This window comes from Frankia sp. EI5c, from assembly GCF_001636565.1.
GTDB lineage: Bacteria > Actinomycetota > Actinomycetes > Frankiales > Frankiaceae > Parafrankia.
Window position 1 is genome coordinate 1 of the sequence record NZ_LRTK01000039.1, and the last position, 57671, is coordinate 57671.

The 57671-nt window shown below is 71.7% G+C and carries 39 protein-coding genes and 17 pseudogenes (1 of these 56 running past the window's edge); 32 read left to right on the forward strand and 24 right to left on the reverse strand.

What is annotated here, in order from left to right; all coding sequences use genetic code 11:
* Nucleotides 1-711: 711 nt before the first annotated feature.
* Nucleotides 712-2121 (forward strand): glycosyltransferase, encoded by a 1410-nt coding sequence (locus tag UG55_RS18205; protein ID WP_083986951.1) that lies wholly within the window; start codon nucleotides 712-714, stop codon nucleotides 2119-2121.
* Nucleotides 2122-2193: 72 nt separating this feature from the next.
* On the opposite strand, the gene UG55_RS18210 is transcribed toward UG55_RS18205, so the two are convergent.
* Entirely contained in the window at nucleotides 2194-3192 is a 999-nt protein-coding gene (locus UG55_RS18210) for an aldo/keto reductase (RefSeq protein ID WP_066070701.1), read from the reverse strand.
* A gap of 134 nt (nucleotides 3193-3326) precedes the next feature.
* On the opposite strand from UG55_RS18210, the gene UG55_RS38540 reads away from it, so the two are divergent.
* From UG55_RS38540 to UG55_RS38550, 3 genes and pseudogenes are all read left to right on the forward strand, one after another.
* Nucleotides 3327-3698, forward strand: a 372-nt coding sequence (locus UG55_RS38540; protein ID WP_242424710.1) for a helix-turn-helix transcriptional regulator, incomplete at its 3' end; no start/stop codon positions are given.
* Between the two features lies 1 nt (nucleotide 3699).
* Nucleotides 3700-3809 (forward strand): annotated as a pseudogene (locus UG55_RS38545) (transcriptional regulator); the annotation flags it as partial.
* A gap of 1 nt (nucleotide 3810) precedes the next feature.
* A pseudogene (locus UG55_RS38550) lies at nucleotides 3811-4181 on the forward strand (transcriptional regulator); the annotation flags it as partial.
* 9 nt (nucleotides 4182-4190) lie between these two features.
* On the opposite strand, the gene UG55_RS18220 reads toward UG55_RS38550, so the two are convergent.
* A complete protein-coding gene (locus UG55_RS18220; RefSeq protein WP_066070560.1) occupies nucleotides 4191-4601 on the reverse strand; it encodes a hypothetical protein in 411 nt (136 codons plus the stop codon).
* 2119 nt (nucleotides 4602-6720) lie between these two features.
* On the opposite strand from UG55_RS18220, the gene UG55_RS18230 reads away from it, so the two are divergent.
* Complete coding sequence (locus UG55_RS18230; protein WP_066070566.1) at nucleotides 6721-7500, forward strand: S-methyl-5'-thioadenosine phosphorylase; 780 nt, start codon at nucleotides 6721-6723, stop codon at nucleotides 7498-7500.
* Here the strand turns inward: UG55_RS18230 and UG55_RS28690 are convergent.
* Nucleotides 7480-7689, reverse strand: a complete 210-nt coding sequence (locus tag UG55_RS28690; RefSeq protein WP_128423063.1) for a hypothetical protein — start codon at nucleotides 7687-7689, stop codon at nucleotides 7480-7482. The two genes, UG55_RS18230 and UG55_RS28690, sit on opposite strands and share 21 nt — an antisense overlap.
* Here UG55_RS28690 and UG55_RS18235 point away from each other — a divergent pair.
* From UG55_RS18235 to UG55_RS38555, 4 genes and pseudogenes are all read left to right on the forward strand, one after another.
* The gene (locus UG55_RS18235) at nucleotides 7622-8713 is read left to right on the forward strand and encodes a molybdopterin-dependent oxidoreductase (RefSeq protein WP_066070568.1); all 1092 of its coding nucleotides are present in this window, start codon (nucleotides 7622-7624) and stop codon (nucleotides 8711-8713) included. The genes UG55_RS28690 and UG55_RS18235 overlap by 68 nt on opposite strands.
* 13 nt (nucleotides 8714-8726) lie before the next feature.
* The gene (locus UG55_RS18240) at nucleotides 8727-9089 is read left to right on the forward strand and encodes an NAD(P)-dependent oxidoreductase (protein ID WP_066070571.1); all 363 of its coding nucleotides are present in this window, start codon (nucleotides 8727-8729) and stop codon (nucleotides 9087-9089) included.
* An 84-nt stretch (nucleotides 9090-9173) separates the two neighbouring features.
* Nucleotides 9174-9541: VOC family protein (locus UG55_RS18245; protein WP_242424712.1), on the forward strand; the 368-nt coding region annotated here is incomplete at its 3' end.
* Between the two features lies 1 nt (nucleotide 9542).
* Nucleotides 9543-9611: pseudogene (locus UG55_RS38555) on the forward strand (VOC family protein); the annotation flags it as partial.
* A gap of 79 nt (nucleotides 9612-9690) precedes the next feature.
* Here the strand turns inward: UG55_RS38555 and UG55_RS38560 are convergent.
* The 5 genes and pseudogenes from UG55_RS38560 to UG55_RS18265 form a co-directional block, all read right to left on the reverse strand.
* A pseudogene (locus UG55_RS38560) lies at nucleotides 9691-9853 on the reverse strand (gluconokinase); the annotation flags it as partial.
* A 1-nt stretch (nucleotide 9854) separates the two neighbouring features.
* Nucleotides 9855-10191 (reverse strand): annotated as a pseudogene (locus UG55_RS38565) (gluconokinase); the annotation flags it as partial.
* A gap of 10 nt (nucleotides 10192-10201) precedes the next feature.
* The gene (locus UG55_RS18255; protein WP_066070580.1) at nucleotides 10202-11380 is read right to left on the reverse strand and encodes an RNA polymerase sigma factor; all 1179 of its coding nucleotides are present in this window, start codon (nucleotides 11378-11380) and stop codon (nucleotides 10202-10204) included.
* A complete protein-coding gene (locus tag UG55_RS18260) occupies nucleotides 11377-11784 on the reverse strand; it encodes a YciI family protein (protein ID WP_066070582.1) in 408 nt (135 codons plus the stop codon). Before UG55_RS18260 ends, UG55_RS18255 begins: the two co-directional genes overlap by 4 nt.
* Nucleotides 11785-11992: 208 nt before the next feature.
* On the reverse strand, nucleotides 11993-13207 hold the full coding sequence (locus UG55_RS18265; RefSeq protein WP_066070704.1) for an amidohydrolase family protein: 1215 nt from the start codon (nucleotides 13205-13207) through the stop codon (nucleotides 11993-11995).
* Between the two features lie 191 nt (nucleotides 13208-13398).
* Between UG55_RS18265 and UG55_RS38570 the strand changes: the two genes are divergently transcribed.
* The 5 genes and pseudogenes from UG55_RS38570 to UG55_RS38590 all read left to right on the forward strand — a co-directional run.
* Nucleotides 13399-13677: M50 family metallopeptidase (locus UG55_RS38570; RefSeq protein WP_242424713.1), on the forward strand; the 279-nt coding region annotated here is incomplete at its 3' end.
* Nucleotide 13678: 1 nt separating this feature from the next.
* A pseudogene (locus tag UG55_RS38575) lies at nucleotides 13679-14103 on the forward strand (M50 family metallopeptidase); the annotation flags it as partial.
* 1027 nt (nucleotides 14104-15130) lie between these two features.
* A partial coding sequence (locus tag UG55_RS38580) for an N-6 DNA methylase (RefSeq protein WP_242424730.1) occupies nucleotides 15131-16542 on the forward strand: 1412 nt, incomplete at its 3' end.
* 1 nt (nucleotide 16543) lies between these two features.
* Nucleotides 16544-17183, forward strand: a pseudogene (locus UG55_RS38585) (type ISP restriction/modification enzyme); the annotation flags it as partial.
* A gap of 1 nt (nucleotide 17184) precedes the next feature.
* Nucleotides 17185-17587 (forward strand): annotated as a pseudogene (locus UG55_RS38590) (type ISP restriction/modification enzyme); the annotation flags it as partial.
* Between the two features lie 71 nt (nucleotides 17588-17658).
* On the opposite strand, the gene UG55_RS18280 reads toward UG55_RS38590, so the two are convergent.
* Complete coding sequence (locus tag UG55_RS18280) at nucleotides 17659-18000, reverse strand: hypothetical protein (RefSeq protein WP_199865185.1); 342 nt, start codon at nucleotides 17998-18000, stop codon at nucleotides 17659-17661.
* A 310-nt stretch (nucleotides 18001-18310) separates the two neighbouring features.
* Here UG55_RS18280 and UG55_RS27545 point away from each other — a divergent pair, with 310 nt between their 5' ends.
* Nucleotides 18311-19204 (forward strand): dienelactone hydrolase family protein, encoded by an 894-nt coding sequence (locus UG55_RS27545; protein ID WP_199865186.1) that lies wholly within the window; start codon nucleotides 18311-18313, stop codon nucleotides 19202-19204.
* 576 nt (nucleotides 19205-19780) lie between these two features.
* Here UG55_RS27545 and UG55_RS18290 read toward each other — a convergent pair.
* The 7 genes and pseudogenes from UG55_RS18290 to fsxC all read right to left on the reverse strand — a co-directional run bounded on the left by UG55_RS18290 (nucleotide 19781) and on the right by fsxC (nucleotide 29423).
* A complete protein-coding gene (locus UG55_RS18290; RefSeq protein ID WP_066070592.1) occupies nucleotides 19781-20323 on the reverse strand; it encodes a hypothetical protein in 543 nt (180 codons plus the stop codon).
* 198 nt (nucleotides 20324-20521) lie between these two features.
* The gene (locus UG55_RS47600; RefSeq protein ID WP_396230950.1) at nucleotides 20522-22267 is read right to left on the reverse strand and encodes an aKG-HExxH-type peptide beta-hydroxylase; all 1746 of its coding nucleotides are present in this window, start codon (nucleotides 22265-22267) and stop codon (nucleotides 20522-20524) included.
* Between the two features lie 452 nt (nucleotides 22268-22719).
* Complete coding sequence (locus UG55_RS18300; RefSeq protein WP_157901531.1) at nucleotides 22720-22950, reverse strand: hypothetical protein; 231 nt, start codon at nucleotides 22948-22950, stop codon at nucleotides 22720-22722.
* Between the two features lie 64 nt (nucleotides 22951-23014).
* Nucleotides 23015-24001 carry a hypothetical protein gene (locus UG55_RS18305; protein WP_066070600.1) on the reverse strand — a complete coding sequence of 329 codons (987 nt, stop codon included), beginning with the start codon at nucleotides 23999-24001 and terminating at the stop codon, nucleotides 23015-23017.
* Between the two features lie 11 nt (nucleotides 24002-24012).
* Nucleotides 24013-24979, reverse strand: a 967-nt coding sequence (locus UG55_RS47605) for a tetratricopeptide repeat protein (RefSeq protein ID WP_206779391.1), incomplete at its 5' end; no start/stop codon positions are given.
* Between the two features lies 1 nt (nucleotide 24980).
* Nucleotides 24981-27924, reverse strand: a pseudogene (gene fxsT / locus UG55_RS47610) (FxSxx-COOH system tetratricopeptide repeat protein); the annotation flags it as partial.
* A complete protein-coding gene (gene fsxC, locus UG55_RS18315; RefSeq protein WP_066070604.1) occupies nucleotides 27921-29423 on the reverse strand; it encodes an FxsC protein in 1503 nt (500 codons plus the stop codon). The gene fsxC and the pseudogene fxsT, both read right to left, overlap by 4 nt.
* Nucleotides 29424-32731: 3308 nt before the next feature.
* Between fsxC and nhaA the strand changes: the two are divergent.
* Nucleotides 32732-34093: pseudogene (nhaA, locus tag UG55_RS18325) on the forward strand (Na+/H+ antiporter NhaA); the annotation flags it as partial.
* Between the two features lie 169 nt (nucleotides 34094-34262).
* Here nhaA and UG55_RS18330 read toward each other — a convergent pair.
* From UG55_RS18330 to UG55_RS18345, 4 genes are all read right to left on the reverse strand, one after another.
* The gene (locus UG55_RS18330) at nucleotides 34263-35261 is read right to left on the reverse strand and encodes an SPFH domain-containing protein (protein WP_066070612.1); all 999 of its coding nucleotides are present in this window, start codon (nucleotides 35259-35261) and stop codon (nucleotides 34263-34265) included.
* Between the two features lie 165 nt (nucleotides 35262-35426).
* Nucleotides 35427-35735 carry a transcriptional regulator gene (locus UG55_RS18335; protein WP_066070615.1) on the reverse strand — a complete coding sequence of 103 codons (309 nt, stop codon included), beginning with the start codon at nucleotides 35733-35735 and terminating at the stop codon, nucleotides 35427-35429.
* Nucleotides 35732-36208, reverse strand: coding sequence for a hypothetical protein (locus UG55_RS18340; RefSeq protein ID WP_066070618.1), 477 nt, complete (start codon nucleotides 36206-36208; stop codon nucleotides 35732-35734). Before UG55_RS18340 ends, UG55_RS18335 begins: the two co-directional genes overlap by 4 nt.
* 79 nt (nucleotides 36209-36287) lie before the next feature.
* The gene (locus UG55_RS18345; RefSeq protein ID WP_242424714.1) at nucleotides 36288-37535 is read right to left on the reverse strand and encodes an ABC transporter substrate-binding protein; all 1248 of its coding nucleotides are present in this window, start codon (nucleotides 37533-37535) and stop codon (nucleotides 36288-36290) included.
* Nucleotides 37536-38133: 598 nt separating this feature from the next.
* On the opposite strand from UG55_RS18345, the gene UG55_RS38595 reads away from it, so the two are divergent.
* Together UG55_RS38595 and UG55_RS38600 are read left to right on the forward strand one after the other, a co-directional pair.
* The coding region (locus tag UG55_RS38595) for an ATP-binding cassette domain-containing protein (RefSeq protein WP_242424715.1) at nucleotides 38134-39204 on the forward strand (1071 nt) is incomplete at its 3' end.
* A 1-nt stretch (nucleotide 39205) separates the two neighbouring features.
* Nucleotides 39206-39807, forward strand: a pseudogene (locus tag UG55_RS38600) (ATP-binding cassette domain-containing protein); the annotation flags it as partial.
* Here UG55_RS38600 and UG55_RS38605 read toward each other — a convergent pair.
* Both UG55_RS38605 and UG55_RS38610 read right to left on the reverse strand, forming a co-directional pair.
* A partial coding sequence (locus tag UG55_RS38605) for a TauD/TfdA family dioxygenase (protein WP_242424716.1) occupies nucleotides 39750-40341 on the reverse strand: 592 nt, incomplete at its 5' end. The pseudogene UG55_RS38600 and the gene UG55_RS38605 overlap by 58 nt on opposite strands.
* Before the next feature lies 1 nt (nucleotide 40342).
* Nucleotides 40343-40691, reverse strand: a pseudogene (locus tag UG55_RS38610) (TauD/TfdA dioxygenase family protein); the annotation flags it as partial.
* A gap of 435 nt (nucleotides 40692-41126) precedes the next feature.
* Here UG55_RS38610 and UG55_RS29185 point away from each other — a divergent pair.
* The 4 genes and pseudogenes from UG55_RS29185 (at nucleotide 41127) to UG55_RS27550 (ending at nucleotide 43454) form a co-directional block, all read left to right on the forward strand.
* Nucleotides 41127-41303, forward strand: a complete 177-nt coding sequence (locus tag UG55_RS29185; protein ID WP_157901532.1) for a hypothetical protein — start codon at nucleotides 41127-41129, stop codon at nucleotides 41301-41303.
* A gap of 116 nt (nucleotides 41304-41419) precedes the next feature.
* Nucleotides 41420-42788: AMP-binding protein (locus UG55_RS18360; RefSeq protein ID WP_206779392.1), on the forward strand; the 1369-nt coding region annotated here is incomplete at its 3' end.
* 1 nt (nucleotide 42789) lies between these two features.
* Nucleotides 42790-43159: pseudogene (locus tag UG55_RS38615) on the forward strand (long-chain fatty acid--CoA ligase); the annotation flags it as partial.
* Nucleotides 43160-43307: 148 nt separating this feature from the next.
* Entirely contained in the window at nucleotides 43308-43454 is a 147-nt protein-coding gene (locus tag UG55_RS27550; protein WP_083986959.1) for a DUF1059 domain-containing protein, read from the forward strand.
* A gap of 39 nt (nucleotides 43455-43493) precedes the next feature.
* Here UG55_RS27550 and UG55_RS18365 read toward each other — a convergent pair.
* Nucleotides 43494-43655, reverse strand: a pseudogene (locus tag UG55_RS18365) (DUF1731 domain-containing protein); the annotation flags it as partial.
* Between the two features lie 493 nt (nucleotides 43656-44148).
* Here UG55_RS18365 and UG55_RS18370 point away from each other — a divergent pair.
* The 5 genes and pseudogenes from UG55_RS18370 (at nucleotide 44149) to UG55_RS18385 (ending at nucleotide 52141) form a co-directional block, all read left to right on the forward strand.
* Nucleotides 44149-45414 (forward strand): hypothetical protein, encoded by a 1266-nt coding sequence (locus UG55_RS18370; protein ID WP_066070627.1) that lies wholly within the window; start codon nucleotides 44149-44151, stop codon nucleotides 45412-45414.
* A 148-nt stretch (nucleotides 45415-45562) separates the two neighbouring features.
* Complete coding sequence (locus UG55_RS18375) at nucleotides 45563-46135, forward strand: DUF4232 domain-containing protein (protein ID WP_242424717.1); 573 nt, start codon at nucleotides 45563-45565, stop codon at nucleotides 46133-46135.
* A 177-nt stretch (nucleotides 46136-46312) separates the two neighbouring features.
* A partial coding sequence (locus UG55_RS18380; RefSeq protein WP_242424718.1) for an AAA family ATPase occupies nucleotides 46313-50773 on the forward strand: 4461 nt, incomplete at its 3' end.
* Between the two features lies 1 nt (nucleotide 50774).
* A pseudogene (locus tag UG55_RS38620) lies at nucleotides 50775-51349 on the forward strand (GGDEF domain-containing protein); the annotation flags it as partial.
* Between the two features lie 156 nt (nucleotides 51350-51505).
* The gene (locus UG55_RS18385) at nucleotides 51506-52141 is read left to right on the forward strand and encodes a bifunctional 2-polyprenyl-6-hydroxyphenol methylase/3-demethylubiquinol 3-O-methyltransferase UbiG (RefSeq protein ID WP_066070630.1); all 636 of its coding nucleotides are present in this window, start codon (nucleotides 51506-51508) and stop codon (nucleotides 52139-52141) included.
* A 71-nt stretch (nucleotides 52142-52212) separates the two neighbouring features.
* On the opposite strand, the gene UG55_RS18390 is transcribed toward UG55_RS18385, so the two are convergent.
* On the reverse strand, nucleotides 52213-53364 hold the full coding sequence (locus UG55_RS18390) for an ABC transporter ATP-binding protein (RefSeq protein ID WP_066070633.1): 1152 nt from the start codon (nucleotides 53362-53364) through the stop codon (nucleotides 52213-52215).
* Nucleotides 53365-53821: 457 nt separating this feature from the next.
* Between UG55_RS18390 and UG55_RS18400 the strand changes: the two are divergent.
* The 5 genes and pseudogenes from UG55_RS18400 to UG55_RS18415 all read left to right on the forward strand — a co-directional run.
* Nucleotides 53822-55065 (forward strand): annotated as a pseudogene (locus tag UG55_RS18400) (extracellular solute-binding protein); the annotation flags it as partial.
* 193 nt (nucleotides 55066-55258) lie between these two features.
* Nucleotides 55259-55609 (forward strand): carbohydrate ABC transporter permease (locus UG55_RS38625; RefSeq protein ID WP_396230946.1); only part of this gene is annotated, 351 nt, incomplete at its 3' end.
* A gap of 1 nt (nucleotide 55610) precedes the next feature.
* Nucleotides 55611-56254, forward strand: a pseudogene (locus tag UG55_RS38630) (carbohydrate ABC transporter permease); the annotation flags it as partial.
* Between the two features lie 35 nt (nucleotides 56255-56289).
* Entirely contained in the window at nucleotides 56290-57144 is an 855-nt protein-coding gene (locus UG55_RS18410; protein WP_396230951.1) for a carbohydrate ABC transporter permease, read from the forward strand.
* The coding region annotated (locus tag UG55_RS18415) for a glycoside hydrolase family 1 protein (RefSeq protein ID WP_396230947.1) crosses the window boundary (this coding region is incomplete at its 3' end): on the forward strand, nucleotides 57141-57671 show 531 of its 1071 nt. The annotated region continues 540 nt past the right edge of the window. The genes UG55_RS18410 and UG55_RS18415, both read left to right, overlap by 4 nt.

Genomic DNA, 57671 nt, shown 5'->3' on the forward strand with positions numbered 1-57671 from the left:
GGCACCCAGGGCTTCCAAGGCGGCACCGGCCCCCAGGGCTTCCAAGGCTTCCAAGGCGGCACCGGCCCCCAAGGCACCCAAGGCTTCCAGGGAGCGCAGGGAGCGCAGGGAGCGCAGGGAGCGCAGGGAGCGAGCGTGGGGGCTCAATCCACGATCGTCACGGCCTCCGGCACCGGCTCGGTAAATGCCTCATGTCCGGCTGGGCAATTCGCCATCGGGGGTGGCGCGGCTGCGGGAGCTCCGCTGGGCGTTGTCGCGATCACCCGTTCGGCGCCCATCGGGGGATCGCCGGCGACGGGTTGGCAGGGGAGCGCATCCGCGGGTGTTCCGGTCACCGTTTATGCAGTCTGTGCGCCATAGATCATAAAAATGCGAAATCTAGCCGGGAATCGCTGAGGGGTGCGGTGATACCGCGTGGCGGTACCACCGCCTTCGCCCGGGCGGGGATACCGTCCGCATGGCTGCCGGCGCCCGTGACCCGTCGACCGATCGCCTCGCCTGAGACCGAGCGTCTGCCCGCCGGAGAGATTCCTACCACCAAAGCGCTTAGCTGGCCGGCGAGATCATGCCGAATTGCCCGGATCCGGGCCAACCGGATCCTTCGCCAAGCCTGGTGACAATGATTTTCTCGTCGAGCGTGCAGGTAAGGGGACGGCAGCGCGAAGGGTCCGAGCCACCGCTTACCGATCGCGCTTCGAAGAGGTACGAAAGATGCCGTCACCAACACCCAGGTTTTCCGTTTTCACCCCCAGCCATCGCCCCCGGTACCTCGATGAGTGCCTGGAGACCCTGCGCGCTCAGACCCGGTCGGACTGGGAGTGGATCGTGCTGCTGAACGGTGGCGCCCGCTGGCGCCCGGAGTCGCCGGACGACCGCGTGCGAGTGGAGATAGCGGACGGCATCAGTGGGGTTGGGGCCGCCAAGCGGCGGGCCTGCGAGCTTGCCCGTGGCGAGATCCTCGTGGAGCTTGACCACGATGACCTGCTCGCACGGGACTGCCTGGCTGAACTCGCCAGAGCTTTCGACGAGAACCCGGAAGCCGTCCTCGCCTACAGTAATACCGCTCAGATAACGGCGGACGGCGGCCGGGACGACAGCCGGTTCGACGCGAGACACGGCTGGCGGTTCGAGGAAGTGGCCGTGGACGGCCGCCGTCTCCTGCAGGCGGTCTCGATGGCACCGACACCACACAACATCGCGTACATCTGGTATGCCCCGAACCACGTACGCGCATTCCGGCGAGAAGTCTACGAGAAAATCGGAGGATACGACGCCAGCCGCACGGTGCTGGACGATCAGGATCTCATGTGCCGCCTCTTCCAGGCCGGCGAGTTTCATCGGATACCGCGATGCCTGTACCTTCAGCGCGTACACGGCCACAATACGCAACGGGAGGCGGAGATAAATGCGCGCATCCAGCAGGAGACCGTTGCCCTCTATGACAGGTACATCGAGGCCAACGCGCTGGCCTGGGCCGCCCGCCGCGGTCTGCTGGCATTGGATCTAGGTGCGGCGCACCGTAAGCCACCCGGCTACCTGGGGGTTGATCAGCATCCGGGGCACGGGGTCGACATCGTCGCGAGTCTCCCTGAGCCGCTCGACCTTCCGGCCAGCTCGGTCGGCGTAATCAGGGCAGTGGACTTCCTGGAGCACGTGCAGGCGAAGGTTCCTCTGATCAACGAGCTGTACCGCCTGTTGGCCCCAGGCGGCATGCTGCTCACGCTGACCCCGAGTTCCGACGGCCGCGGCGCCTACCAGGACCCGACCCACATTTCTTTCTACAACGAGAATTCGTTCTGGTACTACACCGACGATCAGTATCGCGCGTTCGTACCCCAGATCCAGGCCCGTTTCCAGAGTTCTCGGTTGGTCACCTACTTCCCGTCCGACTGGCACGCGGCCAACAACATCCCCTACGTGGCGGCCAACCTCATCGCGCTCAAGGACGGGGCCGAGCGGTGCGGGGGTCCATTGCTGTGCGCTCCCCGGGCACCGCTGTCGATCGAGCAGTCGACCATGACGGAATCAACCCTCGCGGCACCGGCCGGCACGGAACCGGCCGGCACGGAACCGGCCGGCAGGGAGGTGGCCGGCAGGGAGGTGGCGGAGGCAGGATCTTGACGATTCGGGCGCGGACCGGCGACCCGGGGCTCGACGGCTGCGGCCTGGAGCGCGGAGTTCCCCGTGCCGCGGTCAGTTCCCTGTCCCGAGGCTGGCCATGAACGCCGACGGATAGCGGTCGCCGCGCGCGGCGCCCACCGGGACGGCCTTCTCGATCTCGGCGAGGTCGGCCGCGCTGAGGCTCAGCTCGGCCGCGGGCAGCGCCTCCGCCAGCCGCTCACGGCGGCGGGCGCCGACCAGCGGCACGATGTCGTCGCCCTGGGCGGCCACCCAGGCAATGACCAGCTGGGCGACTGTGCAGTCCCTGGCCTCGGCGACCCGGCGCAGCGCCTCGACCAGGGCGAGGTTGTGTTCCACGTTCCCGTTCGAGAACCTCGGGCTCAGGCCGCGGATGTCTCCGGGGCCGGCGACGTGGCCGGCGGTCCAGTGCCCTGAGATCAGGCCGCGGCCGAGGACTCCGTAGGCGGTCAGGCCGATGCCCAGCTCCCGCAGCGTTGGCAGGACGTCCGCCTCGACCGCGCGTGACAGGATCGAGTACTCGATCTGCAGATCGGCGATCGGGTGCACGGCGTGGGCCCGGCGGATCGTCTCGGCGTCGACCTCCGAGAGCCCGATGTACCGCACATACCCGGCGTCGATCATCTCCTTGATCGCGCCCACGGTCTCCTCGATCGGCACCCCCTGGTCCAGCCGAGCGGGCCGGTAGATGTCGATGTGATCGATGCCCAGCCTGGTCAGCGAGTAGGCCAGGAAGTTCCGCACCGCTTCGGGCCGGCTGTCCTGCCCGCCGAAGGCGTGACCCGGCCCCCGCAGCTGGCCGAACTTGACGCTCAGCAGGTAACTGTCCCGGTCCCGGCCGCGCAGCGCCTCACCGAGCAGCAACTCGTTGTGCCCCATCGCGTAGAAGTCGCCGGTGTCGATGAGCGTGATGCCGGCCTCCAGCGCGGCGTGCACCGTGGCGATGCTCTCCGCCCGGTCGGCCGGCCCGTAGGCGCCGCCCGACATACCCATCGCGCCCAGCCCCAGCGCGGAGACTTCCGGCCCGCTGCTGCCCAGCTTTCGTGTCCGCATCGTGTTCTCCCGTTCCGCTTCGTCGTTGCTGTCGTCACCACCCTGTGCCGGCGCCGGGACGTTTGGGAGCGGAGCGTTCATCGTGGGAGCGCCACTCCCTGGATCCGGTCGCCGGCCCGACGGAACATGAGGGCATGCAGCGTGCCGAGCTCGCCGACTTCCTGCGCCGCCGCCGCGAGACGATCCGCCCCGCCGTGGTCGGTATCGCCGACGGTCCCCGGCGCCGCACCTCCGGCCTGCGCCGGGAGGAGGTGGCGATGCTCGCCGGCATGTCGGTCGACTACGTAGTACGCCTTGAGCAGGGCCGCAGCAGCCAGCCGTCGACGCAGCTGCTCGGCGCGCTGGCCCGGGCGTTGCGCCTCTCGGACGACGAACGCGACCATCTGTTCCACCTGGCCGGCCACCGGCCACCGCCCGCTGACGGGGTGGCGCGGCTGGCTCGCGCCGGCCTGGTGCGCCTGCTCGACCTGCTGGGTGACACCCCGGCGCTGGTGCTGTCCGATCTGNGGGAGATTCTGGCCCAGAACCGGGCGTCCTTCCTACTGATGGGCGATCACACCACCCACTCCGGCGACCGGCGTTACCTCGTCTACCGCTGGTTCACCGATCCCGCCGCCNGCGCCGTCTGCCCACCCGAGGAGCAGGAGAACCACGCCCGGCTGATGGTGGCCGACCTGCGCGCGGCTGCCGGCCGGCGGTCCGGTGATCCCGTGGTCGCCGGGCTGATCGAACGGCTGCGCACCGCGAGCGCCGACTTCCGCCGGCTGTGGGCCGAGCACGAGGTGGCGGTTCGGCGCGCCGACCGCAAGACCTTCCCGCATCCACGGGTGGGCCCGCTGCTGATGGACTGCGAAACCCTGGTCACCCCCGACCAGGGTCAGCAGCTGCTGGTGCTCACGCCGGCGAACGACGAGGCCCGCGAGCGGCTGGAGCTGCTGCTTGTACTAGGCGTCGAGGAGTTCCAACGAGAGGGGACGACTGTCCCGTGAGCGGCCGGTTCACGTATGCGTGGTCGCCGGTGGCTCGTTCATCCGCCGAATGATGATCGGCGCGTCGCCGTAGCGCGCCCGGACCGCGGCCGGGAGGCGGTCCCCGGCGGGACCGCCGACTTCGACACCGGTCCCGTCGTGACGCGAGGCCACCGACCAGATCGGCAGGCCGCGGTCCCGCCAGTACGGGAGATCGGCCTGGATGCGCGCGGCGAGGGCGGCGAGTTCGGCCCAGGTGTGCGGGGCGTCCTGGAACACGACGGGGACGCCGCCCGCCACGGCACGCACGGCGTTGTCGAGGTCGCCTCCCGGGCGGCGGTAGACCACGAGGGTCGCACCGGATACGGCGACGCCCGCGTACTGCGCGGGGTGCCTCGAGCCGATCTCCGCCACCCGGGCGGCGGCCTCAGCCCTCGACACTCGTTTCCCCTCTCCGCCGTGCCCCGGCCCGCGAGAGCGGGTTCCCCGGCCGTGCTGACGGGCACGGGGAACCCGCTCTCACGCATTTTCTGTTACCAGATGGTGACACCGTAGGCGGCACCGTAGTACGCGATGCTGTCCGCGAACGGGAAGTGCCAGGAGATGGTTGACTGGCCTACCGCGGAGCCACAGCGCAGGCCTGTTCCATAAAGCACGGCGCCACTGGTGACGCCTTCGGCCCTGTTCGGGCTGCCGGGCACGTAGTTCGCGCCGCCCGAGTCGCCCTTCTCGACACAGGCCGAGTGCCGGGTCAGGCCATAGACCGTGTTGACACCGTCAAAGGTGACCGTCTCGTCCTTCGCCGTTATGTACCCGCAGGTGAGCTTCGTTTTGATGCCCGACTTGCAGAGGTAGGTTCCCACGGGGGCGTCGGTGNAGCCGGAGACGCTGATGAATCCGCCGTTGGACGGGTTGGTGTCGATCCAGGGGCCCTGCCACCAGTACGACGGGTTGGTCGCCTCGACGAGGGCGTCGTCGTACGACGGGAACCAGCGTGACTTCACCACTCCGAAGGTGTTTCCGCCCTGCCCGGTCACCGTCTGGTTCAGGCTGACGCAGTGGCCGGCGGTCAGCAGGTAGCCNTTTCCGGTCGAGGGGTTACGCAGGTTGAACCCGGCGGAGCAGGAGGTGCCGTTGATCTGGTCGCCGCCGTCCATCCAGTCCGCCGCCGTGGTCGGTGCCGCCGGCAGGTACTCGACGCGCACCGCGTCGCCGTACTTCTTCGTCAGGCTGGCCTGGGTCTCACCCGCGAGCCTGTCCCTGACCACGGAGACGACGACGCTGCTGGTCGTCGGGTCGATGTGCCAGCCGGCCAGGCCCTGGACAGCGGGTTGCGCCTTCTCCCCGGGCGCCCTGCTCTCGGCCTTCGCCGGCGCCCTGCCGGCGAGCGTGTCGAGGTCAGCGACGATGGACTCGAGTGCACCGTAGCTGCGCGGGACGACCTTGGGCCGCGCGCCGAGCTCGGTGACCTTCGCGGCGCCGCTCTCCGCCGTGATGCCCACGACCAGCTGGCCCGACTCGGTGTCGATCCAGGATCCGCCGAAGCTGGACCCGAGCGTGGCGCGCACCTGGCCGTCGATCTCGATGGCCTTCGCCTGCTGGGCCAGCCGCGCCCTCGCCTGCGGCTCGGTCAGGCCGAGGTCTCGCTGCAGCGCGGCGAGCACTTCGGCTGCCGGCCCGTCGGCTCCCCGGTCTCCCGGCCGAGCCCCGGACGACGCGGGGGCGCCGCCGGGTGCCCCCTGTGCCGGCAGCGCGACCGCGGTCCACGACACCGCCGCGCAGACCGTCACCATGGTCACGGCGCCCACCCGCGACCACGGTCTCCTTTTGCCAGTTCTCTCCATGCCGTTTCCCTCACAGCTTCCGCGAGAAATTCATCCAGTTGGTTTCCGCGACTTCGCGTCCGCCGGGTGGTTTCTTTTCGAGGTGACGGCATGGCTGGGTTCAGGAACCGGCCGCCGCACGGTTTCCCGCTCCGCGAGAAACGAGGCCGGCGCCGCGGTGGTTGCGGTATTCTCGGGATGCAGCGTAACCGGGGTGGCCGCGACGGCACGGGAGGCGGCGGGCGTTGTCCAGTCGGATCGCGGACAGCCTTCGGCCTATTCAGTGAGCCTTTTCGATTCCGCCGGATTCGACGGATGCCGCGGCCCGCCGGCGGGACGACGAGCCGCGGCGGCGGGTCGAGCGGAGGCCGCGAACCGGAGGCGGCGGCGGAAGTTCTTACGGACCGCGGACGGTTTCGGGCGTCCCGGTGCCCTGCCCCTTCGCCGGGGATAGCTTCACTCCGTCTTCCCCGCGGCCGACCGGCCGGGCCGTCCTTTCACCGCCCGGCCCGACCGACCCGGCCGGCCCGACGTGCCGACGCACCAGCACCGGCGGGACGGGTGGATCCGCGGGGACTTTCCGAAGGCGGCACGGAGCGGGAGGCGACGGCATGACGACGACAGAGGTCGCGGCGGATGAGCCAGCAACGACCGAGGCTGCGGCGGCTGCGGCAACGACTGCGGCTGCGGCTGCGGCAGCGGCAGCAAGGACCGAGGCCGCGGCGGCTGAGATCGCGGTGATCGGCGGAACCGGCCTGTACTCCTTTCTCCCGGACGCGACCGACGTCACGGTGACCACCCCGTACGGTGAGCCGAGCGACCCGATCGCCGTCGGCACGCTGGACGGGCGCCGGGTCGCCTTCCTGGCGCGGCACGGCCGCGACCACCGGTTCCCGGCGCATCGGGTGAACTACCGGGCGAACCTCTGGGCGCTGCGCGGCCTCGGGGTACGGCAGGTGATCGCGCCCGCGGCGGTGGGGTCGCTGCGGGCTGATCTCGGCCCGGGCACGTTCCTCCTGCCTAACCAGCTGGTCGACCGCACATCCGGGCGGGTGGGAACGTTCTACGACGACGGCGCCGTGCACGTCTCGTTCGCCGATCCCTACTGCCCGGCGGGGCGGATGTCGGTACTCAAGGCCGGAGCCGGCCTCGGCCTGGACGTCGTCGACGGCGGGACGATGGTCGTCGTGCCGGGGCCCCGGTTCTCCACCCGGGCGGAGTCCCGTTACTTCGCCGCCCAGGGGTGGTCCGTCGTCAACATGACCGGTCACCCGGAGGCGGCGCTCGCCCGTGAACTCGCGCTGTGCTACACGCCGATCGCGCTCGTCACCGACTACGACGCCGGTCTTCACGGGGAGGCGACGGTCACCCAGGCCGACGTTCTCGAGGTCTTCGCGCATTCCGTCGACGTCCTGCGCGAGCTCGTCCGCCGCGCGCTGGCCGCGCTGCCGAGGGCCAGGGTGTGCGCCTGCCCCGCCGCCCTCGACGGCATGAAGCTACCCTTCGTGCTTCCCTGACGACCGGCCCCACGCACCCCGGCGGCGGATGACCGCGGCGCTGGCGACGACCACCGCCGCCAGCGCGTAGCCGCCCGGCCGGGCGACGGCGTCCGGAACGCACGACCCCAGGGTCGCGGCACTGCTGGGGCTCTGGCTGGGTGTCGTCTTCACGATCGCGTTCCTGACCGGGTTGGTCTCCCACTTCATGCAGCACCCACCCGGCTGGCTGTACTGGTCCGCGCGGCCGGTCTGGTTCTACCGCCTGACCCAGGGCCTGCACGTGGCGAGCGGGCTGGCCTGTGTGCCGCTGCTGCTGGCGAAGCTGTGGACGGTCTACCCGCGGCTGTGGGAGTGGCCGCCGGTGCGGACGGTCGCGCAGGCGCTGGAGCGGATCTCGATCATCCCGCTCGTGGCCGGCTCGGTGTCCCAGCTCGCCACCGGCGTCGCGAACATCGCGCAGTGGTACCCGTTCGGGTTCTTCTTCACCGTCACCCACTACTGGGTCGCCTGGATGACCATCGGGGCGCTGCTGGTGCACATCGCGGCGAAACTTGCCGTGGTGCGGGCGAACGTGGGCCGGCGCCGCGCCGAGCGGGCCGGGCCGACGGACCGGCTCAGCCTGCCGGAACAGGGCGGGGACGGACTGACCAGGCGCGGGTTCGGCATCGCGGTCGGCGCGGCGGCCGGCGTCGTCACCGTCACCACCGCGGGCCAGTTCGTGCCCGGTCTGGCGGGCACGGTGCTGCTCGCCCCGCGCAGGCCCACGGCCGGCCCGCAGCGGCTGCCGGTGAACCGGACCGCCGCGGCGGCCGGTGTGACGGTCACCGCCCGGGATCCCGGCTACCTGCTGGAAGTCGTGGGACCGCGGCCGTTCTCGGTGACGCTGGCGGAGCTGCACGCCCTCCCCCGGAGCACCGCGCGACTGCCGATCACCTGCGTCGAGGGCTGGGCGGCGGACGCCACCTGGGGTGGGGTGCGCCTGCGTGACCTGCTCGACCGGGCCGCGATCCCGGCGGACGCGACGGTCCGCGTGCAGTCGCTGGAGGCCCGCGGCGGCTACCGGGCGAGCGAAGTCGACCCGCCGCATGCCCGTGACCCGCTGACCCTTCTGGCGACCATGGTCAACGGCGAACCGCTCGACCTCGACCACGGGTACCCGGCCAGGCTGATCGCGCCGAACCGGCCGGGGGTCCTCCAGACGAAGTGGGTGCACCGGGTGGTGATGCTGTGATGATCCGCCGACCGTGGACGCCTCGCCGTCGTCGCGCTCGTTCGGAGACAACTTCGGAGACCGCTTCGTGCACGTGGCCGATGTGGCCCAGGCCAACCTGCTGGCGCTGGGGCTGGGGCCGGCGGTGGCCGTCCCGGGGCGGCTGCGCGCCTTCAACATCGGTAGCGGGCAGCCGAACACGATCGGTGAGGTGGCCCGGCAGCTGTCCCGGGCCTGCGGTGGTCCGCCGCCGGTGGTCACCGGCCGCTACCGGGCGGCCGACGTGCGGCACATCGTCGCCTCCTCCGCGCTGGCCGGGCGGGTGCTCGGCTACACGCCGACCGTCGACCTCGCCGCGGGCATCGACTCGTTCGCCAGCGCCCCGCTGCGGGCCTGATCAGGCGATCCGCGCCTCCCCCACCGAGCCCGCCCTGGTGGATTGCGGAACGATCCTGTCCGCGATGGGTGGGAGCCTGGAACCATGACACGCGAAGTACAGATCACCTTCGACTGCGTCGACCCGGGCCGGCTGGCCGTCTTCTGGGCCGAGGCCCTCGGTTACCGGCTGCAGGACCCGCCCGGTGGTTTCGCCTCCTGGGAGCAGGCCCTTGATGCGCTGGGCGTGCCACCCGAGCGGCGCAACGACGCCTCGGCGGTGGTCGACCCCGCGGGTTCCGGTCCACGGTTGTTCTTCCAGCGGGTGCCCGAGCCCAGGCAGGCCAAGAACCGCGTGCACCTCGATGTGCGAGCGGCCCCCGGGCTCGACGGCGACGCGCGGATGGCGGCCCTGGAGGCGGAGGCCGAGCGGCTCGCCTCGCACGGCGCCACCCGGCTGCGGCGCCACGAGCCNACTCCCCCGCTGGGCGCCGGTCACATCGTGATGGCCGATCCCGAGGGCAACGAGTTCTGCCTCGACTGAGGTCCGCACCGCTCTCGAGGTCGGGCCGCGGTCGAGCGCGGTCGGGGCGTGGTCGGGCGCGGCCGAGTCGGGCCTGCGCTCAGGCCGGGCCTCCGGGAGCCCGGGTGCGGCCCAGGTGCACCAGTTGGTCGGTGAGCTCGTCGGCGGACAGCCTGCCGTCGAGGGTCACGCCCTCGCCGGGCGCGAGGGGCTCAAGCACGGCCAGCTGCGAGTCGAGGAGCGCGGCGGGCATCCAGTGGCCCNGGCGTTCGGCCAGGCGCTTCCGCAGATCCCCCGCCGGCACGCTGATGTGCACGAACAGCACGCCACCCGCCGTCCGCAGCAGGTCACGGTAGGCGCGTCGCAGCGCCGAGCAGGCGACGACACCGTCCGCGTTCTCCGCCATCCAGGACCGGACCAGCCGCAGCCACGGCCACCGGTCGTCGTCGGTGAGCGCGATCCCGGCCGCCATCTTCGCGCGGTTGGCCGGCGGGTGCAGGTCATCCCCCTCCAGAAAGGGGCGTCCCAGCCGGCCCGCCGCGGCCGACGCGAGGGTGGACTTCCCGCAGCCGCTCACACCCATGACCACGATCCGGCTCATCCGTTCCCGCTCATCCGGAGAAGTCCCGCGGCCGGTGCCCGTGGTGGGCGTTGAGCCGGGCGGCCTGGCGGGTCAGGTGGTCGCGTTCGGCGAGGTTGGGTGCCTTCCGGGCCGCCTCGGCGTAGAGCCGGGCAGCCCTGGCCGGGTCCCCGTCGCGTTCGTGCAGATACGCCGCCACCGCCGCGTGGCGGGGCAGGGAGTCGTCCAGCTCGGCGAGGGCCGCCAGGCCCGCACGCGGCCCGTCGGCCTCACCGACGGCCACCGCGCGGTTGAGGCGGACGACCGGGCTGGCCGTCAGGCGGGCGAGTTCGTCGTACCACTCGACGATCTGCACCCAGTCGGTCTCCTCGGCGGTGGGCGCGTCCGCGTGGAGTGCCGCGATGGCGGCCTGGGCCTGGAACTCGCCCAGCCGGTCACGGGCGAGCGCCGCCTGCAGGATCTCGACACCCTCGGCGATCGCCCCGGTGTCCCAGCGGCCGCGGTCCTGCTCGGCGAGCGGCACCAGACTGCCGTCGGACGCGGTCCGGGCGGCACGCCGGGCGTGGTGCAGCAGCATGAGGGCGAGCAGGCCCGTCACCTCGGGATGGTCGATCACGGCCGCGAGCTGCCGGGTGAGCCGGATCGCCTCGGCGGCGAGGTCGACGTCGCCGGAGTAGCCCTCGTTGAACACCAGGTAGAGGACGCGCAGCACGGTGGCGACGTCGCCGGGCTGGTCGAACCGCACGCCGGCGACGATGCGCTTCGCCCGGCTGATGCGCTGCGCCATCGTCGCCTCGGGCACCAGGTAGGCCCGGGCGATCTGGCGGGTGGTCAGCCCGCCGACGGCGCGCAGTGTGAGGGCGACCGCCGACGACGGCGTCAGTGACGGGTGGGCGCACAGGAAGTACAGCTGGAGGGTGTCGTCCAGTTCGGGCACCGGCCCGGGCGCCGGTTCCTCGCCGACGAGCTCCTCGCGCCGGCGGCGGGAGGAGTCCGCCCGGGTGGCGTCGAGGAACCGGCGCCAGGCCACCGTGACCAGCCAGCCCTTCGGGTCCCGCGGGGGGTCGGCCGGCCAGACGCGCAGCGCCTCCACCAGCGCGTCCTGGGTGGCGTCCTCGGCCGCCGCGAAGTCGGCTCCGCGGCGGACGAGGATCCCGAGCACGCCTGGCAGGAGGCCCCGGAGCAGGGCCGCGTCCGCCTGGGAGGTCACTCGCTGATGGTGGGCGGCTCGGTCAGGAACGGACGCAGCTCGAGCCACTCGTGGATCGGCTTCCCGCCCGCCCCGGGGGCCGCCGACAGCTCCCCGGCCAGCTCGACGGCACGCTCGTAGCTGTCGACGTCGATCACCATCCAGCCGGCGATGAGGTCCTTCGTCTCGGCGAAGGGGCCGTCGGTGACCGGTGGGCGGCCCTCGCCGTCATACCGGACGAACGTGCCCTCGGGGGCGAGTGCCTGGGCGTCGACGAACTCGCCGGTTCCCTCCAGCCGGGCCGCGAAGTCGTTCATGTACCGCACGTGGTCCGAGATCTCCGCCGGCGTCCACCGGTCCATCGGCACGTCGTTCACCGCGGCCGGGGCGCCGCGGTAGTGCTTGAGCAGCAGGTACTTGGCCATGTGGTTGCTCCTCGGTGCTGGTGCGACCCCATTGTGGTCGCCTTCAGCACGGGGACGGAGCCAGCCACCGGTTCTCGACATCACCGCCCGAAGTTTCTTCGGCCGACCTTCCCCTCGCCGCCCCGCCCCTCGCCGCCCCGCCCCTCAGCGGTCCCGCCCCTCGGCGGCCCCGCCCCTCGGCGGCTCTGCCCCTCGGCCGTGCCGTCCCTCAGCCGGGGAGGCTGATCGACGGCCACTCGCTGCCCTGCGGGAGCGGGTGGCGGAACAACTTGGCGGCGTTGCCGCCGGCGATCATCACGGCCTCGTGCCGCGGGAGGTCGGCGAAGCGCTTGCGCAGCAGGTCCTGGGAGCGCGGCCAGGTCGAGTCGGCGTGCGGGTAGTCCGTCTCGAAGAGGATGTGGTCGATGCCGATCATGTGGCGCTGGTCGAGGGTGCCGGGGTCGTCGAGCATGCAGAAGTAGAAGTTGCGGCGCAGCGCCTCGCTGGGCGTCACGTCGTACGTCCACGGGCTGCCGCCGCTGCCGGAGTGTTCCAGCACGTAGTCCAGGCGGTTGATCGCCATCGGCACCCACCCGATGCCGCCCTCGCTCAGGGCGATCTTGAGGTCGGGGTACAGGGCCGGGATGCCCGCCCACACCCAGTCGATGGCCGCGCAGTACGCGCCCGCCGGGAACAGCGAGGTCTGCACGTTGAGACCGCCGCCGGGCGAGCCCTGCAGGACGAAACCGCTCGCGCCGCAGTGCAGCGAGATGACCGTGTCGGTCTCCTCGCACGCCTTGAAGAAGGGCTCCCAGTGCTGGTGGTTGGTGATCGGCGGGAGCTTGAGCAGGTGCGGCGACTCAAGGAAGGACACCGAGGTGAAGCCCAGCTCGGCGTTGCGGCGGATCTCCTCGGCGGCGATCTTCGGGTCCTTCAGCCAGGGCAGCTGCATCGGGATGAAGCGTTCCGGGTACGCGCCGTGCCACTCCTCCAGCATCCAGCTGTTCCACGCCCGGATCGCCGCGAGGCCGACCTCGGTGTCGTTGTTCATCGACAGCACCCGGCCGGTGAAGCCCCACGCCCCCGACGGGAAGCACAGCGAGGCCCAGATGCCGTCGAGGTCCATGTCCCGCACCCGGGCGTGGACGTCCCACGCCGCCCGGCGCATCTCGCTGAAGTTCAGCGGGTCGAGGTTCCACTCGGACTGCGGGCGGCCGGCGACGACACTCATGCCGTTGTCGCGGTAGAGCCGGTCCCGGTAGAGCCAGGCCTCCGACCCGTCCGGCGTCGTGATGACCTGCGGGGCGTAGTCGCGCAGCTTCGCCGGGAAACGCTTGACGAAGACGTCGGCGGGCTCGGTGAGGTGGTCATCGACCGAGACGATCGAGAAGCTGCGTTCCTGTGCCTCGGGGTCTGGAAGCAGCTGCCAGTTCGGCCTCGGCATCATGCGCTCCTGGTTCTCACCGGTCGGACGCGCCCGCGTTGTTCGCGAGCGCTCACTTTCTAGAATCCTAGCCGCACTCCCCCGCGACGGACACCGTTCCGCCGGGGCTCGCCGCCGGCGAATGCGACAGTTCCCCTCCTCCCCTCGCGCTTTGTGAGCAACCATGCTCGAAGAGGGACGGGGGTCTCGGGATGGACGCCGATCAGGCACACCTGTTGGTTTCCGCGGCCGCCGTGCATCTGGAGCCCTCGTTCGAGGTCGGGCTCGCATCCGGCCTGTGCGCCCTTCTGCTCGTCGCGGCCCGGCCGCTGTGGAACCGCACGGGCCACCTCGACACCGCGGTGCACGAGGGCGGGCACGCCCTGCTGGCCTTCCTGCTGAACCGCGCGTTCCTGTCCGTCCGGCTCGAACGGAACCAGAGCGGCGTCACGTCCTACTACGGGCCGGCGCGCGGCCTCGGCCGTCTGATCNTCGCGGCCGCCGGCTACACGGCGCCCTCGGTAGCCGGCCTCGCCGCCGCGGGGCTGCTGTCGACCGGGAACGTCACCGCGACCCTCATACTCACCGGGCTCGCGGTCGCCAGCCTCGCCCTGGTGATCGAGAACGCCTTCGGCTGCCTGGTCACCGTCGTCCTGCTGGCGCTGACGGCGCTGGTCGCGACCACGGCACCCCCCGGACTGCAGTTGTTCGTCGCCTGCACGGCGAGCTGGTTCCTGCTCATCGCCGCGATCCGGTCGCTCGGCATCCTCCGGCGAGTCCGGCGGTTCTCCAGATCCACCGATGCCGACACCCTGGCCTCGCTGACACATCTGCCGGCGACCGTGTGGGTGGCGGTCTTCTACCTCATCGACGTCTACTGCCTGCTGTTCGGCGGCCGGCTTCTCCTCGGGAGTTGACAGCCAGGGCAGGAGACGACCCCCACCGGGTACCAGTGATTCCGAGCCCGTCACCATGCTATTCGTGGCAAAGCGGTTCAAGGCTCCGATAGTGCGCACTTCTCCGATAGCGCGCATTACCCCGAGATGCGTACAACGACCCCCCGGATCGCTATCGTCGATATTTCCGTGAGCCCGGGGGGACACTATGCCCGACAGTGTTGATCAGTGGCTTATCGAAGCCGTTTCGGACTTTGGCGACCGCTGCGCGTCAAAGCTCTCCGGGGATGGCGGTGCCGAGGCCGCCATCCGAAGTCCGCTGGAGGGGCTCCTACAGCGGATCGGAGATCACTACTCCCTTTCAGAAGTGACCTGGCACGACGAGGTGCGCGTACCCGAGCTCGGCGTGCGCCCGGACTACGCGATCAGAGTCGGTGGATTCGTGACCGGCTATATCGAGGTCAAGAAACCCGGCCTGACCGTCGATCCGGACACCTTCACCGGCCGCAACAGGCGGCAGTGGGAGCGGCTGCGGGACCTGCCGAACCTCCTCTATACGAACGGCACGGAGTGGCGGCTCTTCCGGGACGGAATCCAGGTCGGCGACACCGTCCACTTCATCGGGGTCCTCAAATCCAGCAGGAAACGTCTCCGGCCGGCCGAACCGGCATCCTTCAACGCACTGATGACCATGTTTCTGACCTGGAGCCCGCCCCCGATAAGCAACGTTTCCCGCCTTGTTCAGCACATCGCTCCGCTGTGTCGACTCCTGCGGGCAGCGGTACTGGACCAGCTGAGAGCCGAGGCCAGATCGGACGCACCGGAGGGAGATCCACGCGCCCGTCCCTTCACCGGGCTGCAGAACGACTGGCGACGGCTCCTCTTCCCGGAGGCCGACAGCCAGACCTTCGCCGATGGGTACGCACAGACGGTGACCTTCGCACTCCTCCTCGCCCGAACTGAGAATATTCCCCTGACGGGAGTCGGACTCCACGAGATCGGCGGGAAGCTCAACGCCGACCACGCGCTCGTCGGCGCCGCACTGCGGATGCTCACCGACGATGTTAATGAGCGTTTCTCGGTGACGTTGGAACTCCTCACCCAGACCATCGCAAAGGTCGACTGGCCGGCCATACGGGACGGGAATCACGACGCATACCTGCATCTCTACGAGAACTTCCTGACCAGATATGACCCCGGCCTGCGACAGCGGAGCGGATCCTATTACACACCGCGACAGGTGGTGGACAACATGGTCCGCCTCACCGAGGACGTGCTGCGCACCCGATTCGGAAAGGAACACGGCTACGCGGAGCCGGACATACGGATAGTCGACCCGGCGATGGGAACCGGCACCTTCCTCCATGCCATCATCGAAAGGGTCGCGCGACATGCCGCCGAGGTGGGCGGTGCGGGAATGCGTGCCGACGCCGTGGCCCAGCTCGCACAACGGCTCTACGGCTTCGAGATGCAGATGGGGCCGTACGCTGTTGCCGAACTCCGCACATCCGTCCTGCTTCGGGCCGAGAACATGCCGTTACCGCGGGACGGCCTGAGGATCTTCCTGACCGACACCCTCGCGACACCCTTTGTCGATGAGCAGGAGGCGCTCTTTGCCCATCATGCCCTGTCCACCTCGCGGCAGCGCGCCAACCAGGTCAAGAGCGAGGTACCGGTCACCGTCGTCATCGGCAATCCGCCATACGACGACAAGGCTCAGGGCCGCGGCGGCTGGGTCGAGGGAACCCCGGAAGACGGGGCGCGGCCGCCGCTGGATGCCTTCCGGCTTCCCGGCAACGGCCGATACGAACACGTGCTGAAGAACATGTACGTCTATTTCTGGCGATGGGCCACGTGGAAGGTCTTCGACGCCCACGAGAGTGATCAGCACGGGGTGGTCTGCCTGATCACGCCGGCCGGCTTCTCCACTGGCCCTGGCGGCCGCGGCCTCCGCGACTACCTCCGGCGTACCTGCGACGAGGGCTGGGTTATCAACCTCTCCCCCGAGGGACAGCGGCCTGATGTCTCAACCAGGGTCTTCCCGACCGTCGCGCAGCCACTGGGCATATTCATCTTCCTGCGTCAGGCCGGAGCCCGCCCCCGCGGGACCACGGCCACAGTTCATTACCGCTCTATCACGGGCCCACGCGAGGAGAAGTTCAGGCGGCTGGCAGAGATAGCCATCGACGATTCCGGATGGCGCCGGACGCATTCGGAGCCGAGCCGCCCCTTCACCCCGGAGACACAGTCCGGCTGGGAGGACTTCCCGGCACTCTTGGACCTGTACCCATGGGGCAGTCCTGGCGTGAAGTCAAACCGCGCGTGGGTAACCGCGCCCAGTCGCGAGATCCTGCGCCGCCGATGGGCCAGCCTGGTCCGCGAGGACGATCCAGACGTGAAGGCCATCCTCTTCAAGGAAACTCGGGACCGCTCACTTTTCCGCATTACTCCACCGCTGCCNGGCCAGCAGGCGCACAGAAACTCAATAAGCCGGGAGCGTACGCCGGTGCCACGCGTCAGGCGCATCAGTCTCCGCAGCTTCGACCGGCAGTGGCTGATAGACGACAGCCGTGTACTCGATTTTCCCCGGCCCGACCTGTGGTCGTCCCCCGAAGACGGCCAGATCTTTCTGAACCAGCAGTCCTCGCACGAGATCGCGTCCGGGCCGGCGGTTGTGGCGACCGCGCTGATCCCCGACACCCATCACTTCAACGGGCGCGGCGGCCGGATCATGCCGTTGCTGCATCCCGACGGTTCGGCGAATGTCATCGGCGGGCTCCTCGGCTATCTGGCGGAAGCACTCGGGGTCCCCGCGGTCTCCGCCCTGGACCTGGCTGCCTACACCCTGGCGGTGGCCGGACACTCCGCTTTCACCGAACAGTTCGCCGAGGAACTTCTCACGCCCGGCGTTCGGCTTCCGCTCACCCGCGACCCGGCGTGCTGGCATCGGGCGGTGAAAATAGGCTCCGAGATGCTGTGGGCCTCCACCTACGGCGAGCGTTGCGCGGATCCTGCCTACGGTCGCCCCTCTGGGGACGTCAGGTTCCGGAACGGAGACCCTAAGCAGGTCAGATATCTTTCGAACATCGGCCCGCAGCTCCNGGACCGGATCGAGTACGATCCCGCCACCAGCACGCTTCATCTGGGCCCGGGAGAATTCGCGCCGGTTCCCGGGGAGGTCTTCAACTTTGATGTGGGCGGTATGCAGGTGCTGCGGAAGTGGTTCGGCTACCGCAAGGCGTCACCCAACAACAAGAGAACCAGCCCACTCGACGATATTCATACGTCCACCTGGCCGCCGGAGTGGACCACGGAGCTCATCGAGCTACTCTCGGCCCTACGCCGCCTGGTCGACCTCGCGCCCGCCCAACGCGAGCTTCTGACGGAGATCCTGGCTGGCCCGACGGTGACGGTCGTGGATCTCACGGCAGCGAATGTCCTCCCCCCTTCCGGTGCCGCGCGGCTACCGCGGCGGCAGCCCGCCGAAGGGCTGTTCGCGGACTGAAACCCGAGCGCGGTAGTCCCACCGCCGCCGGGCGGTCCAGTCGGACCGCCCGGCCCACATTGGCCGCGCGCTCAAGCGAGGAGGAGCCGAACGGCCTGGTCACGGGAGATCACGCCCTGGGCGAGCTGGCGCAGCGCCCGCGGGGCACTGCGGGTCGCCCGCTCCGACCCGACGGCGGCCTCCAGCACATCCGCGAACGACACCACCGCCGAAAGCCGTGCCTCGGCATCCTCCTGCCTGGCCCGGTGAAAAACGGCCGCCCCCAGGTCGGTTGCGGTCAACACGCCGTCCTGTTCAGTCACCAGCTTCAGCCACCGCATGGTCGGCAGCACGGCCGCCACCGCCTCCGGCGCGAGGCCGCGGGCTTCGACCGCCGCCGGATCCGCACTCGACAAAGAAATGTCACCAACCATGAGCTCGGCGAGTATTTGGTGCTGAAATTGGCTGAGTTCGATGTGTGGGATCATTTGGACCATACCCAGAACACAGAGCCGCCGATCCGAGCCGGCATCTCATCGGAAGTTCGGACGAAAAGCATTGTACGCTCGCGAGATTCGAGTCGAGCCGCCGGAAAGTCGGCTAGATTCATGTGCCTACGAACTCCGATATGTGTCTCGCTCCCTCAGCTCGCCGGTTTCGCCCGCCTGCCCGGTCCGGGAACCGAGCCGACACGGGCCCACGGTCACGTGCCTTTACGCTGACCGCGGTGGGAGAATCGCCGCCGTGTCCGCGGACTCCCGCAATCCGACCCGGTCGGCCGAGGCAACGTCATCGGTCATGGCCAGCGCGCCGACCGGGCCGGCGGTGAACGGCGATGCCTCCGCACAGGCGGCGGGCAGTCCCCGCCGGTCGCGGACGACGGTGGACGTCGGTCCGGGCCGGGCGATGGCCGGCGAGCTGACGCTGCCGGCTGGTGGTCCACCGCCGGGCGGCTGGCCGGCGGTGGTGGTGCTGTCGGAGGCGTTCGGGGTCACGCAGGAGATCCGGGAGGTGGCGAGCAGGTTCGCGGACCGCGGCTGGGCGGCACTCACGCCCGACTTCCTGTCCACCGGCCCGTCGTACGTCTGCCTGGTGCGGGCGATGCGGGAGGCGGTCAGCGGCCGGCCGGGGCCGGTGGTCACCGATCTGGACACCGCCCGCCGATGGCTGGCCGACCGTCCCGAGGTGGACGAGCGCCGGATCACCGTCATCGGGTTCTGCCTGGGCGGCGGCCTGGCGATGCTGCTCGGCGGCCGGGCCGGTATCGGAGTGCGGGCCGTCTCCGCCAACTACGGTGAGCCGCCGCGGGTCGAGGCGTTGCGCGGCTGCGCCCCGGTGCTCGCCGCATATGGCAGCCGGGACCGGATGTTCGCCCGCAAGGGCCCGCTGTTGCGGGAACGCCTCGCCGCCGCGGGAGTGCCGGGCGAGGTGACCGTCTACCCCACGGCCGGCCACTCGTTCCTGACGGAACCGCCGTCGAAGCGCAGGCACCAGCTCGCCATGCTGATGGTCGGGCCGCTGCTGCGCCCCGGCCAGGAGCCCCACGCGGCCGCCGAGGCCTGGGAGCGGATCTGGACCTGGTTCGACGAGCACACCGGGACGGAGCCCGACCCCGCACCGGCCGCCGGGAACGCCTGACACCGCGGGCGGATGCTCGGGGAGCTCGGGCGCGTGTGTTCGGTGATCTGACGATGGTGGTCGGTGTTTCGGGCGCGTGTGCGGGAGTGACTATCCCGCGCCTGAAGGGCAGTTTGTGTCTCCTGCGGGGACGTCTTGACGACCACGGTTACGCAGGGGCCGCAACCCCTGCGAGCGAAGGACACGCAAAGCCCTTCAGTCGCTGTCGGCGAATCCTCGCCCACGCGTGGCGCGGGGGTGGCTGTGGGGTGTTGCGGGGCCTGTCGGTGCTCTGAAAGCCCAGGTGGCGCCGTTGCGGTGGGCCCCACGGAGTGCCGGCGGCCCGGCGGTCGCGCCGCGGCGGGATCTTCGCCGGTCGAGGTGTCCGCAGGCGGGGTCGCGGACGCCGAACGGGTGGGGCGGTGGGGTCCCGGTGCCGGCCCGGGGCCGTCGCCCGCCGGGCCCCGCAGCCGGCCCGACGGCCGGGGTGTGACGTCTGATCGGACAGTCGTGTCACCCGGGGGGGCTGGGTCCCGGCTGTCGCCCGAGTGCGGCTTGGGACCCCGAGCGCCCCAACCCTGATCCAAGAGAAGCCGTCTAGTGGACGGCGACCGCGCCGGACTCGTCACCGGTGTCGTGCTGCAGCGTTCGGACCAGGTACTCGACGTTTCGCCGGCCCCTGCCGTAGTCGACCAAGGTGGTTCGCACCCTCGGCCTGCTGCGAATCGTGACCCGGGTGATGCTCTCGACGGGCCGGAGTTCGACCGTGATCCGCTCGCCCCAGCTTCGCCAGCTCACCCGCGTGCGCCCGACGACGCTGTCGGGGACATCGACGCTGTCGGAGACGTCGACGGCGACGATCTCGGCCTGCAGGGCTCGCAGAGCGTCCAGCGCGCGGCGGCGAATGACCACGGACTCCGCCGGCACCTGGAGGACCTCGCAGACCCGAGGCGACAGAGCACCACCAAGCCCACGGTGGCCGCGCAGGGTCAGGGTTCCCACCGTCGCTGCCATGAGGGCCCCGAAGGAAAGGCCCATGATCAGGCCCGCTGCCGCGTTCCAGGTGTACAGCCCGACAAGAACACCGAACGGAGTTCCTAGCCCGACCATCAGTCGCAGGTAGAGCCTCGCTGCCCGCATTCCAAACTCCCCCGTAGGCCCGTCAGGCGGGCGGTTCTCAGTCGTCCGGTCAATAGTCGTCCGGTCAATAGTCGTCCGGTCGATAATGGCGGATTTCACCGGCTGGGCAGGCTGATCGGCAGTGAACGTCGCGTTCGAGGCCGGCGGGCCCTTCCGGAACTGACGAGTCGCCGGCAGGCGTGCGGCGGGTCAGCGGGCTCAGTGGAGGCGGCCCCCGGTGCCGGCCGGATGCTCTGCCAGCCGCCCGTCGCGATACCCCCGCCTCGCCCGCGGGTCACCTCCGACCCAGGCGGCGAGGGCGTCGACGTCCGGCAGCCGGCCCGTCCGGTCGCGGAACCAGCGGGTCAGCCCGTAGAGCACCTCGGGGTGCTCCACGAACGCGGCGGTTTCCGGCCCGGGCCGGAAGCCCGGCCCGGTGGCGGACGCCAGCCGGCGCGCGACGGCCAGCCCGGCGAACGCCGCCAGGTCGGGCACTCCGGGCATGCCCGCGGCCAGCCTGGCAGCGTAGCCCTGGGCCGCCGCCTCGTGGTTCCCGGCGATCAGCAGGACGTCGGCGCGGGTGAGCGCCCCCGGTGTCAGCCCGGGCAGGCCCTCGGGCACCGGGAGGCGACCGGATCCCACCAGCCGCGGGTCGGCCAGGTGCGCACGGACGAGAGCCTGGCGGGGATGCCGGGACGTCCGCGCCTCGGTGGTCGGGATGGCGCACCGCGGCACCGCGCGGGGCCCGGCGTGGACGCGGGCCGAAGCACCCGAGGCAGCCGGGGTTGCCGGGATGACGCCCGGGTCCCACGGCGCGCCGCGCTGCCACGCCGAGGCCCACGCGGCGACCTGCGCAGGGTCGGGTCGCCGATGACGCAGTCGCCAGATGATCTGGACATCGTCGTTCATCACGATGGCCCAGCGGCGCACCGCCGGCGGGACCGGCACACCCGCCCACTGGTCGAGGCGGGCCGTCATGCCGGCGGTGAACCTCTCCCCGAGCCGGGTGAGGCGGCCAGATGACCGCAGGCCCGCCAGCGCCCGCCGGACCGCCTCCCGACACCAGGCGAACTCGAACGCGGCCTGCGCCGCCGGCGCACCGGTTGACGCCAGCGCCCGGGAACGCCAGAACCCGGCGACGGCGAGGAACGCGTAGGCACCCTGAAGGAGACCACCCACCGGGCGCGGATCGGCCCGCCAGGGCGCGTAGTGGACGGCGTCGGCGGACCCGTCGTGCAACTCGACCAGGTCGAGCAGGGCACCCAGCTTGAAGTGGGCGAACTCGTGGACGAGGGTCACCGCGAGGTCGGTGGGATCGTGCGGCGTCGTGGCGGCCACCGCGCCCAGCGCGTCCGAGCAGGTGGCGCTGGCGTACCGCGAACGGCCTCGGTCGTCGAGCGGCACGAGCGTGGACAGCCCGGCGCCCATCGCGGCGGCCTGCGCCGGATCGTGCGCCACCACCAGCGGCCAGCCCCGGACCAGCAGCGCGGACCAGCGCTGCACCGTCCGCCGGTCGAGCCGGGCGGCCACCGCCAGCACCTGGCAGTCCCGGTTGGGGTCGAGATCGTCCACGGTCAGCCGAAAGCGGTGCCGACCGTTGCCTGCCTCCAGCACCCGCAGGGGGATCCAGTGGCCCTGCTCTCCCGGCCCCGCCGCCCCCTGCCTGGTCGCCCCCTGCGTGGTTGCCCCCTGCGTGGTCGCCGTCGCGCCGACTGGCAGCCCCTGGCCGGGTGGCCACAGGACGAATCCGCCTTCCCCGGCGGAGCTGACCCGGGCCCAGCCGTCCCGGCCGCCCAGCCGGAGCACCCCCAGCCCGGGAAGGGTCACGGCCCCGTCCCGGATGTGCACCGGCAGGTCGAACGGGATGCCGGCCCGCAGCGCGGCGGCTGCCGCGACCGCGCCGGCGTGCCCGAGCTCCCGGCCGAGCACCGGGTCGAGCGGACCGGCGAGGTCGACCTGGTCCATGGCCCGCCAGCAGCGCACCAGCCAGACTCCGACCGAGGGGTTGGCGAGGACCTCGTCCACCGGCCGCTGCCTACTTCCCCAGGCCGCACTCCCGCCCGCCGCACTCCCGCCCGCCGCACTCGCCCGCACCGCGCTCGCCCGCACGGGGTTCGCCCGCTCCGGATTCGCCNGCACCGGATTCGCCCGCACCGGATTCGCCCGCGCGGAGAGGATCGTGTCGAGCGCGGCGCGTAGGCAGACCGCCTCCCGGCTGTCCGGCCAGTGGGCGCCCACCCGCGCGGCCAGGTCCCACAGCACCAGCAGGCGGCGGCTCAGCTGGGCGCGCACCAGGCATTCGATGTCCCGCACGCAGCCGCCGCCCGTGGCGAGAGCGTCGAACTGCCGCCCGGAGATGCCGTGGAACGCCGTCCGCCGCCCGGGGACGGCCCGGACGGCGGACGGGGAACCGGCGCTCACGCGGGCCAGGCCGGCACGCCCCCGGCGCTGGTCACGCCCTGGGGACGCGTCGGATCGTCCGGCATCTGCCCCAACAGGGCCTCGCCGGGCCGCCGGATCCGGTTGCGCAGGTGCGCGAGCGCGCCGGCGAGCACGTCCGGATCAGACGACGAGATGTCCGCCAGGTCAGTGTCGTCGAGATCGAGGAGCCCGCTGATGATGTAGTCGACGTCATTCACTGCTGTCAAACCCTCCAGCCCCTGTCCCCTTGCTTCCCGGCCCGTTCCGGGGCGTCAACGGGCCCGGTACCGCTCAGGTCCGGCCGGTGGCCGCGGCGTGCCGGCGCACGAGGTCGTCGAACCGTTCACCGGCGACCCGGACTCTGGCCTGCGCCAGGGTCGCCCCGAACAGCAGCTCGCTGTCGCCCAGGCGGTGGAAGTACAACGTCCCCTGTTCCACGTCCAGCACCGTGCGCTGCACCCGCTGCCCGAGGACTCCGTGCAGGGCCCGGTCCACGCTGCCGGACAGAGCCAGGAACTGGGCGCCGATCTCCTGGTGGACGGCCCGGCGGCGGCGGCGCGAGATGCTGGTGAAGTGCGGTGCCAGATCGGGGACGTCGAACGAGTCCACCGCGCCCGTGCAGACCGAGTTCTCGAACCGGGCGGCATAGTCCAGTTCCCGCCCGCGGACGGCTTCGGTCGCGAGCGGGACGAAGACGGTGTCGGCCGGGGTCTGCACGCCGCCGACCGACACGTGCAGGCGGTCCCGGTCGGCCGGTTCCAGGACCTCCCCGGAGCCCGGCGCCCGCTCGAACCCGCCGGGGCTCTGGCCGGGCAGCCCGAGCAGGGCGCGAATCCCGGTGGTGGCCTCTGCCATCGCCCGGTCCGCGGCCTGCGTGCTGGCGGCGTCCACCGTCAGCCCGATCAGGTACTCGCCCGGCCGGATCAGGTAGTAGAGCAGGGCGCCGGAGCCCACGTCGAACACCGCCCGGATGACCTGTCCGCTGTCGCAGTTCTCCAGTGACGCGCCGATCGTGCGCATCATGAAACGAAGCTGCCGGCCCAGGAAGCCGACCTCACGGCGCCGGTCCGCGACCGACCCGGACAGCCCGCCCTCGCCGACCCGGTCCAGCACGTCCGCGCTGAAGTCGAAGGTGCCGAGGCGGTACTGCGCCAGGTGGTGCACGGAGGTCGGGCTCACCGCGCGGTCGCAGATCGCGCTCCGGGCGTCGAAGTCGGCGTCCACGTGCGCGCCGCGTTCCCGGAACAGGACCCCAGTTGTGGTCACGACGATGGTCACCCCTGCCGCTGTCAGATGGTGTGGATGTCGATTTCGACCTGGGCGCGCCGCGCGCCCAGGCCGCCGCCGAGCCGGGTCACGCAGTCCGCGCGGTTGGCGGTCGCCGCGCGGGTGGACGGATGGTCCGCGCCCAGGTTCCGGCTCGCCGTCGCCGCCGTGGCGGTGTCGAGATCCGCTGCCGCGGCGACCTCCCCGACGCTGACGAGTGCGTTGCCGTAGTTGACTGCCGCCGCCACGGCGAAGGGGTGGTGCGGGAAAAGCCGCTGGGAAAGCCAGGTGAATGCCTTCTCGGCGCTGGTGACCGCCCCGCTGGTGTCACCGTCGGCCAGCAGATACAGGGCGAGGTTGGTTCGGCAGGAATGGGTGAAGGGATGGTCGGCACCGTATTTTCCGGTGTAGGCGTCCAGGCATTCGGTGGCGGTCGCCACCGCCTGCCCCGTCTCCGCGCGGGCGTTCAGGTCGGCGGCGAAACTGAGCGCGCACCCGATCGTCCCCAGGTCCTCGTCGCCGTACTGCTCACGGAACCGCGCCAACGTCGACTCGGTCAGGTCCGCCGCCACCGCCAGGTCGCCCAGCGCCCGCAACGTCACCGCCTGCTGCTTGCGCACCCGCAGCGCGAAGTGGCTGAGCGGTCCCTCGTTGCTCTCCAGGGTGGCCGCCGCGCTCTGCAGCAGGGCGAGCGACTCGTCGCCCTGGCCGAGCTCGCGCAGGCAGATCGCGGTCTGGCACTTCGCCCACGCGGTCAGCGAGGCGTCCGGTCCGAGAAGACGCTGGCGCGTCTCCAGCACCTCCCGGCTCAGGATCAGGGCCTGGTGCGTCTCCCCCGACAGCAGCAACGACATCGCGAGGTTCTGCGCCGCGACGATGGTCGTGGAATGCTCCGGGCCGCGGACGCGCTGGTAGCCGTCCCAGGTGGCCTGGTCCTCCGCCCACGCGTCGCGGTACCAGCCGAGGGAGCGCTTGTCCGAGCCGAGGTTCNGCGCGGTGCGCAGGGTGGCCGGGTTGTCGAAGCCGAACTCGCGACGCTGCCGCGCGAGGGTGCTGCTGTCAAGATCGAAGGCGTCGGAGAAGCGGGCCAGCGAACGGTAGGTGTTGGCGAGGTTGGTCGCCAACCGCAGCGTCAGCATGTCGTTCTCCCCCGCGCTGGCCCGCCACCGCCGCAGGCACTCCTCCCCCAGCACCCGCGCCCTGGTCCACTGACCTGACCGGTTGAGGTAGAAGAGCTGGTACAGCAGCCACATCCGGACGTCGGGCGCGGTGCTGACCGCCGCGGACGACGACGCCAGGTGCTTCTGCAGCTCCTCGTAGACGGGGAAGTGGGCGGTGTCGAACGGCTGGGAGGACGGCGGGGCGTAGGCGGCGAGCACCGACAGGGCCGCCGCGCGGACCTCCCCCTCCCGGCCCTCGGCGGCGAGATGGACCCGCATCTGCTCCTGGACGGCCTGATGCACCCGGACAGTGCTGCCCTGGGGGTCGAGCAGCGCCAGGGAGCGCTCGTGGAGTGCCTGCAGCAGCTGCGGCAGCCCTTCGCTCAGCGGCTCGGCCTCCTCCGGCTCGTACCCGACCCGCTCGAGCATCGCCGGCGACATCACCAGCCGCATGGACGCGCCCAGGGGCGAGAGATAGGCGAGGATCTCCAGCAGGCGGGCCGAGGCCTGGGCGCGCGGGTCGGCGTCCCGCAGCTGCGTGTAGCCCACGCTCCAGGCGGACACGCCGCCGGCGGTCCGCGCGACCTCGCTGCGGAACTGCTCGATCGCCGCGGCGATACCCACCCTGCTCGTCCGGCGCGCCGCCGAGATCGAGCCCGCCGCGTTCGCGAGTTCCAGCGGCACGTCGCCCATGTCCTCCGCGATCGCGTTGAGGTCGTCGCGGGCGGCACCGGGCAGCCGCAGCCCGAGGTACACCATGCTGTCGTCGCGAGGAAGGCCGGGCACCGCCAGAGTCGCCGCGAGGGCGTCCCAGTCCTCCGCCCGGGAGGTGATGATCACGTGCCGGCCGGGGCCCGTGTCCGGAATCAGCCGCTCCCGGTCCAGCGCGGCCGGGTCGACGGCACCGTCGTACACCAGCAGCCACCGGCTGTGCGGATCACCCCGGCGCAGCGCGTCCAGAGCGTCCCGCGCGTCGTGCTCGGCGCGTTCGGTCGGTCCCGTGTGCGCGCGGGCGCCCTGCGGGCCCAGGCGCGAGGCAAGCGCGGCGAGCCCGTCCCGGACGGTCCCCGGGTCGGCGGCGTCCGTCCACCAGACCAGGTCGTAGTCGGTGCCGTAGCGGTGCGCGAACTCGCGGGCCAACGAGCTCTTGCCGAAGCCGCGCGGGCCGGTCAGCACACACCGGCCGGGTACCCGCAGCCCGCCGTCGAGCATCTCCCGCAGCGTGGCGAGCTCGGTGTCCCGGCCGACGAAGAGGCGGTCGCGGATCTGCACGTTCCACAGCGTGGGCGCCTCTCCCGGATACCGGCCGGGGGTCGGGGTCGTCGCCCGCTCGCTGACCGGCAGGCCGAGACGTTCGAGCAGTGCGCCGCGCGCCGATTCGGGTTTCCGGGAGGCCAGACTCAGCCCCGCCAGCCCTTCGTACGCCTCGGGGACCGGGCCCTCGGCCACCCGGATGACGACGAGGGCCAGGTCGTCGGCGTCGGTCACCGGCCCGGCCAGCTCCACCCAGCTCTGGGCGATGGAGTCGTCCGTGGTGGGGGCGGCCACCTGCGGCGAGACGATGATCACGCGGGCATCGGCGGGCGGGTCCCCGAGCACCGCGTCCGGTGCCACCACCTCGACGCCGACCTCCCGCAGGACGCCGCCGACCCAGTCCCGCCAGGCCCGGTCCTGCGGCGCGGCCCAGACCGCGACCCGGCGCGGAGCGGTCGACGAGAGCTGCTCGAACGCGCGGACGATCTGGTTGGCCCGGGTGATCGGGATCGACGGCATCCGGGTGATCTGCCCGTCGCTGACGATCGACGCCAGGTTCTCGTAGGCCCCGAGCATCATGCGTGCCCCGTCGAGCTGGTCACCGAAGACCGCCAGCAGCTCCGTGTAGCTGTAGAACGCCCGGTAGGGCACCTGGAGGCGGGACAGATGCCGCAGCTGCGCCTCCTGGTCGTCGCCGACGAGCGCGGCCAGCGGCCCCTCGAAGAGCCGGCGCACATGCTTCAGCCGGCGTAGCTTGCGCTCCCAGTCGTCCTGGTCGGCGCGGGTGAGGACGGGTACCACCCGCACGTCCCGCCTGGCCCGCTCACGGATGCGGCCCGCGGCCCGCGCACCGCCCTCGATCGCCTGGTTGTGCATCGACAGGCAGAGCATGACCACGTCGGGCAACAGCTCGGTGCAGATGCCGACGATGTCCTGGGTACCCGTCCGGCTGTCCACCAGGACGTAGTCGTACGCGCCGTTGCGCATTCCGTCGCGCAGCGCCTCGATGAAGGCGACACCGTCCGGGCGGTCGAGCAGCCACCCCCAGGGGAAGGTGGCGACGTTGAAGTCGTAGGTCGTGTTCTGGCGCCCGGAGCCGAGGAAGTCGATCAGACCGCCGTCGGGGAACCCGTCCCAGTCGAGCCGCTGGACGTGGTCGGCGACCATCGCGTGTTCCTGGCGCAGGGTGTCCAGCTCGGCCGCCGACCGACCGCGCTCCTTCGAGGCGGCCTGCGAGTGGGCCAGCAGCATGTCGATGACACCGGTCGTGCCGGTGAGGTCCCGGTCGCGCAGGAACGGCCGGAAGTAGCGGTGCAGTCCCGGCGAGTCGAGATCCCAGTCGATCGCGAGGACCCGCTTGCCCGCGCTGGCCAGGATCCAGGCCACATTGGCCAGTGCCATCGTGCGCCCGACCCCGCCCTTGAACGAGTAGAAGGTCACGATCCGGGCCGGAGCCGGACGCCCCTCCTCCGCGTTCTGGATCTTCCCGCTCTCGACCCGCGTGCTCTTCGTCCGCGTCATTTACCCTCCTCGGCGCGCCCGGGCCGGCCCGGCGGCAGGCCGCCGCCGCTCTGGGCCAGCAGGCCGTTTCGTGTCCGGGTGACCAGCCGTGTGGTGGCGTGCGCGAGCTGGTCGGCCGTCCGCACCTCCTCGGGCAGTCGCTCCCCGCGCGGCCGGTGCGGCCGCAGTGTGATCGCCGGGCTCACCTCGCCGCGCAGCCGCTCGGCGTGCTGCAGCGTCTCCCGGTCGGTGGCCGCGAACACGAACAGCACCCCGCCGGCACCGACCCGCCGCCGCTGCCACTCGCCGAACCGGCGCAGCAGGCTCAGGGCCGGTTCGGCGAGCACCGACCACGGGTCGGCCAGCAGAATCAGGATCTGCGCATCAGCCGACCCCCCGTCGAGCCGGTTCATGGTCTCGGCGCTCAACAGGTGGACGTCGACACCCGTGCGCTCGCTGCCGGGCAGGGTGATGCCGGCGACCGCCTGCCGGATGATCTCGACGGCGGACCGGGGGTCCTCGGTCCGGAACGGCCTCCACTCCCCGGGGAACGCGCCGTAACACTGGCGGTCCGTACGTCGGGCGGGCAGCTCGCCGGGGGGTGACACGGCCACGATGAGACACACCTCGGCCCCGACGAACTCGGTTGCCGCGGGCGCGGACGACTGATCAGCGGGCTGCGGCGGACCGGCCGGCGGCTGGCCGGGCTGCCGCGGACCGGGCTGCCGCTGTTCGGGCTGTCGCGGACCGGGCTGTCGCTGTCCGGGCTGTCGCGGACCGGGCCGCCACAGCTGACCGGGCAACACGGGACCACGGGGAAGATCCGCGCCAGTACCCGCTGGCGCGACCTGGGCAGGCACGGCGGTCCGCTCGACGCGCGGGGCGCCGTGGGGCAGGCTCAGCCTGGGCAGCGTCCGCTCGGGAATCCGCGGCGGCGGGTCGTCCGCGGCCCTGGTGACACGGCCGGCGATGGCGCTCACCAGCCTGCGCCAGCCCGAGGAACCCGGGTCGCGCCGCGCGAGCCGCAGGCCGCCGCCATCCTCGTAGCCAGGGCCGAAATCCCCCCACAGCACGTCCCGGCCGACGATCGACGCATCCTCCACCCCTTTGCGCAACGCCCAGCGGACCCCGATGAGCGCCGGGGTCGCTCGTCCCGTCAGCCGGTTGTGCCAGCGCACCCGCTCCCGGAACAGCGTCCATTCGAGCAGGCAGGCCTGGTCCTGCAGATAGCCCTGCGAATAGAGGACGACCAGCGCGTGGCAGGTCTGCACCTGCGCCGAAGCCGCGACGAACCCGACGGGGCCAGGCGTTTCCCCCCGGTCGCCGACCGGCGCCAGGGAACCGATGTTCGCCTGCTCGCGGCCACGCCGGTCGAAGATCTCCCGTTGGATCTCGTCGAAGAGGGAACGCGCGTAGAGGGTGTCGTCCTCCGGTGCCAGGTGGAGCACGAACAGGGGCGGCGGGCTCAGCCGCGCCGGCTCGCCCGCACCCGCGGAAACCGTGATCGCCGCCGCGTTCATCGCGCCGTCTTCCCGGCCGACCGGCTACCCAGACAGAATGACATGACGCACGGTAGCAATGACATCACGTGACAGGCAGGCAGGGCGGCGGTCATGAGGAGGCTCCGAACGCGGGCCGCAGCTCGTCCGCGGTCTCGGAGTCCAGCGGTGGGAGGGTCTCCCGGGAGACCTCCTGGATCCGCTCCGCCAGGGCGCTCAGATGCTTCCGGAAGGCTCTCGGGCTGTGCCGCATCAGGTCGACCAGCGGCCGGTCTCCACCGAGGTGGATCGCCGGGAACTGCAGGTGGGTGGCGGCCTCCGGGATGGGGCGGGTGAGCCGCAGCCACTGCAGCGGGATGATCGCGGGCGGCGGGCTGCCCTGGGCAACCGCCGCCCGCCGGACCCGCTCCGCGAAGACCGCGAACTCCCGGCCGCACCAGTCACTGCCGAAGTAGTCGTCGGACCACAGCCCGAGCAGCACCGGCGCGCCGATCAGCGCGCCCCGCAGCTCGAACCGCCAGTGCACCCCGCCCTGAAGGCTCAGCAGGTCGAGAAAGCCCTCGGCGGTCTCGTCCCGGGGAACCCGGACGTTGAGCTCCTCCTGCAGCGCCTGATGGAACCTTCGGACCAGAGCGTTGTCCCGTTGGCGCGCGTAGCTGGTGAAGAACAGGTAGCGGCACTGCGCCAGCGCACCCGGCACCTGGTTCGCCACGGCCCCGCGCGCGGTGTGGGTCACGTCTGAGTCCGCCCAGGCCCCGGCGCTCGGACCCGCGGACGGGGTGTCCCAACGCCGGGCGATGTGGTCCACCAGCCGGCGGAACATCAGCACCTGCCGATCCGCCGGGTCGGTCAGTTCCAGTGCCCGGGCCACCGCGTCGAGCATCGCGGGTCCGGGCTGGTCGACCGCGTCCTCGACCACGGCTGCCAGCTTCGCCACGAGCGGTGCGGCGGGCAGCAGCCGCACCGGACGTCCCAGCAGGGTCTCCAGCGTCGCGTGCCAGGTGGCGAACCGCTCCGGATCGTTGACGCAGTCGACTTGGCGCAGTTCCCCGACCAGGCTGGTGACGTCCCGGTCAGTGACGGCGGACGACCCGCCGCCGACCGGCCGCCCCCCGGCGCCGCGCGCACGGGTGCGGCGGGGGTGCCCGCCGAGGCCGGCGGCGATGCCGGCACCGGCGGCGGGCTCGTCCGCGGCCGGCTCGGGCAGCAGCGGGCGGCTGGCGTCACCGGCCGCCGCCTGCCCGGGCCGCGGCACGGCGGCCCGGGCGGCGGCGACCAGGTCAGCGCAGGCCTGCGGGCTCACCTCGCCGCGCAGCAGGAGGCGGCCAGCGCCGGCGAGCAGACCCGGGCGGTCGTCCAGGCCGGCCGCGATGCGGTCGGCGAGATCAGGCGCGACCATCGGCGCGGCCTCGCGCAGGAACAGCACCGACTCCTCCCTGCGCAGCGGACCGATCTCCACGGTGCTGCCGGACCAGGCACTCTCCGCCTGCCGGGCCACGACGAGCACCTTCGCCGCGGGGATTCCGAGGCTTGCCGGCTCAGCCAGGTAGGAGGCGTATTCGGACGGTTTGTCGGCATCGGCGAACACGATCAGGCTCGGGAGCGGATCCGCGGCGCCCGCGCCCGCCCCGGCCGCCCCGCCCGCCCCGCNCGCCGCTGCGACCTGCAGCCGGCGCCGGAGTTCGGCCGTCCGCGCGGGCTCGTCGTCACCCGGGGAGATCCACCAGACCGCGCCATAGCGAAGCTTGTTGCGATGGGAATACTCGATGGCCACCTCGGTCACGCCGAGATACGAAAGCCCGTTCCCGGCGACGACCGCTCTTCCCTCGGTCGACAGCAGGGTGTGCAGACGCTGAAGCTCGTCGTCCCGCCCCGCGAAGAACTCGTTCTCGGCCGGGGTGTTCCAGGTGGGCGGCGGCGTACCCGGCCGCCGGGGTGCAGGTGGCGCCGCGGGCCCGTCGTCGGTGCCGTCGATACCCAGCTCGGCGAACAGCTCCCCCACCGCCTGATCGTCGAGTTCACTGACGTCGAACGACGCACCGGCCCGCAGCGGCTCGGGGAGGGGCTCATTGTCGATGACGACGCGCACCGTGTGCGCGCCGAGCACGGAACCGTCGCCGAACATCTCCCAGTCGACAGCCTGTAACGCCGGCGGGCCGACCAGGTCGACCGGTCCGATCAGGTCCACCGGGCGGAACCGGCGGGAGAGCAGAACCACGACGACGTCCGGGTTGTTGGCGCGGATCCGGGCGGCCGAGTCCGCCAGCGCCTCCCGGGTGGGGTTCCACGGCACCTGCTCGACGACCTGACCGGCAGCAAGCGCCGCGAACATGATCCAGTCGGCCCATTCCTGGTCGGAGCCCACGTAGCTGACGACAAGCCGCCGGCCGGCGGCCCGGCGGGCGGGCGGCCGGTGCGCGAGCCGGTCAGGGGTGGGGGCGGGCACCGTGCGGGTACCGCCCTGCCTGCGGGCAGCCTCGTACACCCGGGCGGCGACCTGCCGCACGACCTCGTAGTAGTCGTCGCGCGCCCGTTCACGCAGCAGGTGGTAGAGCCCGGAGCTGTTGTACGCCGGACCGAGCCCCCGACCGGCGCGCTCCAGGTGGGCGGTGACGTCGTCGGAGAAACAGCTCTCCGCCGGGCGCCAGAGCAGCGGGACGAAGGTCTCCCCGTCGTCGGCGCGGGCCCGCCCGGTGAACCGTGACCAGTCCCGGGAGCACTGCTCGTCGGCGAAATAGCGATCGGAGCACAGCGCCACCGTCACGGGCGCGAGGCCGGCCGCATCCGCGACCGCCCCGAGCGGGCCGGTGGCACCGGCCGGATGGTTGCGCTGGCCACCGACCCCGCTGCCCGCCAGCTCCCGCAGCTCCACCTCCAGATCGCTGTGGAAACGCGCGACCGCGGGCTCGTCCTCACCTCGCGCCGAGCCGAGAAAGAAATAGATCCTCAATGCTTCCCCCGTCGCCCACGCAGACCCGGCGCGACGAAGAGCCACCGGGCAATGCGCTGCCGAATCCTAGCCGCGAAGCGGAACGAGGTCGACGTCGCATGTCCGGGTCAAGCCGCCAGATTTCCTGCCGAGGGCTACTTCGTACTACAACGCTTCGGTCCCGGCGAGAGCCAGCACGGTGACAGTGCCCACCAGTTGGCCTCGACCCGTAGAAAGACGGGTTCTCCTCCGCACGGAAGCCGGTACCGTTACTCACCGTGCACGGTCGCCGCACCGCGACAGGAGAATGCCGCCGCGGCAGGCCTACCAGCAGTAAATTATCCGCCAGAAGCACGGTCGACGATCCCATTCACGCCCATGGTGAGGAGCCGGCCAGCATATGGCATGGTCATCGGCGCGCACCCGAACCACGTCTCCCCGTTTCCGGCACGCATTCGGCCGGGTGAACACGGCCCGTGGCCCATGCCTGGCACCCGGCCCCTCGGGCAATTCACCCAATTCGCTCCCCGATTACTCCCCGGGCACCGTCCTGGACCCGGCGCCGGGCACTTCCCCCGATTCCCGGAACGACCCGGCGGTTTCCGAGGCCCGCACCCGTCACGGGGCCTTCGCGGCCTTCCTGCGCGCGGAGACCACCGGTGGCCTCCTGCTGCTGTGCGCGACCTGCCTCGCGCTGGTCTGGGCGAACACCGCTCCCGGCGGCTACCACCGCGTCTGGCGGTACAGCGCCGGGCTCGGCCCACACTGGCTGCATCTGGACGACATGACGCTGTCGTCCTGGGCGGCGGACGGACTGCTCGCGATCTTCTTCTTCGTGGTGGGACTGGAGCTCAAGCGGGAGCTGGTCACGGGCCACCTCGCGGACCTCCGCGCGGCCACCCTCCCCGTCGCCGCCGCGCTCGGTGGGATGGTCGTGCCGGCGCTGCTCTGTCTCGCGGTCATGCGGGGCGGGCCGGGTAGCGCGGACGGGTGGGCGATTCCGGTGGCCACCGACATCGCCTTCGCACTCGGTGTGCTCTCGCTCGCCGGCGACCGGATCCCGAGCTCGCTGCGGATCGTGCTGCTCGGCCTGGCGGTGGCTGACGACATCGGCGGGATCATCCTGATCGCCGTGGTCTTCGCCGCCGGCCTGGTGCTCGGCTGGCTGGCCGCGGCGGCTGCCCTCGTCGGCTGCATCGCGCTGCTGCAGCGGCGCCTGCGTCGGGTACCGCTGCCGCTGTACGTGCCGCTGGCCGTCGGCGTGTGGGTGTGCACCCACGCGGCCGGGATCCACGCGACCATCGCCGGGGTCGTGCTCGGCGTCCTCGTGCGGTGCCGGCCGGATCCGGGCGAGGCGGAGACACCGCTGTCCCGGTTCGAACGCCAGGTCGTCCCCTGGTCCGCCGCCGTCGTGGTCCCGGTCTTCGCCCTGTCCGCCACCGGAGTCTCGGTCCGGCCCTCCGACCTGGCCGCCGTGGTGCGGGAGCCGGTCGCGCAGGGAATCATCGCCGGCCTCCTGCTGGGCAAGTTCATCGGGGTGCTCCTGGGTTCCTGGCTGGCCGTCCGGCTGGGGATCGCCCGCCTGCCGGACGGCCTGCGCCACCGGCAGCTGATCCCGATCGCCCTCCTCGCCGGCATCGGCTACACCGTCAGCCTGCTGATCGCGCGGCTGGCGCTGCCCACCGAGGAGGACGCCGCCAGCGCGGCGACGGCCGTCCTGATCGCTTCGACGCTGGCAAGCGTGCTGGCACTGCTGGTCCTGCGCACGCCGCTCCTGCGCCTGCTCTTCGGCGAGCGGGCGCAGCCGGAGCGCCGGCATGAGGCAGAGCGCCGCAATGAGCCGGGGGGTCGAGACGGCCAGGGTGCTCGGGCGCCCGCGCCGGGCAGGGGGGCGATGGAGCAGGCCCCCCGGCCCGGAGGGGCCGGGCCGGTCAGGGCGAGGTGACCGCGAAACCGGCGCCCGGCGCGAACGTCGTCACGTTCGGTGGGATCGCCTTGAGCTGGTCGATCGCCGCGCAGGCCGGGCAGGAGGCGTAGCCGGTCTGACGAATCTGGTTCGCCTCCGCGTCGGCCCGTGCCTGCGCGACCCGGGCCTGGGCCTCGCTCACCCCGGCGAACGCGGCCTGCGCCTTGTTGACCGCCTCCTGCACCTGGGCCGGCAGGGTGATCCGGACGAGGTTGAACTTCAGGTCGATCAGGAACGGTGCGCCGAGGGTCGCCTCCAGATCCCGGGCAAGCGACTCGTTGATCGCCTTCTGGACCGCGGCGATGTTGCCGTTGGACGATTCCACCGGGCCGGTCGGCACCGACTCGACGGCGGCCGGGCTCACGGTCTGGTTCGCCCCGAGCTGCACCAGCGCGCAGGAGGAGACCAGCTGCGCGCAGTCGAAGGTGTTGATCTGCTCGCGCAGGTCGTTGTCGATGACCGGCCGGATGATCGTGTCGAGGAACGCGGACCAGCCGTTGTCACCGTCGTACGGGTGATAGTTCTGTCCGTTGGAAAGCAGGCGGAACTTTCGGGTCCCGAACTTGTCGTCGAAGGTCCGGAGAACCTCCGGATCGGCGTTGAGGCTGAAATACAGCGTGCCCTCGATGCCCATCTCGACGCCGTCCTTCGACGGCACGCGGACGACCTCGTGGTCGGACCGGTCGCCCTGCCCCTCGTTCGCGGTGATGGTGTAGAAGCGCTGCTGGGCGGGGTACTTGTGCACATCGGAGTAAAGCCCGACCCAGACCCGACCGGAAGCCGGCTGGATGACCTGGCGGATCCGGTGGTTGTCGAGCGGGCCTCCGTTGCGGACGACCGCCACCTGACCGCCGTTCGTGCGGTCGAAGGACCCCAACGCCCCGATCCCGAGAACAAGCAGGTAGATCAGGAGCGCGGCCAGCGCGGCGGCACCCGCGCGGGCCCGCCAGGACCAGTCCGACATGCAGTCTCCTCAGCGGGGCGACCGGAGTAAGCGGAATCGTCACCGATGATGGCGTATACCTCTCGATGCGCCCACTGCGATTCGGCGGACCACTGTGTCATGAGCACGACGTCATGAGCACGACGCTCACGAGTCGGCCGTGAGCAGCCCACGGGCCGGCTGCGCTCAGCCGACGTCCAGCGCGTCCGCGGCGGCGACGATCGCCCGAAGGGCGGCCACGTGCTGACGGAACGCCACCCGCCCCGCCGGGGTCAGCCGGGCCCGCACCCGGCGGCGCTGCCCGCTCTTCTCCCGGTCGAGATGGACATACCCGGCCTCATGCAAGGTGGCCAGTTGCTTGGAAAGGGCGGAGTCCGACAACTGGAACCGGTCCCGGATGTAGGCGAACTCGACCCAGTCCGCGGCCGCGAGCAGCGACACGATGGACAGCCGGGTGGCCGGGTGGATGATCTCGTCGAAGCGCGCCTCGGTCACCGGGCGCCCGCCGACTGGGCGACGCGGCGGATCCGCGCGAGCAGCATCGGCCCGCCCAGCAGCACGATCATGCCGACGAAGACACCGGCGCCGGTTGCCGGATGCCCGCTCCCGTCAGCGGAGAGCGCGAGCGCGACCGCGACCGTCACCCCGGCGAGCAGGACCAGCCCGCCGATCACCGCCGTGGTGACGTGTGCGCCCGCGACCTCGGCGCGGACACTCAGCTGCCGGCTTCCGCGCCGGCCGTGCACCACCCGCGGGGCGACCGTGGAGTGCAGCGCGCCGAACCCGAGGGTCGCGCCCATCGTCACCCAGGGATGGTCCAGGTCGGCGAGCACGCCGAGGACCACCCAGCCCGCCGCCACGAACCACCAGTACCAGGCGGGCACCGCTATCCGCTCCACCACACCGCGGCGGCCACCCTCGACGGCCGCCAGGGCGGCGCGGGCCTCCTGCGCCGAGATCTCACCCATCGCCCACTCCTTTCCTGGTTGGAAACTCAAGGTAGAGTTTCCAACCAGGAAAGTCAAAGCCCGGAGCGCCGCGGGTGGGTCAGTCCTCGATCGGGGTCACGCCGACCGCCTTGTAGGTGGTGGGCTTGCCCTTCGCGTCCAGCGTCGTGAGCAGACCACCGCGGGCGCACTCGGCCGGGCTCTCCGGGTAGGCCTTGCCGTTGCACCGGAACCGCAGTCCGGTCACACCCGGCAGATCCTTCTCCGGCATGCCCTTGATCGCGGCGGTGACGGTGGCCGGGGTGATGTCCCCGGTGAGTCCCTCCAGCGCGTTCTGGAAGGCGGCGAAGGTGATGAACATGGCTGCCGCGCCGGCCTCGGTGACGTCGATGTCCTTGCCGTAGGTCTCCACGACGGCGTTGAAGACGGCGATCTCCGGGTCGTCCGAGCCGATCGGCGCGGTGGCCGTGATCGTCATGCCCTCCAGGAAGTCACCGGGGACGGCCGCGCGGGTCGCGTCGGTGATGCAGTGCGCGATGGCGGCGAGCGGCCCGTCGTAGCCGACCGCACGCAGGCCGTTGAACGCACTGATGCAGAACGCGTCACTGCCCACGACCTGGACGATCCCCGGGTCGCCGCTGGCGATCCGCTGCATCTGCGGGGTCATGTCGGCGGTGCCCGCCGGGATCTGGACGACGTCGAGGGCGACGCCCTGCGCCTCGAAGGCTGGCCTGGTCACCTGGTAGAGGCCGGTGGTGACGGGCAGGTCGATCGCGATGACCGTGACCTTCTTGGCGTTGTTCTCCTTGGCGACCTGGATCGGCAGGGTCACCAGGGGGAAGAACTGGTCACTGAGGATGAAGGTCGACTCGGGGTCGCCCAGCGACCCGGCGCCGTTCGCGGTGTAGAACATCACCGGCACGTGCGCCTCGTGCAGGGGCTCCCAGATCTGCTCCCCGGCGCCGGAGGAACCGACGACGACGGCGGCGACGTCCTCCTCGATCATCCGGTTGGCGCAGTCGGTCGCCTTGGCCGGGTCGGCGAGCGCCTCGCACTGCACCAGCTTGATGGGCCGGCCCGCGATGCCCGAACGGTGCTCGTTGAGGAACTTGACGGTCGCGTCGGCGACCTCGAACTCGTATGACAGGTCCGCGGCCGGGCCCTGCCCGTCCGAGATGACGCCGATCTTCACCGGCTCACCCGTCGCCTTGGCCACCGGGCCGAGTGCCGCGGTCGAGGCCGCGGGGTCACCCGCCGGCTTGCTGTCGGTGTCGTCGTCCCCGCCACAGCCGGCGAGGAAGATGCTCGCGGCGAGAGCGCCCAGCGCCCCCAACGCGGATAAGCGCACGGTGATCGGCGCTCCGGGCCGACTCCCACGGGTCGACCTGCCGAACAAGATCCCCAGTTCCCGCATTCCTGATGTCCCTCATCTCGCGGTGATATCCCTGCGTCCGTCTGCCCGCCGGCCGTCTCCCCATCCCCCGCGTGGCCCGGCCCGTCCGCCGGCCCCGCGAACCGGACCGCCGGTCCGAGACGCACGGCTACCGTACGGACCAGCGGTCCGTTTCACAAGGGAAACCTAAGGAAAGTCCCAGGCAGCGGGGCGGAAAACCGTTTTGGGCGCCCGGCCGGGACGGCTATCGTGAGACGACGGCCCGTGCGGAGCCAGCACGACCGACCCGAGCCGACCAGAGGCCGACCTGAGGCCGGCCCGAGCCGAGCCGGCCCGAGCCGACCAGACCTGAGGAGCCGTGACGTGGAGGGCGACGACGACATCTCCGGCTGATCCCGGAGATGGTCGGCCGCCGGCGCGCCCGCGAAGGCAGCGCCGCCGCGGCCGACGCTGACGTCCCCGCTTCCACGTTCCGCCCGTCCGGCGCCGGCCCACCGAGTGTCGCCCCTCGGCGGGCCCCGCGCCCGCGCCCACGAGCCGAGGTCCCACCCGCATGTCCGACGTTTCCGTCGTCTGCTCGAACCTGTCCTTCTCCTGGCCCGACGACACCCCGCTCTTCGACGGGCTCTCCCTCACCGCCGGGGCCGGCCGCACCGGTCTCGTCGCCCCGAACGGTGCCGGCAAGAGCACCCTGCTCAGGCTGATCGCCGGGGAGCTGCGGCCCACCGGCGGCAGCGTGACCGTCAGCGGTGCCGTCGGCTACCTGCCGCAGACCCTGCCGCTGGCCGGCACTCTGCGCGCCGCGGAGGTACTCGGCATCGACCCGGTGCTGCGGGCGCTGCGCGCGCTGGAGGCCGGCGACGCGAGCGAGGAGAACTTCACCGTGATCGGCGGCGACTGGGACGTCGAGGAACGCGGCCGCGCCGAGCTTGACCGCCTGGGCCTGGGCGAGGTCGCCCTCGACCGGCCCCTGCACACGCTCAGCGGTGGCCAGATCGTGTCCCTGGGCCTCGCTGCGCAGCTACTGCGGCGCCCCGACGTGCTGCTCCTCGACGAGCCCACCAACAACCTCGACCAGGCCGGGCGCCGCCGGCTGCGGAACGTCGTCGACGGCTGGAGCGGCTGTCTGCTGCTGGTGAGCCACGATCGGGCCCTGCTCGACCGGATGGACCGCATCCTGGAGCTCGATCGCGGCGAAGCCCGGGCCTACGGCGGGAACTTCACCGCCTACGCGGAGGCGGTGCGCGCCCAGCAGGCGGCCGCCGAACGTGACGTCCGCGGCGCCGAGCAGGAGCTGCGGCGGCAGAAGCGGGAGCGGCAGCAGGCCCGGGAGCGCTCGGCGCGCCGCGCGGGCAACGCCGCGCGCACCGTCGCCGACGCCGGCCTTCCGAAGATCGTCGCGGGGGCCATGCAGCGCCGGGCCCAGGAGTCCGCGGGTCGCTCGCAGCAGACCCACAGCGGCCGGGTCGCCGACGCGAAGGCCCGGCTGGGGCGGGCCGAGGAGGCTCTGCGTGACGAGCAGGCCCTGGTGCTGGAACTGCCCGGCACCCGCGTTCCCGCCGGGCGGACGCTGTTCACCGGGGAGGGCATGCAGGTCCGGTACGGCGAGCGGCCGTTCTTCGCCNGGAACGGCGTCGATCTGACCATCCGGGGCCCGGAGCGCATCGCGCTGACCGGGCCGAACGGGGTCGGCAAGTCGACGCTGCTGCGCCTGGTCAGCGGGGACGTCCAGCCTTCCTCCGGGCGGATCGGGCGGGCCGGCGGCCGGGTGGCGTACCTGTCCCAACGGCTTGACCTCCTCGACCCGGAGCGCTCCGTCGCGGAGAACCTGGCCGTGTTCGCGCCGGGGACGCCACCGGCCCAGCGGCGCAACCTGCTGGCCCGGTTCCTGTTCCGCGGTGACGCCGCCGACCGCCCGGTCGGGTCGTGTTCCGGCGGGGAACTGCTGCGGGCGACCCTGGCCTGCGTCCTGCAGGCCGAGCCCGCCCCGCACCTGTTGCTGCTGGACGAGCCGACGAACAACCTCGACCTGGTCAGCGTCCGGCAGCTCGAAGCCGCGCTGAACGCCTACGAGGGCGCGTTCGTCGTGGTCAGCCACGACGAACGGTTCCTCGACGGGATCCGGGTGACCCGCTGGCTGCGGATCGACGGCGGCGCGCTCTCTGAGGGTCAGGCCGGGACCGACACGGGCACCGGTGCCGGTGCCGCGCCCGCGACGGGGGTGTAGTGCTCGGCGAGGCCGCCCGCGATGGAGTGGCTGCGCCGGCCGTCGGGCCCGGTGGGGACGTCGCCCGCGACGGTGACCCGGTGCAGCAGCCGGGGCAGGTCCCCGTAGTCGTCCACGGCGTAGTGCTGCGTGATCCGGTTGTCGAAGAAGGCCAGGTCGCCGGGCGCCCAGGTCCAGCGGACGGTGTTCTCCGGCCGGGTGACGTAGGACTGCAACAGCCGCAGGATGTCCCGGGACTCCGCGGTCGACAGGCCGACGACGCGCTGCGCGAAGCCGCCGATGAACAGCGCGCGCTCCCCTGACTCCGGGTGGACCCGCACGACGGGATGGGCCGTCCGGTAGGTCGTGGAGACGAAGACCGACCGGTACTGTGCCGCTTTGTCCGCCAGTGCCGCCGGCGCCACGTAGTCGTAGTCGTTGGTGTGCTCCGCCCAGAGCCCGTCCGCCAGCTTCCGCAGGTGCTCCGGCAGGTCCAGGTAGGCCGTAGCGGTGTTGGCGATGAGGGTGTCGCCGCCGTACGGGGTCACGGTGATGNCACGCAGCGTGCTCACCGACGGCGGGCTCACCACGAAGGTCACGTCGGTGTGCCAGTTGTTGGCCCGGCTGTAGGTCGAGTCGACCCGCAGCACGTTGGGGCTGCCGTCCAGGGAGGGGACGGTGGGATGCGCGGTGGTCAGCTCACCGAAACGGGCGGCGAACCGCTGCTGCCCCTCGTCGTCGAGATCCTGGTCGCGGAAGAACAGCGCCTTGTGCTCCAGCAGCGCCCGCCTGACGGCGGCGACGGTCTCGCCGTCGAGGTCGTCCCGCAGGTCGACGCCGGACACGACGGCGCCGATCCGCCCGGCCACCTTGCGCACACTCAGATTCGTCCTGACCACGGTCACGATCGGCTCCTCGGGTTCGACGTCGGTTCGTCGGTTCGTCGGTTCGCGGCACGGCAGACGGACGGCGCGTCTTTCCATGGGATCGGCGGGGTGATCCGGCCGGCGACACAAGAGTCACGCCCGGCCGGGAGCCGGTCAACATTTTATGAGTGGATGAAAATAATTCCGAGGCGGGGCGGCGGAACTATGCCACGACCCACGACATACGACCTACGACCTACGCGCGGCAGCCAGGGGCGGCCGCCGCCAATCACCCGGACCGCTTGACAGCAATCTTCCTCACCAAGATAGTAGACAAGCTATCCGAATGGGCGCTCATATTCGACGCCGACCGGTCGAGTTCTTCCCGCCGGAACCATCTACACCGCCGCTCGCGGACACTGAGCCGTCGGCGGACCGAAGACGGGCGACTTCGTCCCCGACAACGAGTACGCGTTGCCCCAGAGGTCGCCGACGGCCGGCCGCCGGGGCGCACGCCGCATCCGGGTCTCGGCCGCCGCGGTCGCGGGCCTGCGCTGGGAGCGGCGAATCCTCGTCGACGGCACCGGGACCGGGCGGCTCGCCAGCGCGCACCAGCGGATCGTGCGGGAGGCCGCGGCGGCGTTCGAGTAGTCCTCCGGCCGGTCCGCGTCTCCCTCCGCGTTTCCCTCCGTGTTTCCCTCCGTGTCTCCATCTGCGTGCCTTTGCGCACCGGATCGACCCGTAGGAGACTCAAGCCCACCGGCGCGATGACGGGGAGCGTGGCTTTGACGGCAGTGGCGACGGCACCGACCGACCTCGGGGTCGGGCCGACCGTTCCCGATCTGCTGCGGCGGGCCGCGGCGGAGTTCGGCGCCGCCGACTACCTGGTCTCGCCGACCGGGCGGCTGACCTACGCCGAGGCCGAGGCTCGCTCGGCGCTGGTGGCACGCTGGTTGCTGTACGAGGGCGTCGGCAAGGGCACCCGCGTGGGGCTGTTCCTGCCCAGTGGCGTCGAGTGGGCCGTCTGGTGGCTCGCCGTGAGCCGGGTCGGCGCGGTCGCCGTGCCGCTGAGCACCCTCTACGCCCCCGGCGAGATCGCGAAGGTCGTCCGGCTGGCTGACGTGCAGGTGCTGGTGGCCCCGGTGACGGTGCTGCACATCGACGTCGCGGAGCGGTTCGAGGCGGCGTTCACCGAGCTGGCCGCGTTCCCAGCGCGGGCCACGGGGCGCGCCGCCGCACCGCTCGACCAGCCCGCACCGCTCGACCAGCCCGCACCGCTCGACCAGCCCGCACCGCTCGACCAGCCCGCACCGCTCGACCAGCCCGAGCCGCTCGACCAGCCCGAGCCGCTGGAGCTCGCGGCCGCCCCGTACCTGCGCCGGATCGTGCTGACGGGGCCCAGCGACCGCGGATGGGCCACCCGGTGGGATCCGCGGCACGCGCCGAGGGTGCGCGCCGAGCTGCTGACGGCGGTGGAGGCCGAGATCACCCCGGCCGACCTCGCAATCATGGTGCATACCTCCGGCTCGACCGCGGATCCGAAGGGCGTCCTGCACACCCACGGCACCCTGGTACGCCAGACGTCCACCTGGCCGGCCGCGATCCGCGGCCTCACCGGTGTCGCCGACCGCCCACGCATCCTGTGCGCCATGCCGTTCTTCTGGATCGGCGGCATCCTCGCCGCGACCGGCGCGCTGCACGCCCCGGTCGCGGTGCTCGTCCTGGAGCGGCTGGAGGCCGGCGCGGCCCTGGATCTGGCCGAACGAGAGCGGGCCAACGGGGTTGTCGGCTGGCCCGCGTTCACCCAGCAGCTGCGGCTGCACCCGTCCTTCCCGGAGCGGGATCTGAGCGCCGCGCCGGCACTGCGCGACGGGCCGGTGGACCTCGCGATGGCCGGGGTGCCCGACGGCCATCCCATCCACCGCAGTCTCACCGAGTCCGGTGGCAGCTTCGCGTTCACCGACACCGCGATCGTCGACGCTGAGGGGAAGGCCGTCCCGGACGGGGAGGTCGGCGAGCTGCTGATCCGCGGCGTCGGTTCCATGGCCGGCTACAACAAGCGTGAGCGCTGGGAGGTCTTCGACGCCGACGGCTGGTATCACACCAGCGACCGGGTGTACCGCCGGCCGGGCGACCNGCGGCTGTTCTACGTCGGGCGGGACAGCGAACTGATCAAAGTTGCCGGCTCGAACGTCTCGCCGCGCGAGGTCGAGGCCGTCATCGAGGAGTTTCCCGAGGTGGCGCACTGTGTCGTCACCGGCGTCGGGCATCCGGACCGGGGCGAGGAGGTCTGCGCCGTCATCGTCCCGGCCGGCGTCGGCTCCGGCCTCGACCTGGCCGCGCTGACCTCTCGTGCCCGCGCCCAGCTTTCCGCCTACAAGGTCCCGACCCGCTGGATCGTCGCCGGGTATGACGAGGTCCCCTCCCTGCCGAGCGGCAAACCCGACCGCCGGGGCCTGCGTGTCCTGGTGGAGCGGGAACAACTGAAGTGGAACGTGAGCGGCTGAGTCGTCCGCCGACCGGCCCGGGGAATTCCCGCCCCGCGCGGGCGGGGGCCGGGTGTACCCAACGGGTGCGCCGCGGATGCGTGGCGACGAAGATGAGTCCGGACCAGGCGGCGGCGTTCTAGGGCGACCGCCGAGGAGAGGAGGAGCGGTGAAGAAGCGTCTGAGCTGCCCGTGCGGCGAGTTCATCGAGGGTGAGAACGAGGACGACCTGGTGGAGAAGGCCCAGGCCCACCTGGCCGAGAAGCACCCGGGGCACGAGTACTCCCGGGAGCAGATCCTTTTCCTCGCCTTCTGAGTGCCGGCTCAGTGACCTGAGCTCCGCGCACCCGGCCGGTTATGCGACACCGAGCCCCTGACCCGCGCGATGACGGGCTGTCAGATCCCCCGCCGCGTCCGGCCACGCGGGGAAATCGAACGTGAAGCCCGCGTCGAGCAGCCGTCCGGGCACGACCCGGCGGCTCTTGAGCAGGAGCTCGGTGTCGCTGCGCAGGCAGCGTCGACCTCGCGCGCCCACTCCCCCACGGTGCGCCCGTCCCACCGGACCGTGCGGGCGCCCGGTGTCGGCACCGCCGCCCGCCGGCTGACGACGACAACCTGGTGCCCCGCCCGGACGAGAGCGTCGGTCAGCATGGCGCACAGCTGCCCGGTGCCACCCGGAATGACAACTTTCATCGCGACTTCGTCTCCTCATGTCCGACCAGGAGATATCTCGTTGGAATCTCCGCGGTCGGCACTCGACAGCTCCGACTCGACATTTCTTCAGGTCGCAAAGGCATCGTAGCTCCGACATACCGGGCAAGGCGCAGCCAACCCGGAGCATCCACGCCACCCGGCGGCCCGCAGGGTGGCAGGCGAGGCCGTGACGTCGGCTTTTAGCGCCAACCACGGCATCGGTGTAGAAATACGCCGTCCGGTCGGGATGGTCCCGTCACGCGGCCACCGGGGGTGCCCGGCGGCCGCCGGGCACGAAAAGAAGCTGGAATCGGGGAATGCCGGACTCGTCCGCTCTTGACGTCCTGGTCGGGCTCGCGCTGATCTTCGCGGCATTCAGTCTCGCCGTCTCCCGTATCAACGAGGCGGTGCTCGCCCTGTTCCACTACCGGGGCCTTCGCCTTGAGGCCGAGCTCCGGCGCCTGCTCGGCTGGACTCCGACTTCCGCCGGGAACCCGCCGGCGGGGCGGCCGGACGTCACCGCCGAACTACTGGACGGCCCGCTCCGGGTCATGCGGGCCACCGGCCGGGACGCCCTGCCCGCGATGCTCGCCGACCATCCACCCGTCCGCGGGCGGTTCGCCTCGATGCGTCGGGCCCGCCGGCTGCGGCTGCCGTCCTACCTGCCGTCGACGGCCTTCGCGCGGGCGCTGCTCGACCGGGTGGACCCGCCGGCACGGGTCATGCTGCACCGGCTCCGCCCGGACGCGCTGCCCGACCATGTCCCGGCGGACGCCCTCGCGGCGTATCGGCACGCCTACGACGCCGCCCGCCGCGCCCTCGACGAGCAGAGCGCCCAGGCGCTGTACCGGGCGATGCCCACGGACCACCCCACCGGACGGGTGGTCGCCGCGGCCCTCGTCACGGCCACCAGTTCGGGACCGGTCCCCTCGCTGGAACAGAGCCTCGGCGCCCTGCCACCCTCGCCGGCCAGGACGGCACTGACCGCCGCCATAGTCCAGGCGGGCGGGGACAGGGAGCGGCTCGTCGCCGAGCTGGCCCGCTGGTACGACGACGCGATGGACCGCCTGTCCGGCTGGTACAAGCGGCGGATCACCGTCTTCCTGCTCTGTTACGCGGTCGGGCTGTCGGCGTTGTTCAATCTGGACGCCGTCGCCATCACCCGGGCACTGTGGCAGGACGGGACCGTGCGCCAGGCCGCGGTGGCCGCCGCGGTGGCCCAGGTCACCGCGGCCGACGGGACCCTCGGGAGCGCCCCGGAACCGGAACCGGGAGGCGGCCGGCCCGGCGGCAACAGCTCGGTCGGCGGCGACAGCTCGGTCGGCGACACGACGGAACGCGCGATCGAGGCGGTGCGGGACGCGTCCGGGCTGTCCATCCCGGTCGGCTGGGTCCAGGCCACCGACCGGCGGGACGATCCGCGGGAGGTGCCCACCTCGGTCAGCGGCTGGCTACTGAAGATCGCCGGGATCGCGGTCGCCTGCTTCGCGCTGACCGCGGGTGCGCCTTTCTGGTTCGATCTGCTGGGCCGGTTGGTGAACATGCGCGCCACCGGGCCGCGGCCCCGCCCCACCAACGGCTGAGCGCCGGGAACGCGAAGCACGGTCCCGACGCCTCGACGACCAGGCTCGATGGGAGTCAACCGTGCGTCTGCGATCAGGTTCGTCACCCCTCCGGCCACGGTCCGGTGGTCGGTCCGGCCGGCGGGGACGACCGATCCGTCTCCTCGCCGTGCTCGTCGCGTTCATGGCCCTGCCGGCCTGCACCGACGGCTCCGCGGCACCGGCGACGGACTCCGCCGCCTCGGCGGGTCCGGTCACCCAGTCCGCCGGGTCGACCACCGGGCAGCCCGCCGCCGGCACACGACGGTGCGCGACTGCGGACCTCGCCGCCTCGCTGCCCGCGGCCACCTCGGGTGGAAACGGAACCCGCGCCGAGCAACAGAAGGTTCACGTGCGCTTCCGGAACGAGTCGTCGTCCGACTGCACCGTGTACGGATTCCCGGGCGCGCAGCTGCGGACGTCCACCGGGGAGACCTGGGATCTCGTCCGGTCCCCGCTGGTCGAGGCCACCAGGATCGTGCTGGCCCCCGGCGCGGGCGCGCACGCGACACTGACCTACCTGCCCGCGCCGAGCGGCCCGGACAGCGGTGGCAGCGAGATCCTCGCCCCGGTCACCCTCGTGCTGACCCCGCCCGACGAGCGGACCAGCCTGCAGGTCCCGTGGACGCGCGGGGCGTTGCTGCGCCAGGACGGCGCCACCCACCCGGGCACCTACATCTCGGTGCTCGAGCCCGGCGACTGACGCCGCCGGTGCCCCACGCACCGGCTTGGGGCGATTCTTCGGACGTATGCGGCAGCCTCTCCCATAGCGTTGGGTGCCCCGGTGCCGAGGGCGCGTTCGGGGGCAGACTCTCGTGGTGGGCAGAGACGGGTCGGTGAGGAGAGCCGCGGCGAACGCCCGCCGGCGGCGGCCGGTCGCATGAGGCCGGGCCGCGATCCGCCGCCGGAGTTCACGCCGGAGGCGCCGGCCGCCCCGGAAGCGCCGGAAGCGCCGGCCGCTCCGGAAGCGTCGCCCCCTCCGGAGGAGTTCAACCACTCCACGGTGCTCGCCGAGAGCCAGCGCACCCGGGTCACCCGGGTGTGGCTCGCCACCGGCCCGGTCATCCGCAAGCAGACTCTGGGCCGGGGTGCGAAGCGGCGTCTGCAACACGAGCTTGAGATCCTCGAACGACTGACCGGCGTCGACGGGGTGGCGCAGCTCGTGACGGCGACCGCCGCCTTCCCGGACTCGCTGTTGCTGGCGGACATCGGCGGCAGCGCGCTGTCCCTGTGGGGCACGCCGCTGGGCCCCGACCGGCTGGTCCTGATCGCCGAGACGCTGGCCCGGGCAGTCGCCGGCATGCACGAGCGCGGTGTGGTGCACCGCGACATCAGCCCGGCCAACATCGTGGCCACCCCGGACGGAGGGCGGCTGCATCTGATCGATTTCGCGCTCGCCACGACGCTGCCGATGGTCCGGGGCGAGTTCACCCACCACGCGGCGATCGTCGGCACGGTGCCCTACCTGGCCCCGGAGCAGACCGGGCGGACCAGCCGGCCGGTCGACCAGCGCGCCGACCTGTACGCCGTCGGCGCGACCCTGTACGAGCTCGCGACGGGAACGGCGCCGTTCGGCGCGGACGACCCGCTTCGGATCATCCATGACCATCTCGCGCGGGTGCCGGTTCCGGTGTCGGAGCTGAACCCTGCGGTGCCCCGCGGGCTGGCCGCCGTCATCGCGCACCTGCTGGAGAAGGAGCCCGACGACCGTTACCAGAGCGCCGAGGGTCTCGCGCACGATCTGGCGCTGGTGCGCGCCGGCACGCCCCCGGCGCGCCCCGGCGTCCGGGACCGCCGCGCCCGCCCGTTCGCCTCCTCCCGGCTCGTCGGCCGCGACCGGGAGCTCGGCGAGCTGAGGGCGGCCTTCCGCGCGGTCGCCGACGGCGGCGCGCGTTCGGTGCTCGTCAGCGGTGAGCCCGGCGTCGGCAAGACCTTTCTGGTCGAGGAACTGCGCTCGATCACCGCCGGCGGGGACGGCTGGTTCGTGGCCGGCAAGTTCGACCAGTACCGCCGCGACCAGACCCACAACGGTCTGCTGCAGGCGCATCGCGCGCTCGGGCGGCTGCTGCTCGCCGAGCCCGAGGAGCGCCTGGCGGGGCTGCGGGAACTGCTGCGCCGCCGGCTCGGCCCCAGCACCGGCCTCGCCGCCGCGGCGGTGCCCGAGCTGGCGCTCCTGCTCGGCGTCCCGCCGGCCGCGGGTGATCTGATGACCGCCAGGGCCCGGGCGGCGCACGCCGGGGTCGAGTTCCTGCGCGTCGTGGCCGCCGCGAAGCGGCCGGTGGTCTGCTTCGTGGACGACATCCAGTGGGCGGCGCGGACTCCGCTGGCCATTCTCGACCAGATCTTCGGCGGTGACGCGGAGCTGACCGGCCTGCTGCTGATCGGCGCCTACCGGGACAGCGAGGTGGACCCGGCCGCTCCGCTGGCGGAGCCGCTCGACCGCTGGCTCCGCCGACCCGACGGGCCCCTGCACCTGCCGGTGGAGAACCTTCCGCCGCCGGCCCAGACGGCTCTGGTGGCGGATCTCCTGCGCATCCCGCAACCACCGGCGCACGAGCTCGCGCGCGCCCTGGCCCCAGCCGCTCGCGGCAACCCGCATGACACCGTCGAGCTGCTCAACACGCTGCGGAACGAAGATCTCCTGTGCCCGGATGACGGCGGCTGGCGCTGGGACGCCGCCGCGCTGGGCCGGCGGCTCGAGCAGATCGGTCGCGGCGATCTGCTGGCGGCCCGGGTGGCCGCGCTGCCCACCGCCGCCGCGGATCTGCTCGCCTGCATCGCATGTCTCGCCAGCCGGGTCGAGCTGGGCCTCCTCGTCGCCGCGGCGGACCTCCCGGTGGACGAGGTCCATCGGCGGCTCGCCCCGGCGATCACGGCGGGGGTGCTGGTACCGGAGACCGAGTCGGGCGGAGGGCGATCCGTCCGCTTCCGGCATGACCGGCTGCGGGAAGCGCTGCTGGGGGGTCTGAGCGAATCGGTGCGCGACGCCACGCGGCTGCGGCTGGCGCGCAACCTGGCCGCGCATCCCAGCCACATCGCCGCCGCCGCGGAGCAGTACCTGCCGGTCCTCGGCGCCGTGCACGAGGCGGCGGAACGGCGGACCGTGTGCGCGCTGCTGCGGCAGGCGAGCCGGGAGGCGAAGGTGGTGGCGAACCACGGCCAGGTGCTGAGGTTCGCGACCGCGGCGGCGACGCTCGTCGATCCGCGGGATACCGAGACACTGCTGGCGGTCCACCTCGATCGGCACGCGGCCCTCTACAACCTGGGCCGGCTGGAGGAGGCCGACGCGGCCTACGAGGAGGTTGTCCGGCGCTGCGACGACCCGGTCCGGTGTACCCCGCCCACCGTGCTGCAGCTGGGCAGCCTCACCATCCGCGGGCGCACGGCGGAGGCGACCCGCCTCGGCCTGGAGCTGGTCCGGCGCCTGGGCATACATGTCCCGGAGCCCGCGGAGCTGGCGGCGGCGACCGACCGCCGGCTGGACGACCTCCACCGCTGGCTCGAGCGGACTGACGAGGCGGATGACCTGGGTCGTCCTGATCTCACCGACGAGGTGTGCCTGAGCGCCGCCAGTCTGGTCGACCGGATCCTGCCCGCGGCCTACCTCAGCGACCAGGCGCTGCTCGCCTGGTTGACCGTCAGCACACTGGACGTCTGGGCCCGGAAGGGCCCGGCCCAGGCCCTGATCGCCCCGGCCAGCCACATCGAGACGGTGACGGTGAGCCACCGCGGCGACTACCGGACCGGGCAGCGCGTGCTGCGCCGGCTGCTCGCCGTGGGCCGGGCCCGCGACTACGAACCCGAGATCTGGCAGGCCGAGCATCTCTACGCGATCACCTGCGGGCACTGGTTCGACCCGCTGGAGGAGAACCTGACCGCCGCCCGCCGGGCCGCGGAGGAGCTTCTGAACGCCGGCGATCTCCAGAGCGCCTGCTGGGCCCACCGCTGTGTGCTGGTCAACCTGCTGGACTGCGCGCCCTCGCTTGATCTGCTGGCCGCCGAGGCCGACACGGCGACGGAACTCGCGGCGCGCACCGGCAACCAGCACGTCGAGGAGTCCGCCCGGACGTTCCGGCGTCTCGTGTCGGCGCTGTGCGGCGAGGCCGCGGGTGACGGTGCCGGCGCCGACGAGGCCGCCGAACTGTCACTGCTGGCGGACAACCCGGTCGCCGCCGTGGACTTCCACATCACCCGGGCGCTCGCCGCCGCCGTCTTCGACTGCCAGGACGAACTGGACCGGCACCTGACAGCCGTGCGGCCGCTGCTGCCCCTGGTCACGGAGAACTACGTGACCCTGCCGGCCCGGCTGCTGCGGGTGGTGGCCCTGGCGCGGCGAATCCGCTCCGGCCTCCCGGACCAGGCCGCCGGGGCACCCGAGGTGGACCGCCTGGCGGCTCTGGCGGAACTGGACGAGACGATCGACTGGCTCGCCGCCCGCACCGCCGACGCACCGGCCAACTTCCTGCACGTGCTGTGCCTGGCGCAGGCGGAGCGGGCCTGGGTCGCCAACGACTTCCAGCGGGCGTCGTACATGTTCGACGCGGCGCACCGGGAGGCGGTCGCCCGCACGCGGCCCTGGCACCTGGCTCTGATCCTGGAGGAGGAGGCCCGCTTCTACCTGGCCCACGGGATACAGATGGCCGGGCAGCTGCTCCTGATCGGGACCAGGCGGGTCTACGCGGACTGGGGCGCGACCGCGAAGGTCGGCCTCGTCGACTGGGGCAACCCGGGCCTGCGGACCCTGCCCGCCGCCGAGGAGCTGATGGTGCGGCGACCGGCGCAGCGGTCCGCCGGCCGCTCGGTCGTCACGACAGGGGTGATCGACCTGCGCGGCATCGTGGCCGCCTCCCGAGCGCTCAGCTCGGAGACCAGCGTGGAAGGCCTGCGCGCCAAGGTCGTCGGAGTGCTCTCCGAGATGACCGGGGCGACCGACGTCCACCTGCTGCTGCGGGATGAGGAGCGGGCGGCCTGGACGGTGTCGACCGGCGCCGGCCACTCCATCTCCCTGCGGGAGGCCGGCCACCGGGGCATCCTGCCGCCGTCGATCGTCTGGTACGCCGAGCGGACGAGGGAGCCCGTGGTCGTCGCCGACGCGGCGACCGACGACCGGTTCCGCCGGGATCCCTCGCTCTGCCGGCACGACCGCTGCTCGCTGCTCGCCGTCCCCATTCTGATCCACGGTCGGCTGCGCGCGATGCTGCTGCTGGAGAACCGGATGATCCACCACGCGTTCTCGACGGACCGGCTGGAGGGGATCATGCTCGTCGCCAGCCAGTTGGCGGTCTCCCTCGACAACGCTCTGATGTACACGTCGCTGGAGCGCAAGGTGACCGAGCGCACCNGGCAGCTGGCGGCCGCGAACCGGCGACTGCGGCAGCTCTCGGTGACGGATCCGCTGACGGGCCTGGCGAACCGGCGCCGACTCGACGAGATCCTCGACCTCGGCTGGCGCCGGGCGCGGCGCCACCGCACGCCGATCGCCCTCGCGATGGTCGACATCGACTACTTCAAGCTCTACAACGACTGCTTCGGGCACAGCGCCGGTGACCGCTGCCTGCAGCTGGTCGCCCACTGCCTCGCCGAGAACCTGGAAGGCCCACTGCTGGCAGCCAGGTACGGCGGCGAGGAGTTCGCCGTCGTCATGCCGGGCACCGACGCACCCACCGCCACCCGGCTGGCGGAGCGCCTGTGCGCGTCCGTCGAGGCACTCGGTGAGCCCCACCCGGCGACGCCTCGCCGCGTCGTCACCGTGAGTATCGGAGCGGCGGTGACCGTGCCCACTGCCGAGGAAGAACTGGCGGAGTTCGTCGAACGCGCCGATGCCGCCCTGTACCGCGCGAAACGGAACGGGCGGAACCAGGCCGAGGTCGTGCTGGCCCAGCTCAGCACATCCTCCGCCGGACCGGGTGGCACCTGAGGTCAGACCGGTGGGTACCGGCCCGACCAATGCCACGAAACGGCCAGGCGGCCGGGTCGGCGGGCCGCGGGCGCGTAGCCTCGACAGTCCCGACACCCAACGTAACGATCAGATCACGGATGACGTAGCCGCGCCACGCGAAGGAGGCAGCGAGGGATGAGCATCCTCGAAGGCTCAGGCGGATCCCAGCCGCCACCGCTCGGGCCGCGTCACCCCGTCGACTTCGAGCGCTTCTACGAGAGCACTCCGCCATGGGACATCGGCCGGCCACAGACCGCCTTCGTCACCCTCGCGGACGCCGGCCTCCTGCGCGGCCGGGTGCTGGACGTGGGCTGCGGCACCGGCGAGCACGCGCTGCTGGCAGCCGCCCACGGCCTCGAAGCGCTCGGTGTCGACACCTCCGCCACCGCGATCGAGCGCGCCGCCGCCAAGGCGGCCGAGCGATGCCTCACCGCCCGATTCGAGGTCAGGAACGTCCTGGACCTCGCCGGCCTGGGCCAGTCGTTCGACACGGTGCTCGACTGCGGCCTGTTCCACGTCCTGACCGACGAGGACCGGGCCGCCTTCATCCGGTCGTTGGGCGGCGTGGTCCCCGCCGGCGGCCGCTACTTCATGCTCTGCTTCAACGAGACCGTCCCGGGGGACATCGGGCCGCGGCGGGTGAGCGAGGCCGAGATCAGGGCCAGCTTCGCCGACGGCTGGCGGGTGGACGCCGTCGAACCGGCCACCCTGGAGGTCACGATCTTCACCGAGGGCATTCCCTCCTGGCTCGCCTCGATCACCAGAAGCTGACGCGGCGCCCAGGGCAAGGCGAGCGGCCGCGGGCCAGACGGGAAGCCGCGAACCAGACGGGAAGCCGCGGGTCAGGCGGGCACCAGTGGCGAGCCGGTCGAGGAGGTCCGGCGCAGGGTCGTGCCGGTGGCTGCGTCGAACAGGTGGAGCCGGTCGGCCGCGGCGTGGAGCCGGAGCCGGCCGCCACCGGTGACCGGCGTCCGCGGGTTCAGCGCCGCGGTGAAGCGGCAGGTGTCGGGCACGGTGGCGGGGCCCACCGGCAGCTCGCCGTGGGCGAGGGTCTCGGTGCCGAGCCGCTCGACCAGATCCACCTCGACATCGAGGGTCAGGGCCGGGCCGGCGGGCGGCTCGGTCTGGACGTCGTGCGGCCGGATGCCGACGGTGACCTCGGCTCCGGCCGGTGCGACCAGTCCGGTACGTACCGCTGCGGGAAGGTCGAGGGTCTGCCCACCGACCCGCAGGGCAGCGGTGTCACCCACCAGTTCCAGGTGCCCCGGGACGAGGTTCGCCGGCGGGCTGCCGATGAACGTCGCGACGAAGGTGTTCGCCGGATGGCTGAACAACTCGTCGGGGGTGCCGAGCTGTTGCAGGCGCCCGTCATGCAGCACCGCGATGCGGTCGGCCATCGTCATCGCCTCGGTCTGGTCGTGCGTGACGTAGAGCGTCGTGGTGCCCAGCGTGCGCTGGAGGCGGGCGATCTCGGCGCGGACGCGCACCCGGAGCTTGGCGTCGAGGTTCGACAGCGGCTCGTCCATCAGAAACGCGCGGGGCTGGCGGACGATCGCGCGGCCCATCGCGACGCGCTGCCGCTGGCCGCCGGAGAGTGCCTTCGGCCGCCGGTCGAGCAGCTCGGCGAGCCCGAGGATCTCGGCCGCGGCGGCCACCCGCCGGTCGCGCTCGGCCCGGTCGACCCGGGCCAGCCGCAGGCCGAACTCCATGTTGCGGCGCACGGTCATGTGCGGGTACAGGGCGTAGTTCTGGAAGACCATCGCGAGGTCACGGTCCGCCGGGGGGACCCTGGTGACGTCCCGGCCGCCGACCAGGACCTGGCCCGCGGTCGGCGCGAGCAGGCCGGCGACGATGCGCAGCGCGGTCGTCTTGCCGCTGCCGGAGGGGCCGATGAGGACCAGGAACTCGCCGTCCTCGACCCTGAGGTCGAGCGATTCCAGCGTCGGCCGGTCGGTGTAGGTCAGGGTGACGTCACGCAACTCGATCGTGGACATGGGCTCCCTCTTCCCCTGGGCGACCGCGGGTGCGGACCCGGGCCGCGGCACCCGCGGCAGGTGGGCCGCCGGTGCGGCTCACCGATGACAGCGCACGGCACAGCGGGGCACGCCCGATCGCCATACGGCACTACCTGCGGCACTCGACAACGCGGCGCGTGACCACTGCGGCGGACGGGCGGAAGAGGGAGTTTCCGACGTCCTCGTGGACGCACCGTGAGGTCAGGTTCGCACGCCCGGCGAGGCTCGTCCAGAGGTTCGTCACCGAAGACCGTCGACCGCTCCTGGTAATCAATTAACTACCGAATGAATTGTCGATGGTCGCTGGTGACAACTACTTGACACGGACGTAACCGGGCTTCACAGTTTCGAAGCCATGAGAGCGCTCACATGCGATCAGTGCGGTGGGCGTGAAGCCAGAGGGAGGGCTTCATGAGGGCACGGCGAGGCCGCCACNCGGCCATGGCTGGGACCGCCGTCCTGGCCATGGCCTTACTTACGAGCGCCTGCGGCGGCGACGGAGGGAAGACCAAACTCACCATCAACACGTTCGGCGTCTTCGGGTACACCGAGCTGTACAAGGAGTTCGAGGCAAGCCATCCCGACGTCGAGATCGTCGAGACGGTCAGCGAGTACAACGACCATCACAACAACCTGGTCAACCACCTGGCGGCGGGTTCCGGCGCCGCCGACGTCGAGGCGGTCGACGAAGGTTTCATCGCGCAGCTGAAGGCCGCGCCAGAGCAGTTCGTCAACCTCCTCGACCTCGGCGCGGGTGAGCGGGAATCGGACTACCCCGAGTTCAAGTGGGCGTCGTCGCTGTCCGCCGACGAGAAGACGCAGATCGGGCTGGGTACCGACGTCGGCGGCCTGGCCATGTGCTACCGCACCGACCTGCTGGCCGCGGCCGGCCTGCCCACCGACCCGTCGGCGGTCAGCGCGCTGTGGCCCACCTGGGATGCCTACTTCAAGACCGGGCGTGACTTCACGGCGAAGAACACCGGGGTCAAGTTCTTCGACGCCGGGACGAACATCTACAACGCGCAGGTCTTCCAGCTCGGGGAGAGCTACTACGCCACCGGGACGAACGACGTGATCGTCGGGTCCAACCCGAAGGTGCGGGCCGCCTTCGACGCGACCGCCGAGGCCGTCGCGGACGGCCAGTCCGCCGGGCTGGTCTCGTTCGAGGACGAGTGGGTCACCGCGATGAAGGAGGGCACCTTCGCGACGATCACCTGCCCGGCCTGGATGCAGGGCTACATCAAGGAGAACGCCCCGGACACCGCCGGCAAGTGGAACATCGCCTCGATTCCGGGCGGGAGCGGCAACTGGGGCGGCTCCTGGCTGACGATTCCGGCGCAGAGCAAGCACCAGGAGCTGGCCTACGAACTGGTCTCCTTCCTGACCGCGCCGGAGCAGCAGACCCGGATCTTCAAGGAGACCGGCAACTTCCCGTCCAGCACCGAGGCGATCAACGATCCGGCGGTCCAGACCTACACGAACCCGTTCTTCAGCGACGCGGCCACCGGAAAGATCTTCGGTGAGTCCGCGATCTCGCTGACGCCGCAGTACCAGGGCGCGAAGCACGGAGCCATCCGCCAGGCGATGGAACACGGCATCCAGCGCATCGAGCAGGAGGGCCAGGATCCGGGCGACGCCTTCAGCGAGGCGGTCGCGGAGGCGGAGCGAGCCGCCCGCTAGGCCCGCGGGCGTGGCTCGTCGTCCCGTCCGGCGCCCGACCGGACGGGACGACGAGCCCCCGGCCACACCGGCCACACCTGCCACACCGGCCCCAACTGCCCCAACTGCCCCAACTGCCCGCGGCTCATCCGCCCGCGGGCCAACCAGAAACCGACGTTCACAGGTCCGACCGGGTGGAAGGAGAGAACCGGCGATGACGCTCGCAACCCCGGCACCCCCGGCGGACACCGCGCCTGCCAGCCGGGACACACCCAGGCGGGAGCCGAACCGGCGCACCGCACTGCGCCGGTTCGGCCGCGCGACGGTCCCCTACTGGCTCGTCGCCCCGTTCTTCGTCATCTTCACGGCCTTCGGGCTGTTCCCGATGCTGTACACCGCCTGGATCTCGCTCACCGATCGGGACATGCTCCACCCCGGCGCCGAGAAGTTCGTCGGATTACGCAACTACACCGATCTGCTGGCTGACGACTACTTCTGGAACGCCGTCGGCAACACGTTTCTGCTGATGGCGCTGTCCACTCTCCCCCAGCTCGTGTTCGCGCTGNTCCTCGCGCACACACTGAACGCGCGGCTACGCGGGCGGACCCTGTTCCGGATGGGTGTGCTGCTACCCAACATCACTTCCATCGTCGCGGTGACCATCGTCTTCAGCCAGATCTTCGGCCGCCAGTTCGGCCTGATCAACTGGTCGCTCGACACGATCGGCCTGGATCCGGTCAACTGGCAGGCCGGCGAATGGACGTCCAAGATCGCAATCGCCGCTATGGTCATCTGGCGGTGGACCGGTTACAACGCGCTGATCTATCTCGGCGCCATGCAGGCGATCCCGCGGGAGCATTTCGAGGCCGCCGCCATGGACGGCGCGGGAACCTGGCGCCAGCTCTGGCACATAACCCTGCCGGCGCTGCGCCCGACCATCGTCTTCACCGCGCTCATCTCCGTGATCGGCCAGATGCAGCTGTTCACCGAGCCGCTGCTGTTCGACAACTCGCCGGGCAGCGTGTCCGGCGGCAACAGCCGCCAGTTCCAGACGCTGGCGCTGCTGCTCTACGAGGAGAGCTTCCGGCTGCACAACTTCGGCTACGGCTCCGCCATCGCCTGGGTGATGTTCCTGGTAACGGTCGCCCTGGCCACGGTCGCCTACTTCGTCACCCGCGGCACGTCCCGAGTCATTGGAGGTTCGCGGTGAGCGCTGCCACCCGCGGTATCCGCGGTATCCGCGGTATCCGCGGTATCCGCGGCACTGACGGCACCGGCGGCACCGGCGGGCGTTCCGGCCCGCTGCGCTACCCGCTCCTGCTCGTCGTCGTGTTCCTCTCCGCGTTCCCGGTCTACTGGACGTTCATGATCCCGTCGCGGACGAACGACGCGGTCGGGCAGCTGCCCCCGCCGTTCCTGCCCGGCGGGCACTTCTTCTCCAACGCCTCCCGGGTGTTCGACACGGTCAACTTCGGCAAGGCGCTGCTGAACTCCTTCCTCGTCGCCGGGTCGATCACCCTCAGCACACTTCTGTTCTGCTCACTGGCCGGCTTCGCGTTCGCCAAGCTGGACTTCCGTGGCCGGAACATCCTGTTGCTCATGGTGATCGCGACCATGATGGTGCCGATCCAGCTCGGCATCATCCCGCTCTACATCGAGATGCAGGAGCTGGGCTGGGGAAACCGGCTGATCGCGGTCGTCCTGCCCACCGCGGTGACCGCGTTCGGGGTCGTGTTCATGCGGCAGAGCATCCTGCAGGCCGTCCCGGACGAGCTGCTGGAAGCCGGCCGGATGGACGGCTGCGGAACCCTGCGGCTGTACTGGCACGTCACCCTGCCGGCGCTGCGGCCAGCGCTGGCGGTGCTCGGTCTGCTCACCTTCATGCAGGCGTGGAACGACTTCATGTGGCCGCTGATCGTCCTCAACTCCGAGAATCCCACCGTCCAGGTCGCGCTCAGCACGCTGGCCTCCGGCCACTACCGGGACAACACCCTGGTCCTCGCCGGCACCGCCCTCGGAACGCTTCCCGTCCTGGTCGTATTCGCCCTGTTCGGCCGCCAGATCATCGGCGGCATCATGGAAGGCGCGGTGAAAGGTTGACCCACTCCCCCGCTACGACGACGGCCGACGAGGCGACGGCGGCCGCCCACCGGCTTCTGCCACAGATCGCCCGCGGGCTCCCGGCGGATTTCGTCTGGGGCGCTGCCACCGCCTCCTACCAGATCGAGGGCGCATTCGACGAGGACGGCCGCGGCCCGTCGATCTGGGACGTCTTCGCCCGCACCCCCGGAAAGACCGCGAACGGCGAGAACGGCGACCTCGCCACCGACCACTACCACCGCTACCGCGAGGACGTCGCGCTCATGGCCGACGGTCTCGGCCTGGCCGCGTACCGGTTCTCCGTCGCGTGGCCACGGGTCGTCCCGGACGGCTCGGGCCCGGTCAACCCGCGCGGCCTGGCCTTCTATGACCGGCTCGTCGACGAACTGCTGGCCGCGGGCATCGACCCGTGGGTGACGCTTTACCACTGGGATCTCCCGCAGCCGCTGCAGGACGCCGGCGGCTGGCCCAACCGGGACACCGCCCTGCGCTTCGTCGACTATGCGGAGCATGTGGTGACCGCGCTG

Excerpts from the sequence above, each read along its gene's own strand:
- UG55_RS18205 (WP_083986951.1), top strand. The coding sequence starts at position 712 with ATGCCGTCACCAACACCCAGGTTTTCCGTTTTCACCCCCAGCCATCGC.
- UG55_RS18210 (WP_066070701.1), bottom strand. The coding sequence starts at position 3,192 with ATGCGGACACGAAAGCTGGGCAGCAGCGGGCCGGAAGTCTCCGCGCTG.
- UG55_RS28690 (WP_128423063.1), bottom strand. The coding sequence starts at position 7,689 with ATGAAGTGGGAGACCAACCCGGTCAGGAACGCGATCGTGAAGACGACA.
- UG55_RS18260 (WP_066070582.1), bottom strand. The coding sequence starts at position 11,784 with ATGGCCAAGTACCTGCTGCTCAAGCACTACCGCGGCGCCCCGGCCGCG.
- UG55_RS18265 (WP_066070704.1), bottom strand. The coding sequence starts at position 13,207 with ATGCCGAGGCCGAACTGGCAGCTGCTTCCAGACCCCGAGGCACAGGAA.
- UG55_RS18280 (WP_199865185.1), bottom strand. The coding sequence starts at position 18,000 with ATGGTTGGTGACATTTCTTTGTCGAGTGCGGATCCGGCGGCGGTCGAA.
- UG55_RS18290 (WP_066070592.1), bottom strand. The coding sequence starts at position 20,323 with ATGCGGGCAGCGAGGCTCTACCTGCGACTGATGGTCGGGCTAGGAACT.
- UG55_RS47600 (WP_396230950.1), bottom strand. The coding sequence starts at position 22,267 with ATGGACCAGGTCGACCTCGCCGGTCCGCTCGACCCGGTGCTCGGCCGG.
- fsxC (WP_066070604.1), bottom strand. The coding sequence starts at position 29,423 with ATGAACGCGGCGGCGATCACGGTTTCCGCGGGTGCGGGCGAGCCGGCG.
- UG55_RS18330 (WP_066070612.1), bottom strand. The coding sequence starts at position 35,261 with ATGTCGGACTGGTCCTGGCGGGCCCGCGCGGGTGCCGCCGCGCTGGCC.
- UG55_RS18340 (WP_066070618.1), bottom strand. The coding sequence starts at position 36,208 with ATGGGTGAGATCTCGGCGCAGGAGGCCCGCGCCGCCCTGGCGGCCGTC.
- UG55_RS18370 (WP_066070627.1), top strand. The coding sequence starts at position 44,149 with ATGCCGGACTCGTCCGCTCTTGACGTCCTGGTCGGGCTCGCGCTGATC.
- UG55_RS18385 (WP_066070630.1), top strand. The coding sequence starts at position 51,506 with ATGAGCATCCTCGAAGGCTCAGGCGGATCCCAGCCGCCACCGCTCGGG.
- UG55_RS18390 (WP_066070633.1), bottom strand. The coding sequence starts at position 53,364 with ATGTCCACGATCGAGTTGCGTGACGTCACCCTGACCTACACCGACCGG.